The organism is Stenotrophomonas maltophilia, assembly GCF_013464915.1.
Taxonomy (GTDB): domain Bacteria; phylum Pseudomonadota; class Gammaproteobacteria; order Xanthomonadales; family Xanthomonadaceae; genus Stenotrophomonas; species Stenotrophomonas maltophilia_AT.
Genome location: NZ_RAVT01000012.1, coordinates 54,528 through 112,198, shown reverse-complemented (window position 1 = coordinate 112,198; position 57,671 = coordinate 54,528). Strand labels below are relative to the sequence as shown.

Annotated in this window: 40 protein-coding genes (2 of these 40 cut by a window edge); 27 read left to right on the top strand and 13 right to left on the bottom strand. The window is 67.0% G+C overall.

Features of this window, described 5'->3' with window-relative positions:
* The 7 genes in view from D7T59_RS04525 to D7T59_RS04495 are tightly spaced (at most 30 nt apart) and all read right to left on the bottom strand, a layout consistent with a single transcriptional unit that may run on beyond the window.
* Window positions 1-689, bottom strand: the 5' portion of a protein-coding gene (locus D7T59_RS04525) for a BatA domain-containing protein (RefSeq protein WP_164137158.1). 433 nt of this gene lie to the left of the window's left edge; only the first 689 of its 1,122 coding nucleotides appear in the window; its start codon is at window positions 687-689; its stop codon lies off the left edge, out of view.
* Window positions 686-1,582: a DUF58 domain-containing protein gene (locus D7T59_RS04520; RefSeq protein WP_180851037.1), complete on the bottom strand. Its 897-nt coding sequence runs from the start codon at window positions 1,580-1,582 to the stop codon at window positions 686-688. Before D7T59_RS04520 ends, D7T59_RS04525 begins: the two co-directional genes overlap by 4 nt.
* Before the next feature lie 7 nt (window positions 1,583-1,589).
* Window positions 1,590-2,573 carry an AAA family ATPase gene (locus D7T59_RS04515; RefSeq protein ID WP_180851038.1) on the bottom strand — a complete coding sequence of 328 codons (984 nt, stop codon included), beginning with the start codon at window positions 2,571-2,573 and terminating at the stop codon, window positions 1,590-1,592.
* 16 nt (window positions 2,574-2,589) lie between these two features.
* Window positions 2,590-3,297, bottom strand: coding sequence for a DUF4159 domain-containing protein (locus D7T59_RS04510; protein WP_180880487.1), 708 nt, complete (start codon window positions 3,295-3,297; stop codon window positions 2,590-2,592).
* Entirely contained in the window at window positions 3,297-4,631 is a 1,335-nt protein-coding gene (locus D7T59_RS04505; protein ID WP_164137161.1) for a TldD/PmbA family protein, read from the bottom strand. Before D7T59_RS04505 ends, D7T59_RS04510 begins: the two co-directional genes overlap by 1 nt.
* Before the next feature lie 21 nt (window positions 4,632-4,652).
* Entirely contained in the window at window positions 4,653-6,287 is a 1,635-nt protein-coding gene (locus D7T59_RS04500; protein WP_180851040.1) for a TldD/PmbA family protein, read from the bottom strand.
* 30 nt (window positions 6,288-6,317) lie between these two features.
* On the bottom strand, window positions 6,318-7,949 hold the full coding sequence (locus D7T59_RS04495) for a metallopeptidase TldD-related protein (protein ID WP_180851041.1): 1,632 nt from the start codon (window positions 7,947-7,949) through the stop codon (window positions 6,318-6,320).
* Between the two features lie 717 nt (window positions 7,950-8,666).
* Between D7T59_RS04495 and D7T59_RS04490 the strand changes: the two genes are divergently transcribed.
* Window positions 8,667-9,281 (top strand): DUF938 domain-containing protein, encoded by a 615-nt coding sequence (locus D7T59_RS04490; protein ID WP_180851042.1) that lies wholly within the window; start codon window positions 8,667-8,669, stop codon window positions 9,279-9,281.
* Between the two features lie 73 nt (window positions 9,282-9,354).
* Here the strand turns inward: D7T59_RS04490 and D7T59_RS04485 are convergent, their stop codons facing one another.
* Window positions 9,355-13,041, bottom strand: a complete 3,687-nt coding sequence (locus D7T59_RS04485; RefSeq protein ID WP_180851043.1) for an indolepyruvate ferredoxin oxidoreductase family protein — start codon at window positions 13,039-13,041, stop codon at window positions 9,355-9,357.
* A gap of 171 nt (window positions 13,042-13,212) precedes the next feature.
* Here D7T59_RS04485 and D7T59_RS04480 point away from each other — a divergent pair, with 171 nt between their 5' ends.
* Window positions 13,213-13,848: a tetratricopeptide repeat protein gene (locus D7T59_RS04480; RefSeq protein WP_180851044.1), complete on the top strand. Its 636-nt coding sequence runs from the start codon at window positions 13,213-13,215 to the stop codon at window positions 13,846-13,848.
* 745 nt (window positions 13,849-14,593) lie between these two features.
* Here the strand turns inward: D7T59_RS04480 and D7T59_RS04475 are convergent.
* Window positions 14,594-16,078 (bottom strand): AAA family ATPase, encoded by a 1,485-nt coding sequence (locus D7T59_RS04475; RefSeq protein WP_180851045.1) that lies wholly within the window; start codon window positions 16,076-16,078, stop codon window positions 14,594-14,596.
* 123 nt (window positions 16,079-16,201) lie between these two features.
* On the opposite strand from D7T59_RS04475, the gene D7T59_RS04470 reads away from it, so the two are divergent.
* From D7T59_RS04470 to D7T59_RS04430, 9 genes are all read left to right on the top strand, one after another.
* Entirely contained in the window at window positions 16,202-16,831 is a 630-nt protein-coding gene (locus D7T59_RS04470) for a ParA family protein (protein ID WP_049446080.1), read from the top strand.
* 49 nt (window positions 16,832-16,880) lie between these two features.
* The gene (locus D7T59_RS04465) at window positions 16,881-17,357 is read left to right on the top strand and encodes a SixA phosphatase family protein (protein WP_005407539.1); all 477 of its coding nucleotides are present in this window, start codon (window positions 16,881-16,883) and stop codon (window positions 17,355-17,357) included.
* A gap of 4 nt (window positions 17,358-17,361) precedes the next feature.
* Window positions 17,362-17,979, top strand: a complete 618-nt coding sequence (locus D7T59_RS04460) for a YceI family protein (RefSeq protein ID WP_099552524.1) — start codon at window positions 17,362-17,364, stop codon at window positions 17,977-17,979.
* Complete coding sequence (locus tag D7T59_RS04455) at window positions 17,976-20,027, top strand: phospholipase D-like domain-containing protein (protein WP_180851046.1); 2,052 nt, start codon at window positions 17,976-17,978, stop codon at window positions 20,025-20,027. Before D7T59_RS04460 ends, D7T59_RS04455 begins: the two co-directional genes overlap by 4 nt.
* A gap of 10 nt (window positions 20,028-20,037) precedes the next feature.
* Window positions 20,038-20,472, top strand: a complete 435-nt coding sequence (locus tag D7T59_RS04450; RefSeq protein ID WP_032128719.1) for a hotdog fold thioesterase — start codon at window positions 20,038-20,040, stop codon at window positions 20,470-20,472.
* A 119-nt stretch (window positions 20,473-20,591) separates the two neighbouring features.
* Window positions 20,592-21,383 (top strand): lysophospholipid acyltransferase family protein, encoded by a 792-nt coding sequence (locus tag D7T59_RS04445; RefSeq protein WP_164137361.1) that lies wholly within the window; start codon window positions 20,592-20,594, stop codon window positions 21,381-21,383.
* A gap of 52 nt (window positions 21,384-21,435) precedes the next feature.
* Complete coding sequence (locus D7T59_RS04440; RefSeq protein WP_180851098.1) at window positions 21,436-22,425, top strand: YheT family hydrolase; 990 nt, start codon at window positions 21,436-21,438, stop codon at window positions 22,423-22,425.
* Between the two features lie 56 nt (window positions 22,426-22,481).
* Complete coding sequence (locus D7T59_RS04435; protein ID WP_180851047.1) at window positions 22,482-24,551, top strand: tetratricopeptide repeat protein; 2,070 nt, start codon at window positions 22,482-22,484, stop codon at window positions 24,549-24,551.
* Between the two features lie 10 nt (window positions 24,552-24,561).
* Window positions 24,562-25,173 carry a YbhB/YbcL family Raf kinase inhibitor-like protein gene (locus tag D7T59_RS04430; RefSeq protein WP_005407546.1) on the top strand — a complete coding sequence of 204 codons (612 nt, stop codon included), beginning with the start codon at window positions 24,562-24,564 and terminating at the stop codon, window positions 25,171-25,173.
* Between the two features lie 78 nt (window positions 25,174-25,251).
* Here D7T59_RS04430 and D7T59_RS04425 read toward each other — a convergent pair whose 3' ends face one another.
* The 3 genes from D7T59_RS04425 to D7T59_RS04415 form a co-directional block, all read right to left on the bottom strand.
* Window positions 25,252-25,713, bottom strand: coding sequence for an META domain-containing protein (locus D7T59_RS04425; protein WP_180851048.1), 462 nt, complete (start codon window positions 25,711-25,713; stop codon window positions 25,252-25,254).
* Between the two features lie 142 nt (window positions 25,714-25,855).
* Window positions 25,856-26,683, bottom strand: coding sequence for an META and DUF4377 domain-containing protein (locus D7T59_RS04420; RefSeq protein ID WP_180851049.1), 828 nt, complete (start codon window positions 26,681-26,683; stop codon window positions 25,856-25,858).
* Window positions 26,684-26,756: 73 nt separating this feature from the next.
* A complete protein-coding gene (locus D7T59_RS04415; protein ID WP_180851050.1) occupies window positions 26,757-27,551 on the bottom strand; it encodes an undecaprenyl-diphosphate phosphatase in 795 nt (264 codons plus the stop codon).
* Between the two features lie 223 nt (window positions 27,552-27,774).
* Between D7T59_RS04415 and glnA the strand changes: the two genes are divergently transcribed.
* From glnA to D7T59_RS04335, 16 genes are all read left to right on the top strand, one after another.
* Window positions 27,775-29,184 carry a type I glutamate--ammonia ligase gene (gene glnA / locus D7T59_RS04410; protein WP_106548709.1) on the top strand — a complete coding sequence of 470 codons (1,410 nt, stop codon included), beginning with the start codon at window positions 27,775-27,777 and terminating at the stop codon, window positions 29,182-29,184.
* 350 nt (window positions 29,185-29,534) lie between these two features.
* A complete protein-coding gene (locus D7T59_RS04405; protein WP_004134334.1) occupies window positions 29,535-29,873 on the top strand; it encodes a P-II family nitrogen regulator in 339 nt (112 codons plus the stop codon).
* 21 nt (window positions 29,874-29,894) lie between these two features.
* Window positions 29,895-31,322 carry an ammonium transporter gene (locus D7T59_RS04400; protein WP_180851051.1) on the top strand — a complete coding sequence of 476 codons (1,428 nt, stop codon included), beginning with the start codon at window positions 29,895-29,897 and terminating at the stop codon, window positions 31,320-31,322.
* A gap of 306 nt (window positions 31,323-31,628) precedes the next feature.
* Window positions 31,629-33,353: a ShlB/FhaC/HecB family hemolysin secretion/activation protein gene (locus tag D7T59_RS04395; protein ID WP_180851052.1), complete on the top strand. Its 1,725-nt coding sequence runs from the start codon at window positions 31,629-31,631 to the stop codon at window positions 33,351-33,353.
* A gap of 106 nt (window positions 33,354-33,459) precedes the next feature.
* Window positions 33,460-48,540, top strand: a complete 15,081-nt coding sequence (locus D7T59_RS04390) for a hemagglutinin repeat-containing protein (protein ID WP_180851053.1) — start codon at window positions 33,460-33,462, stop codon at window positions 48,538-48,540.
* Window positions 48,537-48,881 carry a DUF596 domain-containing protein gene (locus D7T59_RS04385; protein ID WP_099605663.1) on the top strand — a complete coding sequence of 115 codons (345 nt, stop codon included), beginning with the start codon at window positions 48,537-48,539 and terminating at the stop codon, window positions 48,879-48,881. Before D7T59_RS04390 ends, D7T59_RS04385 begins: the two co-directional genes overlap by 4 nt.
* A 269-nt stretch (window positions 48,882-49,150) precedes the next feature.
* A complete protein-coding gene (locus tag D7T59_RS04380; RefSeq protein ID WP_142807957.1) occupies window positions 49,151-49,495 on the top strand; it encodes a DUF596 domain-containing protein in 345 nt (114 codons plus the stop codon).
* A 339-nt stretch (window positions 49,496-49,834) separates the two neighbouring features.
* A complete protein-coding gene (locus D7T59_RS04375) occupies window positions 49,835-50,158 on the top strand; it encodes a hypothetical protein (RefSeq protein WP_142807956.1) in 324 nt (107 codons plus the stop codon).
* 94 nt (window positions 50,159-50,252) lie between these two features.
* Window positions 50,253-50,510: a hypothetical protein gene (locus D7T59_RS04370; protein ID WP_239503794.1), complete on the top strand. Its 258-nt coding sequence runs from the start codon at window positions 50,253-50,255 to the stop codon at window positions 50,508-50,510.
* 278 nt (window positions 50,511-50,788) lie between these two features.
* Window positions 50,789-51,535 carry an N-acetylmuramoyl-L-alanine amidase gene (locus D7T59_RS04365; protein WP_180851054.1) on the top strand — a complete coding sequence of 249 codons (747 nt, stop codon included), beginning with the start codon at window positions 50,789-50,791 and terminating at the stop codon, window positions 51,533-51,535.
* A 67-nt stretch (window positions 51,536-51,602) separates the two neighbouring features.
* Entirely contained in the window at window positions 51,603-52,769 is a 1,167-nt protein-coding gene (gene mltA, locus D7T59_RS04360) for a murein transglycosylase A (protein WP_164137348.1), read from the top strand.
* A gap of 109 nt (window positions 52,770-52,878) precedes the next feature.
* Window positions 52,879-53,193, top strand: coding sequence for a hypothetical protein (locus tag D7T59_RS04355; RefSeq protein ID WP_053461818.1), 315 nt, complete (start codon window positions 52,879-52,881; stop codon window positions 53,191-53,193).
* Between the two features lie 81 nt (window positions 53,194-53,274).
* On the top strand, window positions 53,275-54,336 hold the full coding sequence (locus D7T59_RS04350; protein WP_164137347.1) for a two-component system sensor histidine kinase NtrB: 1,062 nt from the start codon (window positions 53,275-53,277) through the stop codon (window positions 54,334-54,336).
* Window positions 54,329-55,777: a nitrogen regulation protein NR(I) gene (ntrC, locus tag D7T59_RS04345; protein ID WP_164137346.1), complete on the top strand. Its 1,449-nt coding sequence runs from the start codon at window positions 54,329-54,331 to the stop codon at window positions 55,775-55,777. Before D7T59_RS04350 ends, ntrC begins: the two co-directional genes overlap by 8 nt.
* A 93-nt stretch (window positions 55,778-55,870) precedes the next feature.
* Complete coding sequence (locus tag D7T59_RS04340; RefSeq protein ID WP_014035519.1) at window positions 55,871-56,440, top strand: superoxide dismutase family protein; 570 nt, start codon at window positions 55,871-55,873, stop codon at window positions 56,438-56,440.
* Between the two features lie 31 nt (window positions 56,441-56,471).
* Window positions 56,472-57,092 carry a superoxide dismutase family protein gene (locus tag D7T59_RS04335; RefSeq protein WP_164137345.1) on the top strand — a complete coding sequence of 207 codons (621 nt, stop codon included), beginning with the start codon at window positions 56,472-56,474 and terminating at the stop codon, window positions 57,090-57,092.
* Window positions 57,093-57,186: 94 nt separating this feature from the next.
* Here D7T59_RS04335 and D7T59_RS04330 read toward each other — a convergent pair whose 3' ends face one another.
* Window positions 57,187-57,671, bottom strand: the 3' portion of a protein-coding gene (locus D7T59_RS04330; protein WP_180851055.1) for a TonB family protein. It continues 583 nt past the right edge of the window; only the last 485 of its 1,068 coding nucleotides appear in the window; its start codon lies beyond the right edge, outside the window; it ends in the stop codon at window positions 57,187-57,189.

Sequence of the window (57,671 nt, the reverse complement as noted above, 5' to 3'; positions counted from 1 at the left end):
ATCTCGCCGCGCCCGGGCAGCGCATCCGCAGCCAGTGGCGCGAGCGGCGCCTGCATGCCCCACGCGCGCTGCAGTGCATTCAACCAATGCTGGGTGGCGGCCGAAGCATCGCTGTGCACGCGCAGACGCGGCGACGTTGCAGCACTCGGTTGCGCAGTGACCGGTATCGGCTGCGGGCGCCACTGCACCTCGCGCGACAGCTGCAGGCGTGCGCCGTCCAGGCCGGGTAGGGGATCGGGAACGTGCACGGTCAATGCGGTGCCCGCGGGCAGCTGTGCGTCCAGTTCGCGCAGCAGGCTGGGCAGGGAGGCAGTGGATGCAGATGGCACTTGATCAATGGCCGGGAAGCCGGGCGCCAGCCAATGCCAGTTGCCCGCTTCGGTGGTGCCGCGTAGTGCGGTCGCGTCCAGCCCTGGAGCAACGACCGTCCACGCAGTGGGGGCTGGCGCAGGCCCGGTCAACGCAGGTCGTGCCAGCAACAAGGCCAATGCGGCAAGCAACAGCAGCCGCACCAGCAGCAGCGGCCAGTCATCGAAGCGGATGCGCTGGCGCGGTCGGATCTGCGCGCGCAGCCAGCGCAGGGCGGCGAAATCCAGCGGCGTATATGGATGGCGGCGGGCCAGGTGGATGAGCAGCGGCAGCAGCCATGCGGCGAGCGCGGCCAGGCCCAGCGGGAACAGCAGGTTCATGCGCCGCCCCCACGGCCGAACAGCGCCTGCAGCGGCTGGTCCAGCGGCTGGTCCAGCCAACCGTTGGCGCTGGCGATGCCACTGGCTTGCAGGCGCGCCCGCAGCGCGCTGCGGGCATCGGCAAAGCGCTGCAGGTAGTCGGTACGGATCGCTGCGCCATCGCCCAGCAGTTCTTCGCCGGTCTCCGGGTCGCGGAAGCGATGGCCGGCGTCGAACGGGAAATCGCGTTCGTCAGCGGTCAGGATCTGCAGCAGTGCCACTTCGCGACGGGCGCTGGCCAGTTGTTCCAGCAGCACGATGCCGGCTTCATCGAAGCCATCGCCAATGGCCAGCAACATGTCGCCGGGGCGTACGCGCTCCCACAGGGGGCGCAGTCGATCCGCCGATGGCCAGCCGCCGCGCGCCTGCAGCGCATGAAGTTGCAGGTGCACGCGGTCACGTTGGCGTGCGCCGCTCGCTGCGGGCACCAGTTGCAGGCCATCGCCATTGATCGCCAGCAGGCCGAAGCGATCACCCTGTTGCAGGGCCAGTTCAACCAGGCATGCGGCCACGCCACGCATGTGGTCCAGTCGCGTGCGCTGCGGTGCGGCGCGATCAGCCTGGCCGGCCGAGGCGGTGGCATCGAGCAGCAGCCAGACCGTGATCGGGCTTTCGCGTTCCGATTCGCGCACGAAGAAGCGGTCCGAGCGCGCATACAGCTTCCAGTCGACCTGGCGGAGTTCGTCGCCCGGCTCGTAGGCCCGGTACTGGGCGAACTCCAGGCCGGCACCACGGCTGCGGCTGGCGTGCTGGCCAATGCCACTGGCACCGCTGGCCAGGCGCGGCCGCAACCGCAGCAGGCGCAGGCGCGCGCGCAGTTCCGGTGGCAAGGTCAGCGGGGCACCTGCGTTCACGCGTGGCTCAACCCGGGAACGGCACGGCCTGCAGCAGGGCGGCGACCACGTCGTCGGCACGCTTCTGCTCAGCCTCGGCGGCGAACGACAGCAGCAGGCGATGGCGCATCACCGGCGCGGCCAGCGCCTGCACGTCCTCGCGGGTGGCGGCGAAACGGCCCTGCAGCAGTGCGCGTGCCTTGGCGGCAAGCACCAGCGATTGGCCGGCACGCGGACCAGCACCCCACTTCACCCACTGGTTGATCGCGGCGGGTGCGCCGTCGCCGGGCCGGCTGGCGCGCACCAGGCGGGTGATCCAGGCCAGCACATCGGGGCTGACATGCACCTGGCGCACCGCGGCCTGCAGGGCAATCACCGCTTCGGCATCCATCACCTTCGGCACCGCGTCGGTGGCACCGCCGGTGGTCTGTTCCAGGATCTGCCGCTCTTCGTCCTCGCTCGGGTAATCCACCAGCACGTGCAGCAGGAAGCGGTCCAGCTGTGCCTCCGGCAGCGGGTAGGTGCCGGCCTGCTCGATCGGGTTCTGCGTGGCCAGCACGAAGAACGGCGCCGGCAGCGCGTAGGTGGTGCCGGCGTAGCTGACCGTGCGTTCCTGCATCGCTTCCAGCAGTGCGGCCTGGGTCTTGGGCGGAGTGCGGTTGAGTTCGTCGGCCAGCAGCAGGTTGGTGAAGATCGGGCCCTGCTGGAAGCGGAAGTGGCGATGGCCGGTGCCATGGTCTTCTTCCAGCAGTTCAGTGCCGAGGATGTCGCTGGGCATCAGGTCGGGGGTGAACTGCACGCGCCGGAACTGCAGTTCCAGCGCCTGCCCGAGCGAGCGCACCAGCAGCGTCTTGCCGAGGCCCGGCGCACCTTCCAGCAGGCAGTGGCCGCCGGCCAGCAGGCCGATCAGCAGCTGCTCGACCACGGCGTTCTGGCCCACCACCGCGCGTGCGAGCGCAGCGCGCAGATCGTGCAGGCGCGGCAGCAGGGAATCGAGGTCGGGGGCGGTCATGGGCGTGCAGGTCCTATCAGTTGTTCAACGCGTACATCACGATGTTGACGCCGAAGCGGGTGTTGTCTTCGGCCAGGAAACGCTTGTTGCGCCAGTCGTAGTCCCACTCGCAGCCGTAGTCCTTGTTGCTGTAGAGCAGGCCCAGGCGGCCATCGACCTCGATGCCCTTCAGGTAGTCGTGCACCAGGTCGTCGCCCCAGCCGTTGAGCTCGAAGCTGGTCGCGGGCGGGCCGTCGGGGAAACGGAAGAAACTGCGGTACAGCGCGTGGTTGTTGGGCAGTTTCTGCAATGCCTTGGGCCCGAACAGGCGACCCATCTGCGCCTCGAACGAGGTGGCGAACAACCCGTCGATGTCATGGTTGCAGTCATCGACGAAGACGAAGCCGCCGTTGCGCACGTAGCGCACGAAGTTCTGCCGTTCGGCGGCGTTGAACTCGACCAGCGTGTGCCCGGCCAGGTAGCAGAACGGCGCTTCCAGCATGCGCGGGTCGGCCAGTGCCACCACGTGTTCCTGCGGGTCCACGCGCAGCGAGGTGTAGTCGATCAGCGAGGTGATCAGGTTGGACGGCATGCGCGCGTCCACGTCCCAGTCGCCGGAGTCGTACTGCAGGCGGGTGAACCAGAAGTCGTAGCGGGAACTGCGCGGGCCWGCCWGCGCGAAGGCCGGCAGCGCCGCCGCCGAAGCGGCAGCGGCCAACCAGCGCAGGCAGGCCCGGCGATCCATCAGACGGCGTCGGACAGCGAGGTGAAGGTGAAATCACGCAGCTTCATCGGCGGGATCATCATCACGTAGCTGGATTCATCACCGGCCACGCGCACCGGCTTGCCCAGCTCTTCGATGTTGTTGAGCATGATCACCGGCGATTCGTTGAAGCGGAAGTTCTTCACCGGGTGCTTGATCTGGCCGTTCTCGATGTAGAAGGTGCCGTCGCGGGTCAGCCCGGTCAGCAGCACGGTCTGCGGATCGACCATGCGGATGTACCAGGTACGGGTGACCAGGATGCCCTTCTGGGTACCCCGCACCAGCTCGGCGGTGCTCTTGTCGCCACCGCTCATCAGCAGGTTGCCCGGCGAGGCCTTGGCGGTCTTGCCCTGCTTCTGCGCCCAGAAGCGCGAGTAGTCCAGGTTGGCGACCTTGCCGTTTTCGATGATGGCCATGCGCTCGCGCGGCAGGCCGTCGTTGTCCCACGGCAGGACCGGCGCATCCGGGTGCCACGGGTCGGCGAACATGGTCACGCGCGGGTCGTAGACCTGCTCGCCCAGCTTGTTGCCGCCGCCCTTCCTGGACAGGAAGCTGCGGCCTTCATCGGCCGAGCGTGCGCTGAAGAAGTTCATCATGAAGCTGATCAGGCCCGCGGCCGCGGCCGGCTCCAGGATCACCGTGTACTTGCCCGGCTCCAGCGCCTTGGCTTCGGCCGATTCAGTGGCCTTGCGCATGGCGATGCGGACGTCCTGGTCGGCCTTGAAGTCCGCCGCATCCTTCAGGTTGCGGCCGACCCAGCCCGAACCACGGCCATCTTCGGTACGCACGGTGCAGGTGTAATCGAAGTTGGTGGTGCGCTGGTAGGCGAAGTTGCCGTTGCTGTTGGCGGTGGCCTGGAAGCCCTGGCCGTCTTCGAGGAAGCCGGCGGCGATCAGGCCGTGGCCACGGCACGGGGCGATCGAATCGGCGGCGACCTTGGCGCGGAAGGCCGGATCGATCGCGGCGGTGGACTCGCTGAAGGTCGGGCTGGCGCGGTAGCTCTGCTTGCCGATGGCCGGCATGAACTCCGGGTTCTCCGGCGCCAGGCGCGCCAGGTCTTCGGCACGACGCACCACGCGTTCCAGCGCGGCATCGTCGAACTCGTTGATCGAGGCGGTGCCGACGCGCTTGCCGAAGGCAACGGTGACCGCCAGCTCGGTGTTGTCGACGATGCCGCTGGTGGAGACGTTGTTCAGTGCGAAACGGATGTTGCCGCTGATCGCGCCGGCCAGCACGGCGGTGCACTCATCGGCCTTGGACAGGGCGATGACCTTGTCGAGGATGGCCTTGGCCTGGGCTTCGGTGAAGATACTCATGGTGTAAGGGCTCCTGACCGATCAGCCGAGGCTGCGTGCGGTGTTGATGACATTGATGCCGTTGAAGCGCGCGGTCGACGAACCGTGCGAGACCGCCGAGACCTGGCCCGGCTGGCCCTTGCCGTCGAAGAACGAGCCGCCCAGGCGGTAGTCGCGCTCGTCGGCCACGGCGGTGCAGGCGTTCCAGAACTCCGGCGTGCGGATCTGGTAGGCCACGTCTTCCAGCATGCGGGTGATCTGGCCGTTCTTGATCTCGTAGAACAGCTGGCCACCGAACTGCGCGTTGTAGCGCTGCTGGTCGATCGAGAAGGAACCATCACCGATGATGTAGATGCCGTTCTCCACGTCCTTGATCAGGTCCGGCACGCTCAGCGGCTTCTTGCCCGGTGCCATCGACACGTTGGCCATGCGCTGGAACTGCACGCTGGACCACGAGTCGGCATAGCAGCAGCCGTCGGACTCGGTCTTGCCGAGGATGTGGGCCTGGTCGCGGATGGTCTGGTAGTCCACCAGCTTGCCGCTGCTGATCAGGTCCCAGCGCTTGCACTTCACGCCTTCGTCGTCGTAAGCCACCGCGCCGAGGCTGCCCGGCTGGGTCTTGTCGGCAAAGATGTTGACCAGTTCGCTGCCGTACTGGAAATGCTGTTCGCGCTTGTCCAGGGTGGCGAAGCTGGTGCCGGCGTAGTTGGCTTCGTAGCCGAGCACGCGGTCCAGTTCCAGCGGGTGGCCGATCGACTCGTGGATGGTCAGCCAGGTATGCGACGGGTCGAGCACCAGGTCGTACTTGCCCGGCTTCACCGACGGCGCCTTCAGCTTTTCCTGCGCCTGCCTGGCGGCGGCGATGGCGTCTTCCTTCATGTCGTAGGAAGAACTGTAGTTGACCACGCCATTGGGGCTGACCACCTTGCCGGCGGCGGCGCCATCCAGGTATTCGTAGCCCAGGCCCATTGGCGAGGACAGGCCCGAACGGGTGCGGAACTTGCCGCTGGACTTGTCGATGGCGGTGACCGTCATCGGGGCCCAGATGCGGTGCACGTCCTGGTCGATGTACGAGCCGTCGGTGGAGGCGAAGTACTTCTGCTCGTTGACCAGGAACAGCATCGAATTGACGAAGCTGGCGCCGGCGCCCATCGCCGCGGCGTTGACGTCCAGCAGCAGGCCCACCTTGTCCTTGATCGGCACTTCCATTGCGTTCTTGCGGATCGGCGTACGCCAGCTCACCTCGCCCACGCCCGGCGCCTTGGCCAGCTGTACCGGCGCGGTCTGCACGCCGGCATTGGCCTTGGCGATTGCCGCCGCCTGCTGCGCGGCCTTGGCCACATCGGCAGTGCCCAGCGCGTTGGTGGCGGCGAAGCCCCAGGCGCCGTTGACGATCACGCGGATGCCCACGCCGGTGGACTCGGTGTTCACCACGTTCTGCACCTTGTCCTCGCGGGTGATCACGAACTGCCGCAGGTAGCGGCCGATGCGCACGTCGCAGTAGGTGGCGCCGGCTTGGCGGGCGGCGGCCAGCGCCGCATCGGCCAGGCGCTTCTTCAGCCCCAGGTCCAGCGTGCTCTGCAGTTGTTCGGCGGCGATCACCTTGCCGAAGAAGGAGGGCACGATCAGCCCGCCCGCGGTAAGCCCGGTCAGGGCCAGGAAGTCACGTCTTTGCAAGGCTGCTCTCCATGTCGAAGGATGGGTGGCTCAAGCGCCGAGACTGCGCGCGGTGTTGATGATGTTGATGCCGTTGAAACGGGTGGTGGACGAACCGTGCGAGACCGCCGAGACCTGGCCGGGCTGGCCCTTGCCGTCGAAGAACGAACCGCCCAGGCGGAAGTCGCGCTCGTCGCAGATGGCGGTGCATGCATTCCAGAACTCCGGCGTGCGGATCTGGTAGGCCGCATCCTCGACCATGCCGGCGATCTTTCCGTCCTTGATCTGGTAATACAGCTGGCCGCCGAACTGCGCGTTGTAGCGTTGCTGGTCGATCGAGTACGAACCGCGGCCGTGGATCCAGATGCCGTTCTCCACGTCCTTGATCATGTCCTCGACGCTGAGCGGCTGCTTGCCCGGTGCCAGCGAGACATTGGCCATGCGCTGGAACTGCACGCTGGACCACGAATCGGCATAGCTGCAGCCATGCGACGCATCGCGGCCGAGGATGTGGGCTTCATCGCGGGTGACCTGGTAATCGACCAGCACGCCGTCGCGCACCAGGTCCCAGCGCTGGGTCTTCACCCCTTCGTCGTCGTAGCCGACCGCGCCGAGGCTGCCGGGCTGGGTCTTGTCGGCGAAGAAGGTGACGATGTCGCTGCCCCAGCGGAAGCCGGCATCGCGCTTGTCCAGCGTGGCGAAGCTGGTACCGGCGTAGTTGGCCTCGTAGCCGAGCACGCGGTCCAGCTCCAACGGGTGGCCGACGTTCTCGTGGATGGTCAGGAACAGGTTGGACGGATCCAGCACCAGGTCGTACTTGCCCGGCTTCACCGACGGCGCCTTCAGCTTTTCGCGCGCATGGCGGGCGGCGGCGATGGCGTCCTCGACCGGGTCGTAGGAATCACGGTAGGCGGTGATGCCACCGGGCAGCTGCACCTTGCCGCGCGCGTCGCCATCGAGGAACTCGTAGCCCATGCCCATCGGCGAGGACAGCCCGGCGCGGGTACGGAACCTGCCGCTGGCCTTGTCGATGGCGGTGGCGGTGAACGGCAACCAGATGCGGTGGATGTCCTGGTCGATGAACGAGCCGTCGCTGGAGGCGAAGTACTTCTGTTCGTTGACCAGGAACAGGGTGGAATTGATGAAGTCGGCACCCGCATTCAGCGCGGCTGCGTTGAGCGCCAGCAGCAGCTCGACCTTGTCCTGGATCGGTACCGCCATTGCATTGCGGCGCACCGGCGTCTGCCAGCGTACCTCGCCGACCGCCGGGGTCGGCGCCAGCTGTACCGGCCGGGTCTGGATGCCGGCGTTGGCGCGGGCGATTGCCGCCGCCTGTTCGACCGCGGCGCGCACGGCGGCCTCGGTCTGCTGATGGGTGGCAGCGAAGCCCCAGGCGCCGTTGACGATCACCCGCACGCCTACGCCGGACGACTCGCGGTTGGTCACATTGCCGACCTGGTGCTCGCGGGTGATGACCGACTGGTTGAGGTAGCGGCCGATGCGCACGTCGCAGTAGCTGGCCTTGGCGGTGCGTGCGGCCGCCAGCGCGACCTCGGCCAGGCGCCTGCGCTGGGCGCTGTCGACCGGGGCCAGCAGCTGCTCGGCGGCGATGGCGCGGGAATGCGGCAGCAGCAGGCCCGCCAGGCCCAGACCGGAAAAAGCCAGGAACTCACGTCGTTGCACAGCGTTTCTCTCTCTCGCTTGCGTGCGGTTGGCAACAGGCCGGACCGATCACGTCAACTGCCCGACTTTCGCCAGCGCGGCGGCTCCGGGCAAGTGACTGCAGTCATGGTTGGGTGGGTTTCGGCAGGGCTTGCAGCCCTGCACCTGCTTCAAGCCAGGGCAACGTCAACGTCAACGTCAAAAGCAGGCTATCCGTGGGATGGCGGGGCGGTGTGGGTGGGCAGGACACGCCGTAAACCCATCCATGGGGGCTCGATGGCGCCATCCATGGCGCCAACGGTCCTGCCCACCCACACCGCCCCACCTCTGACAGATCTCCGCGGCTGTTGGGAACTGCGATGGTTGTCCGCGCGGCTGTTGGTAGGTGTCGACCTTGGTCGACACATCTGTCAGATATCGAAATGAATCCGGGGTCAGATMCGTTTTMCTAMGGAAAACGGATCTGACCCCAAGAGCCGTTCCAACAGGCCGCAGAAAACTGTCGAAGGCGGGGTGGGTCCGGTTGCGGGGGTGTCCGCGGCATGGATGCCGCGGCCAAGCCCTCAAGGACGGGTTCACGGCGTCCCCCGCAACCGGACCCATCCCGCCATCCCACAGGAAGCCCGCTGTTGCTTTGGCTGTTGCCGTTGCTCCGGCTTCGGCGGGTGCAGGGCGCAGCCCTGCCGAGCAACACCCCCTCGTGCACAATGGGGGCGACCCCGCCTGGACACCGTCCTGATGTCGAGCAAGCCCTATTCAGAAGCCTGCGAGCGCAACCGCGAACCGATCGCCGCCGCGCTCGACCCATGGATGGGCGACCGGCATCGGGTGCTGGAGATCGGCAGCGGCACCGGCCAGCACGCGGCCTTCTTCGCCGAACGTTGGCCGTGGCTGCGCTGGCAGCCCAGCGACCACCCGGACCACCTGCCTGGCATCGAGGCATGGCGTGCCGAAGCGGCATTGCTGAATCTGCTGCAGCCGCTGGCGCTGCAGGTGGAACTACCGCCAGCGACCGGCCTGAGCCTGCCCGAGGGCAGCATGTTCGACGCCGCATTCAGTGCCAACACGTTGCACATCATGGGTTGGGAGCACGTGCAGGCGCTGTTCGCCGCGCTGCCGCCGCTGCTGCGCCACGGTGCGCTGCTGGCGGTCTACGGTCCGTTCAACTACGGCGGCCGCTACACCAGCGACAGCAACGCGCAGTTCGATGCCTGGCTGAAGGCGCGTGACCCGCGCAGCGGCATCCGCGATGTGGAAGCCGTGCAGGCGCTGGCCGAGGACAATGGCTTCACCCGCCTGCGCGATGTGGCGATGCCGGCCAACAACCGGCTGCTGCTGTGGCGGTTGGGCTGAACCGTCGGTAGTGCCGGCCGCDGGCCGGCAAACGATTGCCKGGATGAATGCCGGCCHGCGGCCGGCACGACCTTCAAGCCACCTGCACGATATGCAGCGCCTTCGGGTTGCGCCACTGCGCCAGCAGGGCGGCTTCACGCGCCTTGGCCTGCGCGAAATGCGCTTCCTTGACGTGGCCGAAGCCGCGGATGTGCTCGGGCACGCTGGCGATCTCCACCGCCAGTGCCAGGCGGTCGTCGTCCAGGCCGTCCAGCAGCAGCTGCACCGTCGCCTCGTAGTCGGCAATCAGCTGGCGCTCCATGCGGCGCTCTTCAGTACGGCCGAACATATCGAGACGGCCGCCACGCAGGAACTTCAGCTTCGCCAGCAGGCCGAAGGCCTTGAACATCCACGGGCCGTATTCCTTCTTCAGCAACCGGCCCTGCTCGTCCTTCTTCGCGAACAGCGGCGGCGCCAGGTGGAAGCGCAGCTGGTAGTCACCCTCGAACTGCTGTTGCAGGCGGCGCTGGAAGTCACCGCTGGTATACAGGCGCGCCACTTCGTACTCGTCCTTGTAGGCCATCAGCTTGAACAGGTAGCGCGCTACCGTCTCGGTCAATGCGGTGGAACCGCCGATGCGCTCGGCTTCGGTGGCACGCACGCGCGCCACCAGATCACGGTAACGCTTGGCATAGGCGGCATCCTGGTACTCGACCAGGAACGTGGCGCGCCGCTCGATCATTTCATCCAGCGAGCGCGACAGGCGCGCGTCATCCAGCGGCAGGAACGCCACGTCGCCGCCATGCGAGGGCAGGCCGCGCAGCTCGCGTTCGTCAGCGGTGTTGCGCGGCGCGGCGGTTGCACCCCATTCGTTGCCTTCCCACTCGCCCGGCGGCAGCGGATGCAGCGGGCCCGGGGTGGATTCGGCATCGGTGTGGCGGTTGCGTACCAGGCCGGCGGCCTGCTGCACGGCCTGCGGGTCGACCACGGCCAGGCGACCCCAGGCGAAGGCCTGCTGGTTCATCGCCACGGCGGCGCCATTGAGTTCGATGGCACGCATCAGCGATTCGAACGACAGCGGCACCAGGCCCTGCTGCCAGGCGTAGCCGAGGATGAACAGGTTGGCGGCGATGGCATCGCCCAGCAGCGCAGTGGCCAGCTGGGTGGCATCCAGCAGCAGCGGCTCCTGGCCGCCCAGCGCAACGCGCACGCCGGCCACGATGTCGGCGGCGGGGAACTGCATGTCCGGACGGGTGGTGAACGTGCCCGGCATCGCTTCGTAGGTGTTCAGCACCACCTGCGAACGACCGGCGCGCACCTTCGACAGTGCCCAGTAATCGTTCACCACCACCATGTCGCAGCCCAGCACCAGGTCGGCCTCACCGGCGGCGATGCGCACGGCGTGGATGTCATCCGGGCGGCGTGCGATGCGGATGTGCGTGGTCACCGCGCCACCCTTCTGCGCCAGGCCGGTCTGGTCGAGCACGGTCGCGCCCTTGCCTTCCAGGTGGCCGGCCATGCCCAGCAGCGCGCCGATGGTCACCACGCCGGTACCGCCAACGCCGGTGATCAGGATGTTCCAGGGCTGTTCCAGCGTGCCGCGGATCGTCGGTGCCGGCAGGTTGTCCAGCAGGGTGGAGGCATCGCGCTTGCTGCCCTTGCGCGGCTGGCCACCATGCACGGTGACGAAGCTCGGGCAGAACCCGTTCACGCAGGAATAGTCCTTGTTGCAGTTGGACTGGTCGATCTCGCGCTTGCGCCCGAACTCGGTTTCCTTCGGCAGCACCGACACGCAGAAGCTCTTCTTGCCGCAGTCGCCGCAGCCTTCGCAGACCAGCGAATTGATCAGCACGCGCTTCTGCGGATCCTCCAGCTTGCCGCGCTTGCGGCGCCGGCGCTTCTCGGTGGCGCAGGTCTGTTCGTAGATCAGGATCGAAACACCCTTCACTTCGCGCAGGCGCTTCTGCACTTCGTCCAGCTCGCTGCGGTCATGGAACTCGACGTCGCTGGGGAAGTGTTCGCGCTGGCCTGTCCACTTGCCGATGTTGTCCGACAGCACCACGATGGTGTGGATGCCTTCGGCGCGCATCTGCCTTGCGATGTCGGGCACGCTCAGCGGGCCGTCCACCGGCTGGCCGCCGGTCATCGCCACCGCGTCGTTGTAGAGGATCTTGTAGGTGATGTTGACACCGGCGGCGACCGCCTGGCGGATCGCCAGCGAGCCGCTGTGGAAATAGGTGCCGTCACCCAGGTTCTGGAACACGTGCGGGGTATCGGTGAACGGCGCCTGCCCGGCCCAGGTTACGCCCTCGCCGCCCATGTGGGTGAAGGTGTCGGTGCTGCGGTCCATCCAGGTCACCATGTAGTGGCAACCGATGCCGGCCAGCGCACGCGAACCTTCCGGCACGGTGGTGGAGGTGTTGTGCGGGCAGCCGGAGCAGTAATGCGGCACGCGCGGGAAGCTGGCGCGCGGCAACGCAAGCTCGGCTTCCTTCTCCTGCATCCACTGCAGGCGCTGCTCGATCGATTCGTTGTTGAAGAACTTCTGGATGCGGCGGCCGATCACGCCGGCAATGGTGGCCGGGGTCAGTTCGCCGGTGGACGGCAGGATCCACTCGCCGCTCTCGTCGTACTTGCCGACGATGGACGGGCGCTGGCCCCAGCTGGCCGGCCAGTTGAAGAACTGCTCCTTCATCTGGCGCTCGATGAAGGCGCGCTTCTCCTCCACCACGATGATGTCTTCCAGGCCCTGCGCGAAGCGCGCGATGCCCTCCGGCTCCAGCGGCCAGGTCATGCCGACCTTGTACACGCGGATGCCGATGTCGGCGCACGCCGCTTCGTCCAGGCCCAGGTATTCCAGCGCCTGCAGCACGTCCAGGTAACTCTTGCCGGTGGTGACGATGCCCAGCCGCGCGCGCGGTGCATCCATCACCACCTTGTCGATGCCATTGGCGCGGGCAAACGCCTGCGCGGCCTTCACCGCATAGCGGTGCAGGCGCATCTCCTGGTCCAGCGGCGGGTCCGGCCAGCGGATGTTGAGGCCGCCCGACGGCATCTCGAAGTCTTCCGGCAGCACGATGCGGCGCGCCATCGGATCGACCTGCACCGAGGCCGACGATTCCACCGTTTCGGCGATCGTCTTGAAGCCGACCCAACGGCCGGTGTAACGGCTCATCGCCCAGCCCAGCAGGCCCATGTCGAGGATGTCCTGCACGCCGGCCGGGTTCAGCACCGGCATCATCGCGCTGACGAACTCGTCCTCGCTGCCATGCGGCAGCGTCGAGCTGCGGCAGGCGTGGTCATCGGCGGCCAGTGCCAGCACGCCACCGTAGCGCGAGGTGCCGGCCGCGTTGGCATGCTTGAACACGTCGCCGCAGCGGTCCACGCCCGGGCCCTTGCCGTACCACATGCCGAACACGCCCTGCACGTTGGCCCCGGGGAACAGGTTGGTCTGCTGGGTGCCCCACACCATGGTGGCGCCCAGATCCTCGTTCAGGCCGGGGGTGAACTTCACCTTCGCCGCTTCAAGATGCTTGCGCGCGCGCCACAGTTCCAGGTCGAAGCCACCCAGCGGGCTGCCGCGATAGCCGCTGATGAAGCCAGCGCTGTCGATGCCTTGGGCGGCATCGCGCAGGCGCTGCATCAGTGGCAGCCGCACCAGCGCCTGCACGCCACTCAGGTAGATCCGCCCCTCGTTGCGGGTGTACTTGTGGTCGAGCGTGTAATCACGGTCGAGCAGGTCGGCGGAAGAGGGCGAAGTGAGTTGCGCGGTACTGGTCATGGCTGGCCCGGTAGGATCGGCTGGCACCGGCCGCGTGCAGGCACGCGGCGGGAAAGGCGCGAATTGTAGCAGCGGGGCTGTGGTGGGCCCGGCACTCGCGCCCGCGCCGCTGCTGGGGTTAGGATCGGGGCGAGAGAGGGAGGCTGCGGTTGTGCAGCCTGGGGAGAAGGGATGTCAGTTCCAGGAAAGATCCTGGCCAGCGTGCTGCTGGCCTCGGGAGCGGCCACGGCGTGGGCCGCACCGGCCATGCCGGCACCACAGGAGTTCTACTTCGACAGTGACCTGGCGGCGGCACCGATGGTGGCGATGCAGGGCGAGGGCGATGAGCTGGTCACCCAGCTGGTGAGGCTGCGCGAGCGCGGCCGGCGCGCGGTGGAAGCCACCGTGCAGCTGGCTTCGGTGGCCAGCACCCAGGGCCGGGCCGAGCTGGCCGACCAGCTGTACGGCGAGGCTTTGAAGGAGGCGCCGGCACAGAGCAGCGCGGGCCGCAGCGTGCGCTGGAACTATGGCTGGGACCTGCTGCGCCAGGGCAAGCCGGAGGCGGCGCTGGAGCAATGGCTGTCGTCGGCCGGCAATGCGCGCAGCAAGCCCAGCTGGGTGCCGCCGACCTATGCGCTGGCGCTGTGGCGGATGGGGCAGAAACAGGAAGCGGTGCAGTGGTATGCCGCGGCGGTGCGCACCGAGCCGTCGCAATGGAGCACCAGTGCCAACTACGCGCAGCTGTTGCCGCAATGGCGCGAGGATGAGCGCGCGTCGCTGGCCGAAGTGCAGCAGGCGTGGGTGGCCGCACCCCCGGCCTGGCCCTGAGGAAGGGGTTTTGGCCGGGTTGCACCCGGCACCCGCAGAGGCAAGGGCCAGAGCCCAAGCAACAGCAACAGCAACAGCGGGCAATCCGTGGGATGGCGGGGCGGTGTGGGTTGGCAGGACACGCCGTAAACCCCCCTCCGGGGTCCGGCCCAGCCGCTGGCGGCTGGGCGTTCGGGCGCTTGCGAGGCATGCCTCGCAGGCAAAGCGCCCTCACCCATGGGGGCTCGATGGCGCCTTGCTCGTGTGCGCTGTCCTGCGCACACGGCAAGACCGGGGTTGGGCGTCCTGCCCAACCCGCCCGGCGCATGCGCCGGGCCCATGGCGCCAACGGTCCTGCCAACCCACACCGCCCCACCTCTGACGGTTCGACGCTGCTGCTGGTAGGTGTCGACCTTGGTCGACACGGTAGATCCACGCCATGCGTGGATGAATCTGCATCGGAATCAACTATTCGATATCTGATCGAAAGGCAGCCGAGCGTGGGCTCGGCTCTACAAAAAGCGGCCAGCCAGGCGCTTCTGCTTTTGCTTTTCTACTTTCTTCTACGTGGCTGGTCCCCCCCGGAAACTGTCAGAGGACGGGCGGGGTGGGTTCGCGGGGGTGTCCGCGGCATGGATGCCGCGGCCAAGCCCCCATGGATGGGTTCACGGCGTCCCCCGCGAATCCACCTCGCCCGGCCAAGCGCGGCTACTGATGTTCGCGGCCAACCAACAGCCACGAGGGGCTGCGCCGTTCGCGGGAAACCTCAATCGTCCGCAGACACCGTCCGCCCCGACGCCCACGCCCGCAGCGCCTCCACCTGCTCGGCCATCAGCACCGACAGCGGCCGGGTGGCGCGGATCTCGTTCATCAGCAGCTCGGTATCCAGCGGCCGGCCCTCGGCATGCGCCGCATACAGCCCGGCCACGATCGCCTGCTCGATCTCGGCACCGGAGAACCCATTGGCGGCAGCGGCCAGCGCGGGCAGTGCGAAGTCGTCGGCGTTGAGCTGGCGCCGGCCCAGGTGCAGCCGCAGCAGCTCCACGCGCACTTCAGGCGAGGGCAGGTCGACGAAGAAGATCTCGTCGAAGCGGCCTTTGCGCAGCAGCTCGGCAGGCAGCTCGTGTACCTGGTTGGCAGTCGCCACAATGAACACCGGTGCCTTGCGCTCGGCCATCCAGGTCAGCAGATGGCCGAGCACGCGGCGCGACACGCCACCATCCTCGCCACCGGTTGCCAGCCCCTTCTCGATCTCGTCCATCCACAGCACGCACGGTGCCAGCTGTTCGGCCGAGGCCAGCGCCTGGCGCAGGTTGGCCTCGGTCTCGCCGTGGTACTTGTTGTACAGCGCGCCCACGTCCAGGCGCAGCAGCGGCACGCCGAAGCCGGCAGCGGTGGCCTTGGCCAGCATCGACTTGCCGCAGCCCTGTACGCCCAGCAGCAGCATGCCGCGTGGCGGGTCCAGCCCGGCCGGGGCGGACCCGGCAATGAAGGCCACGCGGCGCTGGTTGATCCAGCGCTTGAGCCGGTTGGCGCCGGCCACATCGCCGAAACGCGCGCTGTCATGTTCGAAGAACAGGTGGCCGCTGCGGTTGAGCAGCTCGAACTTCAGCCGCGCCAGCTGCGGCAGGTCGTCGTCGCGCAGTGCGCCGTCGGCGTAGATCAGCTGGCGCGCGATGCGCCGGGCATCGACCAGGCTCAGGCCCTGCAGGTTCTTCAGGATCTTCTTCACCGCCTCGCTGTCGACTTCCACCCGTCGGCCGCCATGCTCGCGTGCATAGGCGTCGGCCTCCTCGCGCAGCATCTTCAGCAGGGCGTTGGCGTCGGGCAGGCGCGGGTTGAAGCGCACCGCCAGCGCTTCCAGCTCGGCGGGCAGCTCCACCTTGGCACCGATCAGCACCAGCACATGAGGTTCGCTGTGGCGGCGCTGGATCAGGTCGCGCAGGGCGCGCTGGTGGCTGGCATAGCCCAGGTAGGGGTGGAAATCGAGCAGCAGGTAGACCCCGCGCTGCTCGGCCTGGCGGATCATCTGCAGGGCCGCGCTGGCATCGGGCGGCCCGACCGGTGGGTCTTCACTGTCCAGGTCGATGCGGCGCAGGCCTTCAGTGATCGACCAGCGGTGCAGCGCCCGCCACACGTGCATCAGCGTCTGCCGGAACAGATCGACGATGCGACCCTCGTCCTGGGTCTCGATCACGATCAGGGGGGTATTGGCGCGGATCAGTGCGCTCAGGTCCTGCAGCTCGCTCATGCCGGTTCGATCCTTCGGGGGCGCCACGATAGCAAAGGCGATGGCCACAGGTTCAGCGCAGTGCTACCTCCCGTCACCACCGCCGGTGTACGCTCGGGGCACGTACCCGGAAGCGAGGCTGGCATGAAGACGATCCTGGTGGCCGGTTCCAAGGGCGGGGTGGGCAAGACCACCGTCGCCACCCACCTGGCCGCGTACGCGGCATTGCAGGGCAAGGCCACGGTGATCGCCGATGCCGACCCGCAGGGCTCCAGCACCCGCTGGGCACAACGGCGTGCCGGGCTGGAAAGCGCGGTGCTCCCCATTGATGTGTATCGGAAGAAGCAGTGGGCACAGAAGCTGCCCGATGGCACCGAAACCGTCATCATCGACGCGCCGGCCGGTGCGTTGGCCGACGATATCCCCCATTTCCTTGACGCTGCCGACGCGGTGGTGGTGCCGGTGTTGCCCTCGGCGCTGGATATCGAAGCCATCGTCGGCTTCCTCAACAGCCTGGCCCAGAACCCGCGGGTGCATAGCCGCAAGCTGCCGGTCGGGCTGGTCCTGAACCGCACCAAGCCCTGGACCCAGACCTCGCAGCAGGCGTTGCAGATGCTGGCCGAATGGCCGTACCCGGTGGTCGCGCAGCTGCGTGACAGCCAGAGCTACGTGGTCATGACCGGCCTCGGCCGCAGCCTGTTCGACTACCGCTCCGCCCAGGTGCGCGAGCATCAGGCCGACTGGGAGCCGCTGCTGTCCTGGCTCAAGCTTTGATGCCTGCGTCACTCTTTCTGCTGCATCCTCTTCTTCATGGAAACCCGCGATGCGTGAATTGATCCTGCTGCGCCATGCCCATGCCGAACCGGCTACCCCCGGCCAGGCCGACCTCGACCGGCCGTTGTCGCCGGTGGGGCTGGCTGAAGCCGAAGCCGCCGGCAAGTGGCTGAAGGAAAACAACCTGCTGCCGGACTGCGTGCTGTGTTCACCGGCGCGGCGTACCCGCGAAACCCTGGAAGCCGTGCTCGGCACCATCGGTTACGTGGAAAAGCGCCTGGAAGACCGCATCTACGAAGCCACCCCCGGCACCCTGGCGGCATTGGTGGACGACCGCCGTGATCTCGACCGGGTGCTGATCGTCGGCCACAACCCGGGCCTGGAGCGGCTGGTGGCGTTGATGACCGAGGGCACCAGCAGCGACTACCGCGGCATGCCGCCGGCGGGCATCGCCGTGCTCGGCTTCCCGCGTGAGGCCTCGATCGAGCCGGGCGTGGCCAGCCTGAACGCATTCTGGTGGCCGTGATCCGATGAGCCTGGCGCGGCGCAGCCGCTATCTGCTGCCCGCGCTGCTGGCACTTGGCCCGGCCTGGGCCGCCGTGCCCACGCCGACCACCCTGCCACCGGTGGTCGCCGAGGCGCACCGGGTAATGCGCCTGGATACCCAGCGTTCGCAGATCGGCTTCGAGGTCCGCACCCGCTTCGGGCAGCGCATCGAAGGCCTGTTCCCGCACTTCGAAGGGCGCATCGAGATCCTCTCCGACGGCCGCCACCAGGTGCACCTGAAGATGTTCACGCGCTCGGTCGAGATTCCCGGCAAATCACGCTACACCGGCTGGATGCGCGGCGAGGAGTTCTTCGATGCCGGCCGCCATCCGGTGGTCGAGTTCGACTCGCTGCCGTACTGGCCGGAAACCGTGGAGAGCGGTGGCGACATCAACGGCCGGCTGACCCTGCGCGGGATCAGCCACCCCGAGACACTGAAGGTCGAGAAGGCGGAGTGTGCCCGACCCGGCTATGATTGCGACGTCGTCAGCCGCGGTACCGTGCAGCGAGGCCGGTACGGCATGGACAGCTGGCAGCTTGCCTTGAGTGACCGAGTGACTTTCGTATTGCGTGCGCGCCTGAGCGAGGCGCCGAAACCGTGAACCTCCTGCTGCGTGTACTGGCGCTGGCAACCGTGTTGCTGGGCAGCGGTTGTGCATCGCTGTCGAATGCCGAGCGCGACCGCGCCGAGGCAATCGCCGTGCAGGCACGTTCGACCGTGGTTGATTGCCAGCGTGCCGACCGCTGTGCACAGGACTCGCCGCTGCGGGCGCTGGCGGGCCGGGCGTTCACCGAATCCACCCCGGAGCGACCGCGCCACTACGCCACCCTGCTCGATGAGGGCGAGGGCGCGCTGGTCGCACGCCTGAACCTGCTGCGCAGCGCCACCCGCAGCATCGACCTGCAGACCTACATCTTCGACAAGGACGACAGCGCCCGCCTGGTCATCGACGAACTGCTGGCCGCATCGCGCCGCGGGGTGAAGGTGCGGCTGCTGATCGACCAGCTCTCGGCGATCTCCGACCTGCAGATCCTCGGCGCCCTGTCCGGCGCCCACCAGAATTTCCAGCTTCGGGTCTACAACCCGACCTTCGGCAAGGCCCGGCTGAACTACTTCGACTATGCCGGCAGCGTGCTGTGCTGCTTCCGCCGGTTCAACCAGCGCATGCACAACAAGCTGCTGGTGATCGACGATGCGATCGGCGTGGTCGGTGGCCGCAATTACCAGGACGATTATTACGACTGGGACCGCGAGTACAACTTCCGCGACCGCGATGTGCTGATCGCCGGCCCGGAAGCACGTGCGATGGCGGCCAACTTCGACGCGTTCTGGCGTGCCCACCGCAGCGTGCCGGCCGAGCGCCTCAACGACGTGGGCCGCACCCTGCTGCGCGAAGGCGTGCCAACGCTGCCACCGGCCACCTTCCGCCGCCCGGAACGGGTACAGCGGGTCAGCGCCGAAGCCAACGACACCGAGTTCGTCACCCGTTCCTTCGTCGATACCGCGCTACCGGTGGCTTCGGTGCGCTACGTGGCCGACCTGCCACGCAAGCATCGCCGCGAGAAGGCCGATGCACCGCTGGCCGGCCAGCATGTGACCGAACCACAGCTGGATGCGCTGATCGCCAGTGCGCAGAAGGAAGTGATCCTGCAGACGCCCTACCTGGTGCTGTCCAAGCCGGCGCAGAAGCTGTTCCGTGAACTGCGCAAGCGCCCGCAGCCACCGCGCGTGGTGGTGTCCAGCAACAGCCTGGCGGCGACCGACAACCCGATCGTGTATGCGCTTTCGTACAAGTACAAGCGGCGCAACATGCGCGAACTGGGCTTCAACATCTTCGAGTACAAGCCGTTCCCGCTGGATGCACCGGTCGACTACCGCAACCTGCTGCCGGACCCGATCGCCGCGCCCGGGGGTGAAGACGAGGGCGACCGCAATCCGCTGATCGGTGGCAGTGCCGCCGGCAGCAACGCACGCAGTGGCAGCAGTAGTGGTTCGGGTGCCGGCAGCAAGCAGGGCCCGTTGAACCATCGCCACAGCGATGGTGCCTATGACAACGCACGCGCACGCCGTCGCGCCGCCGGCAGCGAAGTGGAAACGCGCCTGCTGCGCACCGAGACGCGGCCGTCGTTCCTGGGCAGCAAGGCGGTCAACAAGCCGTTGCCGGTCACCCGCAAGGGCGCGCGCATGGGCCTGCATGCCAAGTCGCTGGTGGTCGACCGCCGCATCGGCGTGGTCGGCACCCACAACTTCGATCCGCGCAGCGAGAACTACAACACCGAAGGCGCGGTGATCATCAACGACCCGGTGTTCGCCGAGCAGCTGGCGCAGAGCATCCTGCGCGACACCCACCCGCAGAACTCCTGGACGGTGGCGCCGCGCGCCAAGCCGCCAGTGCTGTCGGGGCTGAACTACAGCGTCGGCAAGGCCTCCGAAGCGCTGCCCATCCTTGATTTCTGGCCGTGGCGCTACGCCACCGACTACGAGTTCCAGCCCGGCGTGGACTGCCCGCAGCCGCTGCCGCGGCAGGATCCCGATTTCCATCGCTGCTACGTCGCCGTCGGCGACTTCCCCGAAGTCAACGTCGGCCCGAAATGGCTGCTGGTGCGCATGCTGACCGCATTCGGCGCCGGCCTCGTTCCCATCCTCTGAAGGTACCCGCATGACCCAGGTGTTCCGCGAAGCCGTTTCCATCGAGCAGCTCAACGCGCTCAGCCGCAACACGGCGATTGAATCCCTGGGCATCGTCTTCAGCGCCGCCGGCGAGGACTGGCTGCAGGCCACCATGCCGGTGGATGAGCGCACCCGCCAGCCCTACGGCATCCTGCACGGCGGTGCCTCGGTGGTGCTGGCCGAGACCCTGGGCAGCAGCGCCGGCAACCTGTGCGTGGATACCGGCAAGCAGATCTGCGTGGGCCTGGAGATCAACGCCAACCACGTGCGCGCCGTGCGCTCGGGCACGGTCACCGGCACCGCCCGCGCGCTGCACGTCGGCCGCAGCACCCAGCTGTGGGAGATCCGCATCGAGGACGAGCAGGGCCGCCTGGTCTGCATCTCGCGGCTGACCCTGGCGGTGGTGGCTGCCGGTCACGGCTGAGTCCCCCGGGGGGCGTTGACGGCGGCGGAACCCAGCGTTCCCCGCCGATTGCCCCGGTCGATGGCTGTTATGGCCTAAATCGGCTGGCAGCGATGACGGCCCTCCGGTATCGTGCGCGGATGACTTCCCCCACTCCGGCCCCCCGTGGCGGCGTGGCGCGTGTGTGCCGTTACCTGTACCGCGTACCGCTGCTGTTGGTCCACATCATCGTGTTCCTGCCGCTCATCCTGATCGGCATGCTTCCGCCGTGGGGCGAGCTGCGCGTGGGCGAGGCGACCTTCGGCGCCAAGGTGGTCAACTGGTGGCAGGGTGGGCTGATGTGGATCTTCGGCTTCCGCCTGACGCAGGTCGGCGCGCCGCTGCCCGGTGCCGTGCTGTTCGTGGCCAACCATGTCAGCTGGGTCGATATCTGCATCCTGCACAGCCAGCGCATGATGGGCTTCGTCGCCAAGCGCGAGATCGCCAGCTGGCCGCTGGTGGGTTGGCTGGCCGCGCGTGGTCAGACCATCTTCCACCAGCGTGGCAACACCGAATCGCTCGGTGGCGTGATGCAGGTGATGGCCGACCGCCTGCGCGAGGGCAAGGCCGTGGGCGTGTTCCCGGAAGGGCGGACCCGCGGCGGTCACGAAGTGGGCCCGTTCCACGCCCGCATCTTCCAAGCCGCTGTCGAGACCGGCGTGCCGGTGCAGCCGGTGGCACTGGTGTACGGGGTGAAGGGCGACGCGCAGACCATCGTCGCGTTCGGCCCGAACGAAAGTTTCTTCGCCAATTTCCTGCGCCTGCTCGGCGAGCCGGCGCGACGTGCGGAAGTGCACTTCCTGGCACCGATCGGTGCACAGGACCTGGAAGGCCGTCGGCGCATCGCGGAAACCTCGCGCGCGCGCATCGTGGCGGCCATGAGCACCGGGTGAGGCTGCGGTGGCCCTGATCCCGCCACCTGTCCTGGACGCCGGCACGCCGACGCTGCATGCGGCTGACTACCAGCCACCGCGCTGGCTGCGCAATCCCCACCTGCAGTCGATGCTCAGCTCCAGCCGCATGCGCCTGCAGCGCGGCCTGCTGCTGCTGGCCGCCACCGGTGCGGTCAGCGAGGAGCTGATCCTGGATGGAGGCGATGGCGTTCGCCTGCAGGGCTGGCACAGCCATGTCGAAGGCCGCGAGCCCAAGGGCATCGCGCTGCTGCTGCACGGCTGGGAAGGCAGTGCCGAATCCAGCTACATGCGCATGGCGGCCGCGCGCATGCTGGAGCAGGGCTTCGACGTGGTGCGGCTGAACTTCCGCGACCACGGCAACACCCATCACCTCAACCCCGGCATCTTCCACTCCAACCTGATCGACGAAGTGGTGCATGCCGCGGGTGACGTCGCCCAGCGCTGGCCGCAGCTGCCGCTGGTGGCCGCCGGCTACTCGCTGGGCGGCAACTTCGTGCTGCGCCTGGCCCTGCGCGCACCGGCCGCGGGCGTGCCGCTGCAGCGCGTGGCCTCGGTGTGCCCGGTGCTGGACCCGGCGCTGACCATGGAAAGCATCGAGAACGGCCCGGCGATGTACGACTGGTACTTCCGCCGCAAATGGGCCGGTTCGCTGCGCCGCAAGCGCGACCTGTTCCCCGAGCTGAGCGACTGCGACGACCGCGTGCTGAAGCTGGACATCCGCGCGCTGACCGCCTGGCTGGTCGAGCGCCACACCAGCTTTGGTTCGCTTCAGGCCTATTTCGACGGCTACTCGATTGCCGGCGACCGCCTGTCGACCCTGCAGGTACCGGCCGACATCCTGATGGCGCAGGATGACCCGGTGATTCCGTACGCGACCTTCAGCAACTGGCAGCTGCCGAGCCAGGCGCACCTGGAAACCGCCTGCTGGGGCGGCCACTGCGGGTTCATCGAAAACTGGCGCGGCGACGGCTTCTCCGAGCGCTGGGTCGCGCAGCGCCTGCAGCGGGTCCTGCGGGCCTGAACCGGCGGCAGCGCGCAGCCCGCTACAATGCGGGTTTGCACTTGAACCGGACTGCCATGCAAGACCAGATCATCCAAGCGTTGCGCCAGAACCAGGCCGACCAGGCCGTGCAGCTGGCCCAGGCGTGGACCCATGACGAACCCGGCCAGGCCAACGCCCACCGCTGGCTGGCGCTTGCGCTGCAGCAGCAGGGCAACGCCGAGCAGGCGATGGAGGCCCTGCAGCAGGCGCTGCGGCTGGCCCCGGACGACGCCCAGCTGCACCTGCAGCATGCCGGCCTGCTGCTGGCGCTGCGCCAGTTCGAGGGTGCCGACGAAGCACTGGTGCGCACCACCGGCCTCGATCCGAACTCGTTCTCCGCCTATCTGATGCAGGCGCACCTGGCGATCGGTCGCAATGACTTCGACGAAGCGCAGCGCATCTCGACCCTGGCCGCGCGCGTGGAGCCGGACCATCCGGAACTGCTGACCATCGACGGCATGGTTGCACTGCGCCGCGGAGACGCCGACCGCGCGCTGGCGCTGCTGTCGGCTGCCAGCAAGGCACTGCCGGACGATACCCGCGTGCTGTACGCGCTGGGCTTTGCCTACCTGGGCAAGGACATGCTGGCGTTTGCAGAGCAGTCGTTCCGCCGCGTGCTGGAACTCAATCCGTCGCTGTCCTCGCTGCATGGCCTGGTGGTGCAGCTGGCACTGCGCCAGGGCAACGTGCCGGCCGCCGCCGAAGCCATGCAGGTGGCCCTGCAGCAGCCGGAGATGGACGTACCGTCGATGCGCCGCCTGGCGGGTGAGCTGTCGCTGCGCAATGGCCAGCCGCTGCAGGCCCTGGACTACCTGCTGCCGCTGCTGGAGACGCAGCCGGAAGACCGCCAGGTGCTGCAGCTGCTGCTGATGTCATGGCAGCGCCTGGGGCGCGAGGATGAAGCACGTGCACGCCTGGATGCGGTACTGGAGACCGATGACCAGCTGCACGACGTGTGGCTGGCACGCCTGGCCATCGAGCAGGTGGGCAGCGAAAGCGCCGTGACCGCGGTCGAGCGCTGGATGGCGGCGATGCCCGCGCATCTGCCGGCCCTGGAGGCGCGCCTGCGCCTGCACGACATGGCCGGCGAACACGCTCAGGCCGAAGCGATCGCCGAACGCATCGTCAGCCTGGAACCGGGCCGCGTCAGCGGCGAGACCCGCCTGGTCGAAGGCCTGCTGCAGCGCGATCCCGCCGCCGCCGTGGCCCGCGTGCAGGCGCTGATCGAGCTGGCGCCGGAAGACCATCGCGCCGACCTGCGCACGTGGATGGGCGAGATCCAGGACCGCGCCGGGCAGCCGCAGGACGCGCTGCGCACGTGGCTGTCGCTGCAGGCCGACCAGGCGCCGCAGCGCTTGCCACTGCCACCCCAGGCCAAGTCCCCGCCGAGCTGGCCGGACAAGGGCAGCATCGACGGCGATGCCAGCTCCGCGCCGATCTTCCTCTGGGGCGCGCCGGGTTCGGGCGTTGAGCGGGTGGCAACCGGCCTGGCTGCTGCCAGCCCGGTGCTGCGCAGCGACCGCTACACCAACACGCCGCCCGATGATGCGTTCCAGAACTACAACACGCTGCAGGACCTGGCCTCGGGCGTGCTGACGCCGGAGCGCCTGGTGCAGCGCTGGCGTGAACAGCTGCCGGCACGTGGCCTGCAGAGCGACACCGTGATCGACTGGCTGCTGTGGTGGGACAACGCGCTGCTGTGGGCGCTGCGCCCGCAGCTGCCGCAGGGGCGCCTGGTGCTGGTGCTGCGCGACCCGCGCGACATGCTGCTGGACTGGGTGGCCTACGGTGCTGCCGCGCCGCTGGCGATGACGTCGTTGGCCGAAGCCAGTGAATGGCTGACCCGCGCGCTGAACCAGATCGCCGCGCTGCACGAGGACGACCTGTACCCGCACGTGCTGCTGCGCATCGACCAGATCGGCAACGATCCGCAGGCGATGGCCGAGCTGCTGGGTCGCCTGTTCGAGCGGCCGATGCCACCGGCGGCACAGCTGGGTGCCCCGCGCCTGCCGGCCGGCCACTGGCGCAACTACCGCGACGTGATGAGCGCCGCCTTCGCCCAGCTCACCCCGGTTGCGGTGCGCCTGGGTTACCCGGAAGAGTGAGGAGAGTCCGATGCAGTTGACCAGCCACAGCCTGACCAACGGCGCACCGATCGATCGTGAGTTCGCCGCGGGCGACGCCAACGGTTTCGCCCCGGACCGCAACCCGCACCTGGCCTGGAGCGGGGCGCCGGCCGGCACCCGTTCGTTCCTGCTGGTATGCGTGGATCCGGACGTACCGACCGTGCCGGAGACGGTTGGCCGCAGCGACATGAGCGTGCCGCGCGACCAGCCGCGCTGCGATTTCGTGCACTGGGTGATGGCCGACATCCCGGCCACGGTGCAGGAGATCGCCGCTGGCAGCTGCAGCGACGGCTTCGTGGTGAAGGGCAAGCCCGCACCCGCCGGCCCGGCCGGCAGCCGCCAGGGTCTGAACGACTTCACCGGCTGGTTCGCGGGCAACCCGGACATGGCGGGTGACTACCTGGGCTATGACGGCCCGTACCCGCCGTTCAACGACGAGCGCATGCACCGCTATTTCTTCCGGGTATTCGCGCTGGACGTGGCGTCGCTGGACCTGCCGCAGCGCTTCACCGCCGCCGACGCGTACCGCGCCATGCACGGCCACGTGCTGGCCGAAGCCGCACTGCACGGCACCTACACGTTGAACCCGGCGCTGGGCTGAGCAGCACACAGGGTGGGTAGAGCCGGCCAGCGGCCGGTTCTACCTGTAGCGTCGAGCCATGCTCGACCGCTTCCATGATCATTTCACCGGCAGTGGCGCCGGTTCGAACACCGCGGTGTCGCCCTGCGCGTTGCGCACTACCAGTGCGCCGCGGTCGTCCAGCTCGAGCGTCGGTGCGGCACTCCGGCTGCCCATCAGCTTTCCCGCGCGTTGCTGCTGCACGACGATGTCACCCCGCATGCATCCGGCCACTGTCTGGATGCCGTTCTCAAGAATCAGCTGGTTGCCCTGCAGCCGGTACTGGCTGCTGACGTTGTTGCACAGGTTCAACTCGCTCATGTAACCGTGCCCGAAGCGCAGCGTGTAGGGCTCGCGACCGCGGACGAACAAGGCATCGATGCGCCGGCCCTGCGCATCTGTGGCGCGCGCCAGTTGCCACAGGCGTGTTTCGAGCCGATCGGTACCGGGCGTGCTGGCAGCGGAGGCATCCGCGCACACGGCCAGCAGTGCAGCGGCTATGAGAATGGGGACGTGCTTCATGCCGATCTCCCGATGCATGTGGGTAGTGCCGGCCGCTGGCCGGCAACATCCGTGTGTTGGCGGTGCCCCGCAGGGCAGCCGGCCAGCGGCCGGCTCTACCGACCATGAAGAAGGGCGGCCTCTCGGCCGCCCTTCCATCGTTTTATTTCTTCTCGATGGCCGACTCGACCACCATGTCCAGCACGTACGCCTGCGAGGGCGCATCGGCCGGCGGGTTCTTCACCTCGTAGCGCTTCACGCGCACCACGTTGCGCACGCCGTCTTCGTGGGTGTAACCCTCGATGTTGCCGTAGAAGTTCTCGAACTTGCCGGGCTCGCCCTGCTTCAGGCCCTTGTCGTCGAACTTCACTTCACGCACCTGCAGGCACTGGTAGTCCGGGATCAACGGGTGCGAGCACTTCTCGGTCTTGGCGGCCACTTCCAGGAACACGGTTTCGCCGGCGCCGCCATAGCGGGTTTCAGCGGTCGGTTCCGGGTTGAACACCAGCACGTCGCCCTTGGCGGTGGTCAGGGTCAGCTTGCCGTCGGCATCCTGCGTGGCCTTCAGCTCGCCCTGCAGGCGGCTCGACACGGCCTCGTCCAGCGCCATCAGCGCCTTGTCGGTGCAGGCCATCAGGGTCGAGGCCATGGCGCCCACGGTCAGCTTGCCGTCGGCCAGGGTGTAGCTGCCACCCATGTGGTTGCAGGCGTTGCTGACCGACAGGCGGCCATCTGCGAAGTCCAGGGTGACCGGCTTGTCTTCGCGGGCGAACAGCGCGTCGATGCGCTTGCCGTCGGCGGCGGTGGCCTGCTGCAGCAGCCAGTGCTGGCTCTGCAGGCGCTGCGCATCCAGGTGCGCCAGCGTCTGCTGGTCTGCTGCCTTGGCCGCAGCCGGGGCCACGTCGTCGCCGCCGTTGCCGGCCGGGGCCGGGGTCTGGCTGCAGGCGGCCATCAGGGCCAGCGGGAGGAGCAGGGTGAGCTTGCGGTTCATGGTGATTCTCCTTGGGGAACCGTGGGGGAAACGGGGTGGGGCCGGCAACGGGGTTGCCGTGCCCCGGCGCGGTTCAGCTGCCGGACGGCAACCACAGCAGCAGTGCTGCGCCCAGCGCGATGCGGTAGATGGCGAAGGCGGTGAACCTGTGCGACTTGATGTAGCCCATCAGCCACTTCACTACGACGAAGCCGGTGACGGCCGCGGCAACGAAGGCCACGCCCACCTCGGTCCAGTTCTCGCTGCCCAGCTGCCCGGCCCTGGCCATCTCCAGGAAGGTGTAGGCACTGGCGGCGAACATGGTGGGAATGCCGACCAGGAACACGAACTCGGCGGCGGCGGCGCGGCGGCTCAGGCCCAGCAGCATGGCCAGGAAGATGGCCGAGGCCGAGCGCGAGGTGCCGGGGAACACACCGGCCACCACCTGCGCCAGACCGACGCCGATCGCCACCGTCCAGGTCACCTGGTCGCGGTCGGGCAGGCGCGCGGTATAGGCCTCCACCAGCAACATCCAGACGCCACCGATGATCAGCGCCCAGGCCACAGGGCTGACCGTTTCCGGCAGCGACCAGCCGGCCTTGCGCACCACCAGGCCGACCACGGCGGTGACCAGGAAGGCGGCGCCCAGCTTGAATACGTACTCGCGGTTCTCGCGCTGGCCAAAGCCGGTGGCCAGCTGCAGCAGGCGCTGGCGGAACACCAGCACCACGGCCACGATCGCGCCGGCCTGGATGACGATGTTGAAGAAGTCCGAGCGGGCCCCAAGCCAGTGCTGGGCGATGAGCAGGTGGCCGGTGCTGGAGATCGGCAGGAATTCGGTCAAGCCTTCGAGGATGCCCAGCAGCAGGGCGGAGAGCAGGTCGGACATGGACGGTGCGTGCACGCGCGGCGGAAGGAAGAAGGTCGAGAGGATAGACGATCCCTGCTGCACCAAACGGGTGCGTCTGGTGACCGCCGCACCCGTTTGGTGCACCGCGTTCTGCACCTGCGCGGGGCGGCCTTTTTTAAATCAAGGACTTGCGGCATCTGAAAAGTTGGCACGGTCGTTGCTGTACCTCAGCAGGCATTCATCCCCATCCGAGGTCGTACCGATGTCCGTGGAAAACGTTGAGAAGCTGATCAAGGACAACCAGATCGAATTCGTCGATCTGCGCTTTGTCGACATGCGTGGTGTCGAGCAGCACGTGACCTTCCCGGTCAGCATCATCGAGCCGTCGCTGTTCGAAGAAGGCAAGATGTTCGATGGCAGCTCGATCGCCGGCTGGAAGGGCATCAACGAGTCGGACATGGTGCTGCTGCCGGATACCGCCAGCGCCTACGTCGACCCGTTCTACGCCGATCCGACCATCGTGATCAGCTGCGACATCCTGGACCCGGCCACCATGCAGCCGTATGGCCGCTGCCCGCGCGGCATCGCCAAGCGCGCCGAGGCCTACCTGAAGTCCTCCGGCATCGCCGAAACCGCGTTCTTCGGCCCGGAGCCGGAATTCTTCATCTTCGATTCGGTCCGCTTCGCCAATGAAATGGGCCACACCTTCTTCCAGGTCGACTCCGAAGAAGCCGCCTGGAACAGCGGCGCCAAGTACGACGGCGCCAACAGCGGCTACCGTCCGGGCGTGAAGGGCGGTTACTTCCCCGTTCCGCCGACCGACACCCTGCACGACCTGCGTGCCGAGATGTGCAAGACCCTGGAACAGGTCGGCATCGAAGTGGAAGTGCAGCACCACGAAGTGGCCACCGCCGGCCAGTGCGAGATCGGCACCAAGTTCAGCACCCTGGTGCAGAAGGCCGACGAACTGCTGCGCATGAAGTACGTCATCAAGAACGTGGCGCACCGCAACGGCAAGACCGTCACCTTCATGCCCAAGCCGATCGTCGGCGACAACGGCAGCGGCATGCACGTGCACCAGTCGCTGTCCAAGGGCGGCACCAACCTGTTCTCCGGTGACGGCTACGGCGGCCTGAGCCAGCTGGCGCTGTGGTACATCGGCGGCATCTTCAAGCACGCCAAGGCCATCAACGCCTTCGCCAACTCGGGCACCAACAGCTACAAGCGCCTGGTGCCGGGCTACGAAGCGCCGGTGATGCTGGCCTACTCGGCCCGCAACCGCTCGGCCTCGTGCCGCATTCCGTGGGTGTCCAACCCGAAGGCACGCCGCATCGAAATGCGCTTCCCGGACCCGATCCAGTCCGGCTACCTGACCTTCACCGCGCTGATGATGGCTGGCCTGGACGGCATCAAGAACCAGATCGACCCGGGCGCACCGAGCGACAAGGACCTGTACGACCTGCCGCCGGAAGAAGAGAAGCTGATCCCGCAGGTCTGCTCCTCGCTGGACCAGGCCCTGGAAGCGCTGGACAAGGACCGCGAGTTCCTGAAGGCCGGCGGCGTGATGAGCGATGACTTCATCGACGGCTACATCGCGCTGAAGATGCAGGAAGTGACCAAGTTCCGCGCGGCCACCCACCCGCTGGAATACCAGCTGTACTACGCCAGCTGACCGGATGCGATGGCGGTGGGCTTCCCCCTCCCACCCGCCGCCATCGCTTCCGTTTTCGCGGCTGGGGAGCCGCGGTCAGATCGGGGTCGTTGCACGGGGTCGGATCCCTTTCATGCATGAAAGGGCTCTGACCCCACGCCAAGGACCCCTGATCCAGGGGCAAGAGAAAGACCGGATACGCGACCAGGGCCGCCCTCCCTCCCGCGTCGGTCGTGCAAGGAGAGAGGCACGGCCGTCCCGGCCCTGTACGTGTCCGGTGCAACAGCCACGGCCATCACCGTGATGGCCGCTGGTTGCCTGATGCCAACGCGCGCTGGCGCGCTGGCCCCATCCACCATCGGGACATGCGCATGAAACTGATCTCCGCCATCATCCGGCCGTTCAAGCTCGACGAGGTCCGCGAGGCCCTGTCCGACGCAGGCGTGTCGGGCATCACCGTGACCGAAGTGAAAGGCTTCGGCCGCCAGAAGGGCCACACCGAGCTGTATCGCGGCGCCGAGTACGTCGTCGATTTCCTGCCCAAGATCAAGATCGAAACCGTGGTCACCGACGAGCGTGCCGATGCGGTGATCGAAGCGATCCAGTCGTCGGCAGGCACCGGCAAGATCGGTGACGGCAAGATCTTCGTCACCGCCGTCGAACAGGTCATCCGCATCCGCACCGGCGAAATCGGTGCCGACGCGCTGTAACCCCCTTCCGGAGACTCCCCCATGAAGATGCGCCTTCTCACCGGGTGGCAAGCCCGGTTCCATATCGTGTGCCTGTTGATGCTGCTGAGCGCGCTGGCCGCCGGTGCCTGGCCGGGCAATGCCCACGCCCAGGCGCAGGTGTCGCCGCTGCCCAGCGAAAGCGTGGCGGTTGAACCGCTGCAGGAGCCCGTCGCCGCGGCACCCGCCGTCGCGGAAGCAGCAGCGCCCGCGTTCGACCACGGCGACGTGGCCTGGATGCTCACCTCCACCCTGCTGGTGCTGTTGATGGTGGTACCGGGCCTGGCCCTGTTCTACGGCGGGCTGGTGCGCTCGAAGAACGTGTTGTCGGTGCTCAGCCAGATCCTGGTGGTGTTCTCGCTGGTGCTGCTGCTGTGGGTGGCCTACGGCTACAGCGCGGTGTTCAGTGCAGGCAACCCGTTCTTCGGCTCGTTCACCGAGTTCGCCTTCCTCAAGGGCTTCACCCCCGAGTCGGTGGGCAACACGCCGATCAAGGGACTGCCGGACTATCTGTTCGTCGCCTTCCAGTCGACCTTTGCCGGCATCACCACCGCGCTGATCGTCGGTGCTTTCGCCGAACGCATCAAGTTCCGCGCGGTGCTGCTGTTCTCGGCGCTGTGGTTCACCCTCAGCTACATCCCGATGGCGCACATCGTCTGGGGTGGCGGCTACCTGGGTGAGCTGGGTGCCATCGACTTCGCCGGCGGTACCGTGGTGCACATCAACGCGGGCGTTGCAGGCCTGGTGGCCGCGTGGTTCGTCGGCAAGCGCCTGGGCTATGGCCAGACCGCGCTGAAGCCGCACAACGTGCCGTTTACCTACATCGGCGCAATGCTGCTGTGGGTGGGCTGGTTCGGCTTCAACGCCGGTTCTGCAGCTGCCGCCGACACCGTCGCCTCGCTGGCCTTCCTCAACACCGTGCTGGCCACGGCCGCAGCGGTGCTCGGCTGGACACTGGTGGAAGCAATCAGCAAGGGCAAGCCGTCGGCACTGGGCGCGGCCTCGGGTGCGGTGGCCGGCCTGGTCGGCATCACCCCGGCCTGCGGCACCGTCGGCCCGCTCGGCGCGATCGTCATCGGCTTCGTCGCCGGCGTGGTCTGCGTCTGGGGCGTCACCGGTTTGAAACGCCTGCTGAAGGTGGACGACACCGCCGACGTGTTCGGTGTGCATGGTGTCGGCGGCATCGTCGGCGCGATTCTCACCGGTGTGTTCAGTGCACAGTCGCTGGGTGGTACCAAGGTCGGTCTGGATATCGCCCACCAGGTCTGGGTGCAGGTGGTCAGCGTCGGCCTCACCGTGGTGTGGTCGGCGGTGGTGACCACGCTGATCCTGCTGGTGGTGCGCAGCGTGGTTGGCCTGCGCGTGACCGAGGAAGCCGAGCGCACCGGTCTTGATGTGACCTCGCATGGTGAATCGGCCTACGAGGCCTGACGGGCTTCACGGTTTCAAAGGTGCCCCGCCACTGCTGCGTCGCCTGCAGTGGCGGGGGCCGGGCACCGGTTTCCCCAGTGCCGCAGGCATCTGTCGGCGTACTGGCGGACCGGCGCTGGTCCGGGTGTAGATCCGGGGCGCCGCCCGCTGGCGGAATGCCGTCCGTCGGATATCACATTTTGCCCGGATGGGCTGGGCCGGCGGCAGTCTGCCGGCTCTGTTTCCTGCCACACGATTCCCTTACAGTGCTGCCTCTTCCAGCCGCATCTTCGTCGGTCTGGCAGCCATCCGCAGGGAAAAAGCATCGTGGAACAGGGACGTAATGTACGCAGCCGCGCGTTGCAGTGGCGGTTGTCCGTGGGCGTGGCACTGGCCATCGCCGGCTTCCAGGCACCGGCCGGGGCGCAGACGGTGTCGCCGGAGCAGGAACTGCTCCGGCAGCAGGAGCGCGAGCGCGCGCTGCGTGAGCAGCAGGAGTCCACGCCGGATGTCCGCCTGCAGCCGGCTACCGAAGACCTCGGCCACCTGCCGGTGGAAGAGTCCCCCTGCTTCACCATCAACACCATCGCGCTGCAGGGGGATCTAGCGGACCGCTTCCGCTGGGCGCTGGCGGCAGCCGATCCCCGCAGCGACCCCGCCACCGGGCGCTGCCTCGGCACCGCCGGCGTGGACATCGTGATGAAGCGCGTGCAGAACGCGATCATCGAGCGCGGCTACGTCACCACCCGCATCCTGGCCGCACCGCAGGACCTGAAGACCGGCATCCTGACGCTCACGGTCGTGCCAGGCCGCGTCAATGCCATCCGCTTTGCCGACGGCGCAGGCCGCACCCCCGCCCTCTGGAACGCGGTGCGGGTGACACGCGGCGAAGTACTGAACCTGCGTGACATCGAACAGGCGCTGGAAAACCTGCAGCGCGTGCCGACCGCGCAGGTGGACATCCAGATCGCGCCCCCGGCCGATGGCGCGGCGGCCAAGCCGGGCGAGAGCGATCTGGTGATCAGCTGGCAGCAGGCGCGCCTGGTACGGGTCAACCTGACCCTGGACGATGCCGGCAGCCAGTCCACCGGCAAGATGCAGGCCGGCACCACGGTGTCGGTGGACAACGCGGCCGGCCTTAGCGATCTGTTCTACATCAACGTGGGCAAATCGGTGTTCAACGGCAGCGAGCGTGGCACCGACAGCTGGTCAGTGCATTACAGCGTGCCGCTGGGCGGATGGCTGCTGGGCGCCAACGCCAGCAACTTCGACTATGAGCAGACCGTTGCCGGTGCGTTCGAGAACTACGTCTACAGTGGCTCCAGCCGCAACGCCGAGCTGCGCCTGACACGCATGCTGTTCCGCAACGCGCGCGCCAAGACCAGCATGTACGCGCGTGGCTGGTACCGCGAATCGGACAACTTCATCAACGATACCGAGATCGAAGTGCAGCGCCGCCGCATGGCGGGCTGGGAACTGGGCCTGGGCCACCGGCACTTCATCGGCAAGGCGACACTGGATGTGAACCTGGCGTACCGCAAGGGGACCGGCGCCTTCAACGCGCTGCGCGCGCCGGAAGAGGCCTTTGGCGAAGGCACGGCGCATGGCCGCATCTACACCGCCGATGCGCAGCTGGTCGTGCCGATGCAGTGGGGCCGCCAGAGCCTGCGCTACACCGGCAGCTGGCGTGCGCAGTGGAACCGCTCACCGCTGGTACCGCAGGATCGGTTCTCGATCGGTGGCCGCTACACCGTGCGTGGCTTCGATGGCGAAATGTCGCTGACCGGCGAGCGCGGCTGGCTGCTGCGCAATGAAGTGGGCGTACCCCTGGGCAGTGGCGTGGAGGCCTACGTCGCGGTCGATCACGGCCGCGTCGGCGGTCCGTCCACGGCCCGGTTGCTCGGCGACAGGCTCACCGGTACCGCGCTCGGCCTTCGCGGCGGCACCCGCCACATCAACTGGGATGCCTTCGTCGGCAGTCCGTTGTCCAGGCCGCGCGGCTTCCAGACCGGCTACACCACGTTCGGAATGAACATGGGCGTCTCGTTCTGACGCCTGCGCATGGCCGGCCTGCGCTGCCTGCAGCGCGGCCAACACGATGCGGTACCGCGCAGCCCGCTGCGCAAACCACCCAACAGCACCGAAAGGAATCAGCGCCGTGAACAAAGTCTACCGTCTGGTCTTCAACCGTACGCTCGGGGTCATGCAGGTTGCGTCCGAGCTGGTCAACGCCGCGCACGGCGGTGCCGACAATCGTGAAGGCCGCACGGTCGGCACCCTGCGTCCGATCAGTTTCGCGTTGTGGCTGGTGCTGGGCTGGGTGGGGCTGGTGCAACCGTTGTCCGCGCAGCAGGCGCCGGCCGACCCGGGCCGCATCGCCGCCGACCCGGGCGCGCCGGCAAACCAGCGCCCGACGGTGATTACCTCGGCCAACGGCACGCCACAGGTCAACATCACCACGCCCAGTGCGGGCGGGGTGTCGCGCAATACCTACCAGCAGTTCGACGTCGGCCAGCAGGGCGTGATCCTCAACAACTCGCGCGGCGAGGTGCAGACCCAGCTGGGTGGCTGGGTGCAGGGCAATCCGTGGCTGGCCACGGGCACCGCGCGGGTCATCCTCAACGAGGTCAACAGCAGCAATCCCAGCCACCTCAATGGCTATGTGGAGGTGGCCGGTGCGCGGGCGCAGGTGGTCATCGCCAACCCGGCCGGGATCCAGATCAATGGCGCGGGCTTCCTCAACGCCAGCCGGGTGACCCTGACCACCGGCACGCCGATCGTCAGCAATGGCGTGCTGGAAGGCTATCGCGTCGAAGGTGGCAGCATCGGCGTCGGTGGCGCGGGCCTGGATACCAGCCGCGCCGACTACACCGACATCATCACCCGTTCGCTGCAGGTCAATGCCGGCATCTGGGCCAACCAGCTGCAGGCGAGCCTGGGCAGCAACGTGGTCAGTGCCGACCACAGCAGCGTGCAGCAGCAGAAGCCTACGTCCGCCGCGCCCACTTTCGCGCTGGATGTGGGCGCGCTGGGCGGCATGTATGCCAACCGCATCTGGCTGGTCGGCAACGAACATGGCGTGGGCGTAAGCAATGCCGGCAAGATCGGTGCCCAGGCCGGCGAGCTGGTGGTCACCGTCGACGGCCGGCTGCAGAACACTGGCGCGATGCATGCGCAGCAGGACCTGCGCATCGACGCCAGCGCGGGCATCGCCAATGCCGGCACGCTCAGTGCCGAGCGCGAGCTGCGCGTGCAGACCCCGGCAGATGTCGACAATAGTGGCGGCACGCTCAATGCGCGACGCATCGAAGTGAATGCCGATGCGCTGCGCAACCGCGGCGGCAGCATCGAACAGCTCGGAGCGCAGGCGCTGCAGCTGCAGGCGGCCGACGTCAGCAACCTGCAGGGCCGCATCGGCAACGTGGCCAGTGTTTCGCCAGGCACCGGTACCGGCGGCACCGGCACCCCGCCGGGTACGGGTACGCCAGGCACGGGTACGCCAGGTACCGGCACTCCGGGCACTGGCACTCCCGGCACCGGCGGCGGCACCCCGCCGGTCACGCCGCTTCCGCCGCTGGCGGCCGGCGTGCTCAACATCGCTGGAACGCTGGGCAACGACGGCGGCCGCATCGAAGCCAGTGGCGACCTGCAGCTCAGCGCCCGCAACAGCTTGGACAACAGCGACGGCACGCTGGGCGCAAGCACCCTGCAGGTGCAGGGACAGGCGCTGCGCAACATGCGTGGCACCCTGCAGGTCCAGGGCGCGGCCAGCGCGCAGGTGCAGCAGCTGGACAACAGTGGCGGCCGCATGACCTTCGCCCGTGGCTTCGAGCTGCAGGCGCAATCGGTCATCAATCGTGGTGGCAGCCTTGCCCACGGTGGCAGTGCCGAGACGACCTGGACGATCGGCCAGCTCGACAACAGCGAGGGCAGCATCTCCAGCAATGCCACGCGCCTCGGCCTCGACATCGGCACCCTGGTCAACACCCGGGGCAGCATCAACCACGCCGGCAGCGAGGGCCTGCTGCTGCGTGCGGAGGTACTGGATGGCGTGCAGGGCAGCATTGCCACCGCCGGCGCGGCAGACCTGCTGCTGGGCCGTGCCGACCACCGCGGTGCGCAGCTGGTCGCCCGCCAGCTCGGCCTGAGCGCACAGGACTTCGACAACCGCGGCGGCCGCGTGCTGTCCGCGGGGCTGCAGGCCAGTACGCTCAACGTCCGCAATCACCTGGACAACAGCGACGGTGGCCTGCTGGCCAGCAACGCCGACCTGCAGATCGATGCAGCGTCCTTCGGCAATGCCGGCGGCACCGTGCAGCAGGCGGGCACCGGCAACCTGCGCATCACCACCGCCAACCTGCAGGGCCAGGGCGGCACCGTTCTCAGCAACGGCGCCCTGCAGCTGCACGGCGATACCCTGAACCTGCGCAATGGCACCACCGCCGCGCAGCGCATCGATGTGCGCGCCGGCGACCTGACCACCGCCGGCGGCACGCTGACCTCGACCGGCGGCGATGCGCTGCAGCTGCAGGTATCGCGCACCCTGGACAACAGCGGCGGCACCGTGGGCGCCAATGGTGCGCTGGACATCAACAGCGGCATCCTCATCAACGACGGCGGCAAGCTGATCGCCGCAGGCACCGGCACCAGCCGCATCCACGCCAGCCAGCGGCTGCAGAACCAGCGCGGCCTGCTGTCCGGCAATGGCGATCTGGACATCACGGCCGATGGCCTGCTGAACGATGGCGGCAGCATCGACCATGCTGGCACCGGCACGTTGCAGATCGAGGCGACCACCATGCAGGGGGCTGGCGGCAGTATCGCCAGCAACGGCCAGTTGCAGTTGAGCGGGCAGCAGCTGGATCTGCAGAAGGGCAGCACCCGCGCCCGTGACGTGAAGATCACGGCCACCGGCCTGGACACCAGCGGCGGCAGCCTGCTGTCACTGGGAAACAACGCGATGCAGCTGCAGGTGCAGGGCCTGCTGCGCAACGACGGCGGCAGCATCAGCGCCAATGGCGCGCAGCAGATCCAGGCGGGTGCGTTGTCCAACCGCGGCGGTGCGCTCAATTCGGCGGGAACGGCAGCTTCGCAGATCCGGGTCGACGGCACGCTCGACAACAGTGGCGGCAGCATCGCCAGCAATGCCGCCCACCTGCAGCTGAAGAGCGGCGCGCTGGTCAATGCCGGCGGTACCCTCAGCCATGCTGGCAGCGACGGCCTGGTCATCGACAGCGGGCGCCTTGACGGAGCAAAGGGGCAGATCGCCACTGCCGGCGCTCTGCAGCTTACTGCGGCCGAGGTCGATCACCAGGGCGCGTCGCTGGCTGCCGCGCAGCTGGACATCACCGCGACCGGGTTCGACAACCGCGGCGGGCGCATCATCGCTACCGGCACCGGTGGCAATACGCTGCGCGTGCAGGGCACGCTGGACAACGGCAATGGCGGCACCCTGGCCAGCAATGGCAACCTGGATATCCACGCGCGTACCTTCGGCAATGCCGGCGGAACCGTGCAGCAGGCCGGGTCCGGCAGCCTGTTCATCACCACGCAGGACCTGACCGGCGCCGGTGGCACCCTGCTCAGCAACGGTTCGCTGGACCTGCAGGGCGACTCCCTCGATCTGCGCAACGGCATCACCACCGCGCAGCGCATCAGCATCGACGGCGACACCGTGATCACCGCCGGCGGCCAGCTGAGTGCGCTTGGCACCCAGGCGCTCCAGCTGCAGGCCAGCAGCCTGCTCGACAATACCGGCGGAACGCTGGGCAGCAATGGTGCGGTCGACGTGCACGCAGGCCGCTTCGTCAACGACCATGGCAAGTTGATTGCCGCCGGTGATGCTGCGTCCGCAATCCGCGCCGCGCAGCTGGAGAACCGCAGCGGCTCGATCTCCGCCAACGGCAACCTGCGCATCGAGGCGCAAACGCTGTCGGGCCAGGGCGGCAGCATCGGGGCCGCCCGCGCGCTGTCACTGCAGGGCGGGTCATTGGATCTCCGCGGCGGCAGCGTGGCGGCCGAGCAGCTCGATATCGTGGCCGACAGCCTGGACAACAGCGCAGGCGCGCTGCGCGCAACCGGCAGCGGGACGCTGGCACTGCAGGTAAGCGGCCGCTTGGCCAACGACGCGGGCACCATCGCCAGCAACGGTGCCCAGCGCATCGAAGCCGGCGAACTCTCCAACCGCGGTGGCACGCTCAGTTCGGCAGGCAGCGCCACTACCGAGCTGCATGTGGCGGGCCTGTTCGACAACAGCAACGGCGTGCTCGCCAGCAACGGCGCCGCGCTGAAGATCGATGCCGGCCACATGGCCAACGTGAAGGGCACGCTCAGCCATGCCGGCACCCAGGGGCTGCTGCTGCGTACCGGGCAACTGGACGGCCAGGGTGGCAGCATCGCCAGTGCAGGCGGCATCACCCTGCAGGCGGGCAGCGTGGACCATCGCGGTGCCACTCTGCAGGCCGAGCGCATCGCACTGGACGCACAGTCCTTCGACAACCGGGCCGGCAAGGTCATCGCGACCGGTGCCGAGGGCAGCACGATCAACGTGGTCGGCACGCTGGACAACGGCGAGGGCGGCCTGCTGGCCAGCAACGGCGACCTTGGCATCCAGGCGGCGGTGTTCGGCAATGCCGGCGGCACCGTGCAGCACGCCGGTGAAGGCGTGCTGTCGATCGACGCCGGCACGCTCAACGGCACCGGCGGCACGCTGGTCAGCAATGGCGGCCTGTTGCTCAAGGGCACCACCACCGACCTGCGGGCAGGTGTCACCTCCGCCAAGCGGATCGAGATCGACACCGGCTCCCTGATTACCGCCGGTGGCACGCTTACCGCAACCGGCAATGACATGCTGCGGCTGAGCGCGCGCGAACGCATCGACAACAGCGGCGGTACCGTGTCCAGCAATGGCGGGCTGGACCTGCGCAGTGCCGCGCTGGTCAACGCGGGCGGCACGCTGCAGTCGGCGGGTACAGCGGCGAGCCAGCTGATCATCGGCCACGACATCAACAACCGCAGCGGCCGCATCCTGGCCAACGGTGGGCTTGGCATCAGCTCCGGCGGCATCGACAACCAGGGCGGCACGCTGCACAGCGCCGCACGGCTGGTGGTCAAGGCCGATGGCCTGCTCGACAACAGCAACAAGGGCGTCATCGCCAGCGGCGCGGGCATGCAGGTGGCGGCGGCTTCGCTGGACAACCGCAGCGGCAGCATCGAGCAGGCGGGTGACGGCCTGCTGCAGATCGATGCCACCACGCTGCAGGGCCACGCCGGCCGCATCGTCAGCAACGGCGAGCTGCAACTGAAGGGCGAGACCCTGGATCTCAGCGCAGGCACCACCGCCGCGCAGCAGGTCAGCATCGAGGCAGACCAGCTGGACAACACGGCCGGTACGCTGAACGCCACCGGCAGCCAGGCGATGTCGCTGCAGGTGCGCGGTGCACTCGGCAATGACGGCGGCACCATCGCCGCCAACGGCGCACAGCAGATCAACGCCGGTTCGCTGTCGAATGCAGGCGGCACGTTGAGCTCGGCAGGTACGTCCGACAGCCGGATCTCCGTCACCGGCCGATTCAACAACGGCGGCGGCACCCTCGCCAGCAATGCCGGCAACCTGCGCCTGGACGCCGGGCAGCTGGTCAATGCCGCAGGCAGCATCGTCCATGCCGGCAAGGGCACCCTGACCGTGAAGGCCACCCAGCTGGACGGGGCCGGCGGCAGCATCGCCACGGCAGGCGCATTGCAGCTGGATGCGATGACTGTGGACCATCGCGGTGCCACGCTCAATGCCGATCACTTCACCGTCAACGCCGACCGCTTCGACAACCAGAACGGCAAGCTGCTGGCGACGGGCACGCAGGCCAGCACCGTGCAGGCCACCACCTCGCTGGACAACGGCGGCAACGGCCTGATCGCCAGCAATGGCGACCTGACCCTGACCAGCGCACTGTTCGACAATGCCGGCGGTACCGTGCAGCAGGCCGGAACCGGCACGCTGGCGATCAACGCGCACACCGTGAACGGCCAGGGCGGCAAGCTGCTCAGCAATGGCGCCCTGCAGTTGACCGGCGAAACCACCGACCTGCGCGACGGCACGATGGCCGCTGCCCACATCGCCGTGGATACCGGCACGCTGCTCAACGCGGGCGGATCGATCATCGCCTCCGGCACCGATACATTGAAGGTGTCTGCGCGCGGCCGGCTGGACAACAGCGGGGGCACGCTGGCCGGCAACGGCTCGCTGGATCTGCGCAGCGCGCAGCTGCTCAACAACCTGGGTACCCTCCAGGCCGCCGGCAGCGGCAGCAGCACCCTGACGATCACCCATGCGCTGGAGAATCGCGGTGGTCGCATCCTGACCACGGGCGATGCAGGCATCAGCGCGGGCACGCTCGACAATCGCGGCGGCACCGTGCACAGCGATGGCAACAGCGCGCTGACCGTGCGCGTGGACGGCCTGCTCGACAACAGCGACAAGGGCACCCTGTCTGCGGGAGGCGCGCTGGTGGCCGAGGCACAGGCCATCAACAACAGCGGCGGCACCGTGGCTGCGGGGCAGGATCTGCAGCTGACCAGCACCGATCTGCTGCGCAATGGCGGCGGCCTGGTCCAGGCCGGCAAGCACCTGCAGGTCTCGGCCGGCGGCCTGAGCAACACCAGTGGCCGGATCATCGCCAACGACCTGCAGCTGGATACCCGCGGCCAGGCGCTGGACAACCGCAGCGGCATCATTGCCAGCCTTTCCGGAAATGCAGCACTGCGCAGTGGTGCGCTGGACAACACCGGTGGCCTGCTGCAGTCGGCGGCAACGCTCAGCATCGACACCTCCGGACAGCGGCTGACCAACGCCGCTTCCAATGGCAACGGCATCGTCAGCAGTGGCACGCTGCAGATCCGCAGTGGTGATCTGGACAATCGAGGCGGCTCGGTGTTCGCCAAGGCCGGCGCCGACGTGCAGGCCGTCAACATCGACAACAGTGGCGGCGGCTCGCTGGTGAGTGCAGCCGACCTGCTGCTGCGCGCGCAGCAGCTGGCCAACAGCGGTGGCAGCGTGACCGCCGGTGGCAATGCCGACATCGGTTTGCAGGGCGCCCTGCTCAACAGTGGCGGTCTGGTGGCGGCGACCGGTCGCCTCGACCTGCAGGCCGGTTACATCGACAACCGCAATACGCTCAGCCAGGCCAATGGCCCTGCGCTGGGCCTGCAGGGCAAGAACCTGCAGTTGACCACCGGCAACCTGGACAACCAGAACGGCCAGGTGATTGCCGACAACCTGCTGCTGCAGGTGAACCAGCGCCTGGACAACAGCGGTGGCCAGGTGTCGGCGGCGCTGACCTCCGATGTCCGCGCCGATACTCTGGTCAACAGCGGTGGCACCCTGGTGGCCGGCAGGCAGCAGACGCTCCGCACCCGCGAGATCATCGGTGATGGCCGGCTGATGTCGCAGGGTGACATGACCCTGGAGCTGGGCCAGAGCCACACCAACCGCGGCGAGATGGTGGCCAACGGCACGCTGAGCCTGTCCATCCAGGGCAACCTGGACAACAGCGGCAAGCTGGCGGGCGCCAACGTCAACATCAACGCCGGCAACATCACCAACGCCTCCACCGGCGAGATCAGCAGCATCGGCCTGACGCGCCTTGCAGCGGGGGGCGCACTGGTCAACTACGGCCTGCTGGATGGCAACGTCACCCATATCACCGCCGCGACCGTCGACAACATCGGCAGCGGCCGCATCTACGGTGACCGCGTCGCCATCCAGGCGGGATCGCTCAACAACCTCGCCGCCAACATCGGTGGCGCGGACCGTGCGGGCACCATCGCCGCGCGCCAGCGCCTGGACCTCGGCGTCGGCACGCTGACCAACAGCGGCAAGAGCCTGATCTTCAGTGATGGCGACGCCGCCATCGGCGGCGCCCTGAACGGCCTGGCCGCGGTAGGCAGCGCGCAGCGGGTGGACAACATCGGCTCCACCATCGAGGTCAGCGGCAATCTGGACCTGTCCGCGCTGGCGGTGAACAACATCCGCGAGAACGTGGTCGTGGAGAAGGTCACCACCGTGCATGCGCCGGTCCGGCTGGAGCAGCCTGGCTGGTTCAAGAACGCCACCAACAACAACCGGGATTTCCGCGCGACGTCGAACTACCAGCCGTACGAGATCTACTACCTCGATCCGTCCGACATCCTCGAAGACACCCCGTATGTCACCCCGGATGGCCAGCAGATCCGCAAGGCGGTCATCCGACTGACCAGCAACACCAGTGCCTACGCCTTCGCCCGCGGTGGCGCGTACGGTGCGCGCGCGTCGCGCGAACGCCTGAACGTGCAGGACGGTACGGTCACGGTCTACTACGTTGGCCGTGCCGACAACCGCAACAATCCCGATCAGCTCGGTGCGGGGGCGGAAGATCCCTTCCGCGACCTGTCCGTCCGCGGGGCCGGTTCGCCGCCGATCGAGTACGTGACCGACACCCTCAGGTACAACAACGCTTACGGCACCTGCACCACCACCTGCGTGCAGATCATCACCTATCCGGACTACGACAACCCGGAATCGACGCTGATCAACATGCAGCGCCACCCGCAGGACACCAGCGGCAACGAGAAGACCCGCATCGCTACCCGTACCACCGTGGAAGACGTGGTGGTATCGGCTGGCAACAATGCCGTGATCAATGCGGGCGGCAACATGCGGATCAGCACCGATCGGCTGGAGAACCGTTTCGCCAACATCGCCGCGGGCCGGGACCTGGCCATTGTCGGCCTGAACCGTGACCAGTCCGAGGTGATCAATGCAGCGGAGCAGCTGACCCGCACCAGCACCTTCGACAACGTGTCCATCACCTACGGTGGCTCCTCCAGCCGCTGGAAGGCGGCCCCCATCACCGAGAAGACCGGTGCGCTGGGTTCGTCGATAACAGCCGGTGGCAAGCTCAGCATCGATGTCGGCAACCTGCGCAACGACAACACCGGTGGCAGCAACCCCAACGCCGGTGGTGGCAAGGGAACCGCGCAGCTGGATACCGGCGGCCGCGGTGCGGGTGCGGTCGGCCCGGGGGCCGGCAACGTGCAGGGACCTGGCCAGAGCAGCGGCCAGGGTGCGGGCAACGTGGACGCGCAGGGGCCGGGCACGGCCGGCGCGGCGCAGGGCGCCAGTGGCAGCCATCAGCAGGCGGTTGCTCAGGCCGACGGCGTGCGCGCAGATGCGGCAGGCGCACAGGGGCCCGGTCAGGCCGGCAACGCCGGCACCGGTGCCGGCACGGCGCAGGACATCAGTGCGGCACAGGCCGGGCAGGCCAATGCCAATGGCCCGGCCACGGTCCGCGCCGGGGAGCACACCGGAAGTGGTGGCAACACCGCCGTGGAGGGCAAGCAGGCCACCACGACGACCGGTTCTGACCCGCGCGTGGTGGTGACCACCAGCCCGAATGCCAGTGCGCCCACGGCCAGCCTGTTCAACGTGGACGCCAACCGTGGCAATCACATCGTGGAAACCGATCCGCGCTTTGCCAGCTACCGCGATTGGCTCAGCTCGGATTACCTCCTGCAACGCGCAGGCTTCGAACCCTCGCAGACGCAGAAGCGCCTGGGTGACGGCTTCTACGAGCAGAAGCTGGTACGCGAGCAAATCGGAGAGCTCACCGGCCGCCGCTTCCTTACCGGCCATGCCAGCGACGAGGAGCAGTACCGCGCGCTGCTGGAGGCCGGGGCCACGGTCGCAAGCGAGTGGGGTCTGCGACCGGGCGTGGCGCTCACCGCCGAGCAGATGGCACGGCTGACCAGCGACATCGTCTGGCTGGTGGAAAAGGACGTCACCCTGGCAGATGGCTCGGTGGTCCGTGCGCTGGTCCCGCAGGTCTACCTGCGGGTCCTGCCGGGCGACCTCGGCAACGATGGCGCGTTGCTGGCCGGCGCGGAGGTGGACGTCAAGCTGCGCGGTGATCTGGTCAACAGCGGCACGATTGCCGGCCGCCAGTTGGTCAGCATCGATGCCGGCAACATCCGCAACCTGTCCGGCGGCCAGATCAGCGGTGCCCAGGTGGGCCTGTCGGCGCGGCAGGACATCGACATCATCGGCAGTACCGTCAAGGCCACCGATGCGCTCGCACTGAAGGCCGGCGGCAACATCACCGTGGCCTCGACCACCACGGAATGGAAGGACCAGGGCGATCGCCTGTCGCAGCAGAAGACCACGCTGGATCGCGTAGCCGGCCTGTATGTCACCAATCCCGGTGGCGAAGGCGTGCTGTCGGTGGTGGCTGGCGGTGACATCGGCCTCAAGGCGGCGGAGATCCGCAATGCCGGCACGCATGGCATCACCCAGCTGGCTGCTGGTGGCAACCTGGACCTGGGCGCGCAGACGCTGGGCCAGAGCAGTGCGCTGAACCACGACAACCGCAATCACACCAGCAACAGCCAGACCACGCATGCGGTGACGTCGATTGAGGGCGCTGGCGATGTGGTGCTGGCCGCGGGCAAGGACATCAACCTGGCCGCAACCCGCATCAAGGCAGATGGCGGCATGGCCCTGCAGGCCGGTGGTGACATCAACAGCCAGGTGCTGGTGGACAGCCGCAGCAGTGATTTCAGTGCCGGTGGCAAGCGCAGTTCGCTGCAGATCAGCCAGAGTGACGAGACCGTGCGTGGCAGCCAGTTGCAGGCTGGCGACAATGTAGTGCTGAGGGCGAACCGCGATATCAACCTGACCGCCACCCAGGTCGCCAGCTCGGATGGCACGCTGAGCGTGGCGGCCGGTCGCGACGTCAACCTGCTCTCGGCCAACGAAACGCATGACTTCAGCCTGGACAGCTACGACAAGAAAAAGAAGACCCTGTCGAGCACCACCACCACCCGCCATGCCGAGAGCAGCGACAGCTATGCCATTGGCACCGGCTTGATGGGCGAGAGCGTGAGCGTCACCGCCGGCCGCGATCTGACCGCCGTAGGCGCGGTGGTTGACGCCACCGGCACAGTGGTCCTCGGTGCGGGCAACAATGTACTGATCACTTCTGCGGAAGACCATCACAGCAGCGAGTCCAGCGAGAGCAGGAAGAAGTCCGGCTTCACCGGTGGCTTCTCCAATGGAACCGCTTCGATCGGCTACGGCAGCTCGAAGAACAGCAGCAGTTCTGCCGAGCAGTCAACCACCCAGGTCGGCTCGGCCATCGCCTCGCGCGAAGGCAGTGTGCTGATCAACGCCGGTAACCAGCTGACGATCGCCGCATCCGATGTGGCCGCAGGCAAGGACCTGACCCTGGTTGGCAAGGACATCAACCTGCTCGCCCGCCAGGACACAGTGGACACCCAGGCCAGCCAGTCGAGCAAGTCCAGCGGGTTCTCGGTGGGCGTCACCTACGACCCGGCCAAGGCGTACCGCACCGCACGCGACAACGCCACCGAAGGCATGGCCGACAGTGGCACGATGATGGGCCGGATCACGCGTACCGCTGAAGGCGTGGCGGCCGGCGTGTCGGCGGCCGTGCTACCGGCGATCACGGCCGGCAGCCAGCGCTCGAACAGCAACCAGAGCCACTCCACCAGTGACGCCCGGGTCAGCAACCTCAATGCAGGCGGCAATCTCTCGCTGATCGCCAATGGCGGCTCGATCACCAGCCAGGGTGCGCAGATGTCGGCCGAGGGCAATGCTGTCCTGCTGGCCACCAAGGACATCGTGTTCGATGTCGCGCACAACACCGAGCGCAGTGACAGCGACAGCCGTGGCAAGGGCTGGGGTATCGCCACCAACTCCGCCGGTCTGCCGTTTGGCACCAACAATTCGCGCAGCGAGGGCGCTGGCCAGAGCGACACCATCACCGGCACACAGCTGTCGGTGGGTGGCGGTGTACGCATGGCCACCACCGAGGGTGATATCCGCCTGACCGCCGCCAACATCGCGGCGGAAAAGGACGTCAGCATCCGCGCTGCGGGCGACCTGACGATCCGTAGTGGGCAGGACACGGTCAGCAATGCCAACCGCTCGGACAGCAAGGCGATCGGCACCGTGCAGATCTCCGATACCGAGAAGTTCTCCGGCTGGCATCGCGAGCAGCATCGCGATGACAGCGCGCAGGTTTCGCAGGTGGCCAGCACCGTTGGCAGCCTCGGCGGCAACGTCAACCTCACCGCCGGTGGCAAGTACACGCAGAGCGCCAGCAATGTGGTGGCGGCCAAGGACGTGAACATCACTGCCGCTGAGATCGAGCTGCTGACCGCCGACGAAAGTGGTCACTACTCGCAGAGCGACAAGGACCTGAAGATCGGTGCCTTCGCGCGGGTGAAGTCGCCGTTGATCGATCTGCTCAACAACGTCGATGCCGCCCGCAAGTCCGACGACCGCCTGCAGAAGATGCAGGGGCTTGCTGCTGGTGCCAATGCCTATCAGGCCGCCAGTGCCATCTCCAGCATGGCCGGCAAGGGCGGAGGCGGGGCGCTGCTCAGTGCCGAGGCCGGCGTCGGCTTCAAGACCTCCAGCAGCAGTGCCGATGGCAGCAGCCAGGTCTCGCGTGGTTCCACCATCCAGGGCGGCGGCAACGTCAACCTGACCAGCACCCAGGGCGACATCCACGTGGTGCAGGGCAATCTGAGCGCGGGCAACACGCTCAGTCTGGATTCGGCCGGTGACATCCTGCTGGAAGCCGGCAAAGCGCATGTGGCCGACCGCAGCAAGAGCAGCAATGCCGGCGCCGAAGTCGGCGTGGGCGTCGCGGTGGGTGCGCAGACCGGTGTGTATGTCTACGCCGAAGCGAGTGTGGGCAGCAGCAAGTCCAATGCCGAGAGCAGCACCTGGCAGAACACCACGCTGACCGGCAAGAACATCTCGATGAAGGCCGAGGGCGATACCACCCTTCGCGGCGCGACCGCCACCGCCGACCGCATCGACGTCAAGACCGGTGGCACGCTGACCGTCGAATCGCTGCAGGACATCGCCGAGAGCATGTCCAAGAACAGCCAGGTGGGTGGCCGTGTGCAGGTATCGTTCGGCACGGCCTGGAATGCTGACGGCTACGCCAGTGCAGGCAAGGCCAACGGCAGCTACCAGGGCGTCGGGCAGCAGAGTGGCCTGTTCGCCGGCGATGGCGGTTATCACGTGGATGCTGGCCAGGTGAACCTGGTAGGCGGCGCGATCGCCAGCACGAATGCAGGAAACAGCGAGCTGACTGCGGATTCGCTGACGTTCACCGACCTGCAGAACCAGATGGACTACAAGGCCACGTCGGGGAGTATCAGTGGGGGCTTCGGCAACGCAGGCAGGGGCTCGGCCGGCAAGGGCGTGGGCGCGGGCGAGCAGCTGAAGGGCATTGGCACGAGCATCGTGACCGGCGAGTTGGGGCGGCCGACGGGTGTCTCGATAGGTGGTGGGCTGCCCATGCATGAGAGCGGCAGCGACAGCTCCAGCACGCGTGCGACGCTGACCGAGGGCAACATCACCATCGGCGGCAGGAAGACCACCGCGGCCGAGCTGGGCGTCAACACCGATGCAGCCGCTGCACACCGCGCGCTGGAAGCGATGCCTGATGCGAACAAACTGCTGGCTGACCAGCAGGCAATGGCGAACGCAGTCAGCACGGTGCTTGCCACCAGCAAGCAGGTCTCCGTGGATGTGCAGGCCTATCAGAGCAACAAGGCGACCCAGGCGTACTACGACGGCCTGTCGCCGGAACAGAAGAACGAATTCAACGCGCTAAGCGCGGAACAACGCGATGCGGTGCTGACGGCAAACAGCCCGGCCTACGAAAATGCCAAGAAGTGGGGCACGGGCGGTGAATACAACCGCGCATTGAACGCAGTGACGACCGCCCTTGTGGGAGGCGCAGCGGGACAAGGTGCTGGTCAGGTCGCCTCCAATGCACTGGCGCCATATGCCGCCTACTTCATCGGCAGCACGCTTGACCCGAACCATGGCAGTGACCCGAACGCAACGCTGCAATTGCTGTCGCATGCGGTGCTGGGTGCGCTGCTGGCCGAAGCCAATGGTGGCAATGCGGGGACCGGTGCCGTATCGGCGGCCGGCGGCGAGTTGGCAGCGAAGGTGCTGACCGATACGTTGACCGGGGGCGATCCTTCCAGGCTGAGCCCGGAACAGAAGGAGATGGTGCTGGCGCTGTCGCAGGCGGTGGGTGCACTGGCGGGTGGCCTGTCGGGGCAGGATCTGGCTGGGATCGCGTTGAATGCGGGGATTGCCAAGAACTCGGTTGAGAACAACTTCCTTGCCGAGGATCAGGCTCGAGTAATGAAGCAGCAACTCGACGAGTGCGGCAGCGACACGTCATGTCAGAAGATGGTGCGTGACGTTGCCAAGCAACTGTCGGAGCGAATGGACTATGAGCTGCTCTCGGTTTGTACAGCGAACTCGGCGAGCCCTGCGTGTCAGGCGTTTGTGAATGCGGCCGTTTCCTACAAGTATGGCTCGTGGCCCGGAGAGCTTGGACTGTTCGATGATCTCGGCCGTAGCAGCGAGGCGCTTTCCTCGTTCGCTCACTCCATGAATGGACGTGCCTATCGCGAGCTGATTTTTGAGAACGGGGGGCTCCAGCCCGTCTATATCCTGCCTCAGGAATATACGGTGGCCGCGCTGGCGCAGTGGACCGCCGGTGTCGACACTTCCATCGATCAATATGGGCTGTGGTCCAAGGAGACTGCAGGCGAAGTAGGCCTTGGGCTGGCACAGTTGCTGGCACGACGCTATGGAATGGTCAATATAGTCGGCGGCAACGGAGGCTTTGGGAGCGGACGGAGTGATGGGACACCGAATACCTCAAGCGGGACGCAAGTGGATGCGGAGAAGTCCGCACTGGAGAGAATCGCAGGTCGCCCGGCAGGGCCCGATTTGTCTCTCAAACAACCTGAATCCGTTCTTCAGGCGTACTCGCAAAAGCGAATTGATGACCTCGCACACCAATACAATAGCAAGTCATTGGATCCTAAGGATTTTCAGCTGAATCTTGGTTCAAAGGTCTTGAAGGCCGATGCTCAAGTCAGTACGGGTGCTCCGGTTTATATTGGTGCAAGCACATCCGATGTCATGCTGTATTTCAGACAGCTGACTGGAACTGATCGCATGCCTGTCGCGAAGGTCGTACCTGGAAAGGGTCTTCTTTATACGGCAACCACGAGCTCTGGTGCAAAGATAACTCTTAGAGATTTTTCAACGAGCGCGCAGAAGACTGGTGCGAGTTGGACAATTGATGTGCAGGATAAATCCATAAATAATGGAAAGCGAGTAGAGGTGAAGTTCAAATGAAAGATGGGATTTATTGTGCAGTGGTGACTTCTTCGTTTGGGTTATCAATGGGTACCGTCTGGCAGCACATGACGATGGAAATGGGAGGTGTTGGGATCTCCGAAAGAAAAGACGCGTTCTTCGAGTTGATGGGTCGTTTGTTGAGGGAAGGGAAAGTGAGGCTTGCAACGGACGGGGTGTTCTTGCAAGGCGACTGGAGGGAGCAGCTGACGCTAATCTCAAACGCTTGGCCCGAAAATCCTGGTGAAGATGATATCGATGGATTCGGCCTCTGGTTCTTGACCGATGCTCCGGCGGGTCTGGTTTGGATCGGCGCAGATGGCCGTGAACACTGGACGTAGTAGTCCGATTCATGTCGGTGGCGCCACGATGATCCTGACGAATGGGTCAGGGCTTGTAACGACACCGAGCTTTGATGAAGCTTGCTTGAGAAGTGTTTTGCGCTCAGTACTTGCCGTGAACTGCAGGGGTGGGATGATCTATCCTCGGATATGAAGAAAATGGTCGCCTGTCATCCAAGTTTGAATCAGCTTTCAATGGAAGCATTGGCCTCGCTATTCAATTGGAGCAATCGATAGGTCAGAGGCATCACCCCCAGCAGATCCAAGAAATGTCTGGCGTAATCAGGAATGTTCTTCATTACTCTTATGGCTACTCCATGGGAGTTCTATGGAGAAATATGAACATGGAGTTTGATGCGGGGAGTGTCGCTTTTGAGCAGCAGACGGAAGAGTTCTTCTCGATGCTTAGGATGTTGATGCAGGAAGGGAAGCTGAAGCTTGCCTCGGATGGTGTCTTCGCCGATGGCGATATCGATGCGCAACTGGATGTTTTGCGTCACGCTTGGCCTGCTACAAGAGATCAGGAAGATCTCGATGAGGATGGATTCTGGTTTCTTACGGATGCACCGTTTGGATTGGTTTGGACCGCGCCTGAGGGAGACGTCTGGACCTGATTTGAGTGTGGAATTCATCGGATGAAGCGGGGATGGCTTTTTGAAGCTGAAGTCCTCTCTCGTGAGTAATTTTTCGAGATTCCGTATCGCAATGCCTCGGTGATCGAAGTCGCCGGGTGATATATGTATCTACTGTCGAAGGATGATTGCTATCCACATGCGCTGTTGGGAGCCCTCGCAGAGGAAGGGGCACAAATAGCAGTTGATGCCGAAGTCGGCGAATGAAGCAATCTACAACGAAGCAATCATCAGGTCGGCTGCAGATCTATGGATGAAAGAATTAGAAAGCTCTGCGGCGAGATCTCTGCAATGGACGCTGCGGCCGCATCGGAGTGGTTGATGAACTACGCCGCCTTGAGGTCGGACAATTATCGGGATGCATTTGTTCTGATGAAGTGCCGTTCCTGGCCCAGGGCAGAGCAGAAAAAGTTGGCCAACTACTATTTGCAGGCTGTTCCTTATGCGAGCTCATATCCCTACGAGGTCTTTCTTTCGTTCATGTCGGTAAGGTCCTTCTTGAGTTGTCTTGATGCTTTTATTCCAGAGGCCGGTGCCTATCGTGACCTTCTCGCCTACCATCTTGGTCCAGTTCTGGATCGAGTGGGGAAGAATGATTCTGATCGGATGTTGATTGCGGAGTTCATGGGTGAGCTCAGCGGGTAGAGGGATAATTACGTCCGAATGCCCTGTACGCGGATGAGAACGCTCTGCCGTAGCATAAGACCTTTGACGATGGCGCCGCTGTAAAGGTTCGACGATGAGTATTTCGCTGTTTCTTGAAGTCGAGGTTGGTTCCAAACTCGAAGCCGTGCAACGAGCCTTGGATTCGATCCAGGCCGAGTATTCCGATGGTCTGGACAAGCTGCAGGGGTATCTTCCAGCATCCAACACGGGGTTCGGGTTCCGCATCGTTGAGCCGCCGGAGGCTGTCGTCGCAGAAGGGCTGGAGGCCGAGTGGCGCGTGGGGCTGCTGGGTTCGTTCCATTTCCGCGCAAGCGGATTTGAATGCGCTTGAGAAGAAATCTGCCGTTTCATCAAGCGCTATGCTGCGGGATGTGAATCGCGCTTCGTGCTTTCCTGCCAGTTCGAGAGCATCTATGCCGCAAGATTGGAGCAGGATCTGATCTTTCCGGGCCCTCCTGCCCCATAGTGCTGCTTAGCTCTTTTCATGTGATCCGCTACATCTTATTAATGATCAGGCACTGCCACCAGCACGTGGACTGCGGGTCATCGGCGATGTCGTTCGGCACGCTGCGTCGAACCACGGCTGCGGTCCATGGTTACAATCTGCCCATGATCAGCCCTCGCCTTCTGGTATCCGCACTGCTGGCGCTCGCTCTGACGGCCTGCACAGCTACCGCGCCCGTGCAGCACAACCCGCTCGCCACCTGGGTGCCGTCACCCAACCAGAACGCGCGCACGCCGGTCATGATCGTCATCCACCACACCGAGCAGAAGTCGGTGCAGCAAAGCCTGCATACGCTGCGTACCGCCAACAGCGGTGGGCCGGTCAGTGCGCACTACCTGATCGGTGCCGATGGCCATCGCTACCAGCTGGTCGCCGATGAGCGCCGTGCTTGGCACGCGGGTGCCGGGCGCTGGGGCACCATCACCGATCTCAACTCCGCCTCGATCGGCATCGAGCTCGACAACGATGGCCGCAGCCCGTTCAGCCAGGCGCAGATCGAATCATTGATCGTGCTGCTGCGCGATCTCACCACCCGCCTGAACATCCCGCCGCGCCAGGTCATCGCCCATGCCGACTTGGCGCCCACGCGCAAGCAGGATCCGAGCCGGTTCTTCCCGTGGCAGCAGCTGGCCGAGGCTGGCTTCGGCGTCTGGCCGCGCGCGGCCGACGGTGCGGCACCGGAAGGCTTCGACGCGTGGAATGCGCTGGCCCGCTTCGGCTATCCGCTGGACAACCGTGAGGCCACCGTCGCCGCCTTCCATCGCCGCTTCCGCGGCCGCGACGACCTGCCGAAGACGCTGGATGCCGAGGACGCGCGCATCCTGCATTCGCTGCTGCTGCAGACGCCGTGACCCGGCGCATGAACGCTGGACCCCGCGCTGGGTTGCCGCCCAGCGGCCGGCACTCCACCATGGCGGCATGATCGATTCCGCTACCTTCTTCAAGCGCAAGCACTGGACCCTGTTGGCAGCGGCCGTGCTCGCGGGCTGCTCCACCACCGCTCCCCGTACCGGATCCGAAGCGCCGACGCCGGTCACGCCGCCTGCGGCCACCTACGCCAAGACCGCATGGAGCGCATTGCCCCCGGTCTCCGATACCGATCTGCAGGCCGGCTTCATTGCCTGGCGCAGCAGCTGCCCCCGCCTGAAGAACGATCCGGTCTGGGCCAAGCCCTGCGCCACCGCCGCCGCGGTATCAGACAAGGACCCGTCCGCGATCCGCCAGTTCCTGCAGCGCGACCTCGATGTGTACGCGCTGCGTGCCGGTGGCCACCAGGCCGACGGGCTGATCACTGGCTACTACGAGCCGATCTACGCCGGTAGCCTCACCCGCACCGACAAGGCGACGGTGCCGGTGTACGGCACGCCGGATGATCTGGTGGTGGTGCAGCTGGAGAGCCTCTACCCGGAACTGAAGGGCAAGCGCCTGCGCGGGCGTGTCGAAGGCAAGGTGCTCAGGCCCTATGACGACGCCGGCACCATCGCGGCCAAGGGCGCCAAGGCCCCGGTGCTGGCCTGGCTGACCGATCCGATGGACCTGCAACTGCTGCAGATCCAGGGCTCCGGCCGGGTGCGCCTGGCTGATGGCACGCAGGTGCGGCTGGCCTATGCCGAGCAGAATGGCCACCCCTACCGTGCCATCGGCCGCTGGCTGGTGGACCAGGGCCAGCTGAAGAAGGAAGACGTCACCATGGACGCCATCCGCGCCTGGGCCCGGGCCAATCCCGCGCGCGTGCCGGAACTGCTGCGCAGCAACCCCAGCTACGTGTTCTTCGTGCGCAACCCGGACAGCCCGGAGGGTCCACGCGGTTCACTGAACGTGCCGCTCACCGCCGGCTACAGCGTGGCGGTGGACCGCACCGTGGTGCCGCTGGGCAGTCTGCTGTGGCTGTCCACTACGCGCCCCGATGGCACGCCCGTGGTGCGCCCGGTGGCCGCACAGGACACCGGCGGCGCCATCGCCGGTGAAGTGCGCGCCGACCTGTACTGGGGCAGCGGCGATGCCGCCGGCAAGCTGGCCGGCGACATGAAGCAGAAGGGCAATATCTGGATGCTGTGGCCGAAGGGCGTGGCGCTGCCGCAGTAGGTCGGCAGGGGCCAGATCCCTTCCCGCAGGGAAGGGATCTGACCCCCGGATGCCTGATAATGGCGTCATTCCGAACTTTCCGGCCGCGCCTGCGGCCAGGCCCCCTGCAATGACCTACGCAAAGCACAACGCAAAATCCGGCGCGAAATCCGCGGCAAAGAAGTACTACAAGCACTGGGCCGAATCGGGCCTGGGCAAGGGCAACGTTCTGATGGAAGCCCGTGGCGAGAAGATCGTGCGCCAGGTGGAAATCTACGGCACCAAGATGGTCTGGGCCGACGAGCATGCCCACAGCGACGACCGCTTCCTGCTGGCCGACCAGCCGGTGTCGTTCCTGGATTTCGACGAGGACGACGAAATTTCCGCACGCGAATTCGAAGCCGCCTGGAAGAAGGCCCGGGAAGCCACCGGCTACCCGGTGTAACGCTGCCCTGCCGGGGTCAGAGCCCTTTCCTGACGGAAAGGGATCCGACCCCGAACCCGCGTTTTGCACTACATTGGTGCAATGTCCGACCCCGCACCCCCGCCGTCCCTCGATGCCCTCGGCACGCCGCTGGCCTGGGCCGGGGCCGATGGCCGCATCATCGGCTGCAATCCGGCGTTTGGCCGCTGGCTGGGCGTCAGCGGCCGCCGCCTGCTGGGCCAGCCGCTGGCCGCGCTGGAAGTGCAGGGCGAGGCGCTGGCCCATTTCCTCGCCCGCGACGAGCGCGACAGCCTGCGCCTGAACCGGCTGGCGCTGGCGGTGCCCGGCGAGGCGCCGCGCTTCGCCGAGGGCTGGATGAGCCGCCGCGACGACGGCGGCTGGCTGCTGGAGGCGCATCCGGTCGACGAGTTCCCCGGTCTGGACCCGACCCAGGCCCTGCCCAGCGCGCTCAGCGCGGCGTTGAAGGGACTGGCCCACGAGCTGCGCAACCCGCTGGCCGGACTGAAGGGCGCCGCGCAGCTGCTGGCCCGGCGTGCTGCCCAGCGCGATGCCAGCGAACGCGAGCTGATCGAACTGATCGGCTCGGAGATCGAGCGCCTCAACGGCCTGCTTGACCAGCTGCTGTCGCCGGCCCCGGCGGCCCCACACGCCGAGCTGAACATCCATGCCGCGCTGGAGCGCGTGCTGCGCCTGGCCGAGAGCGAAGCCGGCTGGGCGGTGCGCCTGCAGCGCGACTACGACCCCAGCATTCCCGAATTCCATGGCGACGCCGACCGCCTCACCCAGGCGGTGTGGAACCTGGTGCGCAACGCGATCCAGGCCGGCGCCGGCAACATCACCCTGCGTACCCGCGTGGAGCATGGCGTGCGCATCGCCGAACAGCTGCACACGCTGGCGTTGCGCCTGGAGATCGCCGACGACGGCCGTGGCGTGCCCGAGGAACTGGCCGAACACCTGTTCCTGCCGCTGGTCAGTGGCCGCGCCGAAGGCACCGGGCTGGGCCTGGCGTTGGCCCAGCAGGTGGCGCGCGAACACCGCGGCACGCTCACCTACCGCTCGCGCCCGGGGCATACCGTGTTCACCCTGCTGCTGCCGATCGCCAACGGCACCGCCCCTGCCGAAGAGGCCCCGCGCGATGTCTGATGCTTCCACCCCCGTACAGCGTATCTGGGTGGTCGACGACGACCGCGCTGTTCGCTTCGTGCTGTGCACCGCGCTGCGCGAGGCGGGCTACCAGGTCGTTGATTTCGACAGTGCCGCCCCCGCGTTGCAGGCGTTGAACGAAGGCCCGCCGCCGGCGCTGCTGTTCACCGATGTGCGCATGCCCGGCGACGACGGGCTGGTGCTGCTGGACAAGCTCAAGGCCGCACTGCCGCAGTTGCCGGTGGTGGTGATGTCCGCCTATACCGATGTGGCCAGCACCGCCGGTGCGTTCCGTGGCGGCGCGCATGAATTCCTGTCCAAGCCGTTCGACCTGGACGATGCGGTGGCGCTGGCACAGCGCGTGCTGCCGGCGGTGGCACCGGCGCTGGCCGCGCCCACGCCCGCGGCGGAAACGCACAGCGATCAGCCGCCGCAACTGGTGGGCGATACGCCGCCGATGCGCGCGCTGTTCCGCGCCATCGGTCGCCTGGCACAGGCGCCGCTGGCGGTGCTGATCACCGGCGAGACCGGCACCGGCAAGGAACTGGTGGCCAATGCGCTGCATCGCGAATCACCACGCGCGCACGGGCCGTTCGTTGCACTCAACACTGCCGCGATCCCGGCCGAGCTGCTGGAAAGCGAGCTGTTCGGTCACGAGGCCGGTGCGTTCACCGGCGCACAGCGCCGCCATATCGGTCGCTTCGAGCAGGCCGACGGCGGCACGCTGTTCCTCGATGAAATAGGCGACATGCCACTGCCGCTGCAGACCCGCCTGCTGCGCGTACTGGCGCAGGGCGAGTTCTTCCGCGTCGGTGGCCGCGAGCTGATCCGCGTCGATGTGCGTGTGGTCGCCGCGACCCACCAGGACCTGGAAGGCCTGGTCGCGCAGGGGAAGTTCCGCGCCGACCTGCTGCACCGCCTGGACGTGGTGCGCCTGCAGCTGCCGCCACTGCGCGAGCGCCGCGAGGACATCGCGCAACTGGCCAGCACCTTCCTGGCCGCGGCCGCACGCAAGCTGGACACGCCGCCGAAGCGGCTCACTGCCGCCGCCCTGCAGGCGCTGCGCGAACACGACTGGCCGGGCAACGTGCGCGAACTGGAAAACGTGTGCTGGCGGATGGCCGCGCTGGCCGCTGCCGACACCATCGGCGTGGCCGACGTCGATACTGCGCTCAATCGCGCGCGTGGCCGCCGCAGCCCCGCGCACGGCGCCGATCCTGGGCAGTGGGAAGCGCTGCTGGCCGAGTGGGCGCGCCGGCAGCTGGCCGAAGGCGCCGAAGGGCTGCACGCGCAGGTGCGCGAGCGCGTCGACCATGCCCTGCTGGAGGCCGCGCTGCAGATCACCCACGGCCGCCGCGCCGAAGCCGCTGCCCGCCTGGGCCTCGGCCGCAATACCCTTACCCGCAAGCTGGGCGCCGGGCGCCGCCGCGGGGGCCATTGAACGGTCCCTGCACGCGATCCTCGCGCCCGCTTGCCGAACCGTTGATCGTTCATGGACGATGCCGTCCGTAGTGTCATCTGCAAGGAGTCTTCGATGCGTCTGTCCTTTGCCATCCTGCCGTTGTCCGCCGCCGTGCTGCTGTCTGCCTGTGGCAGTGCGCCGAAGAAGGCCGAGCCCACCCCGCCGCCGCCGACCGTGGTCAGCGCCGCCAAGCAGGCCGAGGCCAACCTGTCGCCGGCCTCGGCCAGTATCGTCAGTGGCCGCATCGCGCTGATGGTGGAGCCCGGCGGCATCCACATCACCGGGCTGATCGGTGGCCTGCAGCCGATGCAGCAGGCCGGTTTCCACATCCACGAGCGCGGCGACTGCAGCGCGGTGGATGCCAGCAGCGCCGGCAACCACTTCAACCCCGGTGGCGCCGCGCATGGCCGCGCCGGCACCGGCAAGCACCACCTGGGCGACATGGACAATCTGCGTGCCGACGCCCAGGGCCGCGCCAACGTCGATATCCACCTCAAGGGCGTTACCCTTGGCGGAGGCGCCGCCACCGATATCGCTGGACGTGCACTGGTCGTGCATGCCAACGCCGACGACTATCGCAGCCAGCCCGCCGGCAATGCCGGCGTCCGCATCGCCTGTGGCGTGATCCGGGTTGTCCGCTGATCACTGCAGGCTTCATCCAGGGAGAGATTCCATGCGCTTGATCCACACGTCGCTGTTCGCCGCCATCACCGCGCTGGGCCTCGCGGCCTGCGGCCAGCAGCCCGCCGCACCGCAGGCGGAAACCACGCCGGCGGCGCCGGCTGCCACCACTGAACCGGCTGCCGCACCGGCAGCGGCCACCGCACCGGCCGCCGATGCTTCGGCCACCGCCGAGCTGGCACCGACCCAGGGCAACGAGGCCAAGGGCAGCGTCACCTTCAAGGTGGTTGACGGCAAGGTCCACGTGACCGGCCAGATCAGCGGCCTGAAGCCGGGCAGCGAGCACGGCTTCCACATCCACGAGAAGGGCGACTGCAGCGCGCCGGACGGCATGAGCGCCGGTGGCCACTTCAACCCGGGCAAGCAGGATCACGGCAACGTTGCCACCGATCCGCACCACGGTGGCGACATGCCCAACATCAAGGCCGACGACAAGGGCGTGGCCATCATCGACGGCCCGGTGTCGAGCAACGTCAACATCGGCAAGGGTGATGACTTCGACATCATCGGCCGCGGCCTGATCGTCCACGCCGATGCGGACGACTACAAGACCCAGCCGACCGGCAACGCCGGCGCGCGCCTGGCGTGTGCAGTGATCCAGAAGGCCCCGTAAGAAGCTGAAAACGCCGGCGCAAGCCGGCGTTTTTCTTTGCACTGCGCACTGCTTCCTGTAGAGCCGAGCCCATGCCCGGCTGCCTTTGCTGGGGTCAGGGGGATCGCAGCAATGTGTCGCGTCGCTGCCGCAGTTCAGCACATTCGGCGGGGCCGCTTTCACACAGGATCGAGATATCGGTCTGCATGTGGGCCTTGCCCGTCTTGGCATCGATCACTTCGCGCTTGAATGTGCGCACCACGGCCGGTGCCGTGCGGTGGGGCGGCACCATCACCAGCCAGTGGGTCATGGTCACCGGCTTCAACCGTCCCTCGGTCATCTCGACTTCCCGCATGATCGCGCCAAGACTGGTGTTGTAGAGCGTCATTCCGGGCTGACTGGACTGATCCGGCGCAAGATCTACGCCCTTCATCTTCGGCAGCGCTTCAACGAAGCCGGCGACGGTGCCGAACTCCAGCAGGGCATCATTTGCGATCACCACATCATCCGGCTCCGGCTCTGATGCCGCCGTGGCCGCTGGCTGGCTCCGCGGTTCGAAGTTGAATGACTGGGTGAAGCTGATCCAGGGGTGCTTCACGG

Excerpts from the sequence above, each read along its gene's own strand:
- D7T59_RS04490 (WP_180851042.1), top strand. The coding sequence starts at position 8,667 with ATGTCGAGCAAGCCCTATTCAGAAGCCTGCGAGCGCAACCGCGAACCG.
- D7T59_RS04335 (WP_164137345.1), top strand. The coding sequence starts at position 56,472 with ATGCGCTTGATCCACACGTCGCTGTTCGCCGCCATCACCGCGCTGGGC.
- D7T59_RS04465 (WP_005407539.1), top strand. The coding sequence starts at position 16,881 with ATGCGTGAATTGATCCTGCTGCGCCATGCCCATGCCGAACCGGCTACC.
- D7T59_RS04405 (WP_004134334.1), top strand. The coding sequence starts at position 29,535 with ATGAAACTGATCTCCGCCATCATCCGGCCGTTCAAGCTCGACGAGGTC.
- D7T59_RS04475 (WP_180851045.1), bottom strand. The coding sequence starts at position 16,078 with ATGAGCGAGCTGCAGGACCTGAGCGCACTGATCCGCGCCAATACCCCC.
- glnA (WP_106548709.1), top strand. The coding sequence starts at position 27,775 with ATGTCCGTGGAAAACGTTGAGAAGCTGATCAAGGACAACCAGATCGAA.
- D7T59_RS04365 (WP_180851054.1), top strand. The coding sequence starts at position 50,789 with ATGATCAGCCCTCGCCTTCTGGTATCCGCACTGCTGGCGCTCGCTCTG.
- D7T59_RS04380 (WP_142807957.1), top strand. The coding sequence starts at position 49,151 with ATGTCTGGCGTAATCAGGAATGTTCTTCATTACTCTTATGGCTACTCC.
- D7T59_RS04485 (WP_180851043.1), bottom strand. The coding sequence starts at position 13,041 with ATGACCAGTACCGCGCAACTCACTTCGCCCTCTTCCGCCGACCTGCTC.
- D7T59_RS04515 (WP_180851038.1), bottom strand. The coding sequence starts at position 2,573 with ATGACCGCCCCCGACCTCGATTCCCTGCTGCCGCGCCTGCACGATCTG.
- D7T59_RS04450 (WP_032128719.1), top strand. The coding sequence starts at position 20,038 with ATGACCCAGGTGTTCCGCGAAGCCGTTTCCATCGAGCAGCTCAACGCG.
- D7T59_RS04400 (WP_180851051.1), top strand. The coding sequence starts at position 29,895 with ATGAAGATGCGCCTTCTCACCGGGTGGCAAGCCCGGTTCCATATCGTG.
- D7T59_RS04430 (WP_005407546.1), top strand. The coding sequence starts at position 24,562 with ATGCAGTTGACCAGCCACAGCCTGACCAACGGCGCACCGATCGATCGT.
- D7T59_RS04370 (WP_239503794.1), top strand. The coding sequence starts at position 50,253 with ATGAGTATTTCGCTGTTTCTTGAAGTCGAGGTTGGTTCCAAACTCGAA.
- mltA (WP_164137348.1), top strand. The coding sequence starts at position 51,603 with ATGATCGATTCCGCTACCTTCTTCAAGCGCAAGCACTGGACCCTGTTG.
- D7T59_RS04355 (WP_053461818.1), top strand. The coding sequence starts at position 52,879 with ATGACCTACGCAAAGCACAACGCAAAATCCGGCGCGAAATCCGCGGCA.
- D7T59_RS04375 (WP_142807956.1), top strand. The coding sequence starts at position 49,835 with ATGAACTACGCCGCCTTGAGGTCGGACAATTATCGGGATGCATTTGTT.
- D7T59_RS04470 (WP_049446080.1), top strand. The coding sequence starts at position 16,202 with ATGAAGACGATCCTGGTGGCCGGTTCCAAGGGCGGGGTGGGCAAGACC.
- D7T59_RS04445 (WP_164137361.1), top strand. The coding sequence starts at position 20,592 with ATGACTTCCCCCACTCCGGCCCCCCGTGGCGGCGTGGCGCGTGTGTGC.
- D7T59_RS04340 (WP_014035519.1), top strand. The coding sequence starts at position 55,871 with ATGCGTCTGTCCTTTGCCATCCTGCCGTTGTCCGCCGCCGTGCTGCTG.
- D7T59_RS04420 (WP_180851049.1), bottom strand. The coding sequence starts at position 26,683 with ATGAACCGCAAGCTCACCCTGCTCCTCCCGCTGGCCCTGATGGCCGCC.
- D7T59_RS04460 (WP_099552524.1), top strand. The coding sequence starts at position 17,362 with ATGAGCCTGGCGCGGCGCAGCCGCTATCTGCTGCCCGCGCTGCTGGCA.
- D7T59_RS04505 (WP_164137161.1), bottom strand. The coding sequence starts at position 4,631 with ATGAGTATCTTCACCGAAGCCCAGGCCAAGGCCATCCTCGACAAGGTC.
- D7T59_RS04435 (WP_180851047.1), top strand. The coding sequence starts at position 22,482 with ATGCAAGACCAGATCATCCAAGCGTTGCGCCAGAACCAGGCCGACCAG.
- D7T59_RS04415 (WP_180851050.1), bottom strand. The coding sequence starts at position 27,551 with ATGTCCGACCTGCTCTCCGCCCTGCTGCTGGGCATCCTCGAAGGCTTG.
- D7T59_RS04480 (WP_180851044.1), top strand. The coding sequence starts at position 13,213 with ATGTCAGTTCCAGGAAAGATCCTGGCCAGCGTGCTGCTGGCCTCGGGA.
- D7T59_RS04385 (WP_099605663.1), top strand. The coding sequence starts at position 48,537 with ATGAAAGATGGGATTTATTGTGCAGTGGTGACTTCTTCGTTTGGGTTA.
- D7T59_RS04350 (WP_164137347.1), top strand. The coding sequence starts at position 53,275 with ATGTCCGACCCCGCACCCCCGCCGTCCCTCGATGCCCTCGGCACGCCG.
- ntrC (WP_164137346.1), top strand. The coding sequence starts at position 54,329 with ATGTCTGATGCTTCCACCCCCGTACAGCGTATCTGGGTGGTCGACGAC.
- D7T59_RS04425 (WP_180851048.1), bottom strand. The coding sequence starts at position 25,713 with ATGAAGCACGTCCCCATTCTCATAGCCGCTGCACTGCTGGCCGTGTGC.